This is a genomic window from Anaerococcus ihuae, from assembly GCF_928368155.1.
Classification (GTDB): Bacteria; Bacillota; Clostridia; order Tissierellales; family Peptoniphilaceae; genus Anaerococcus; species Anaerococcus ihuae.
In genome coordinates, this window is the sequence record NZ_CAKMRU010000003.1 from 115,344 (window position 1) to 173,014 (window position 57,671).

The following is a 57,671-nucleotide window of genomic DNA, read 5'->3' on the forward strand; positions in this document are numbered from 1 at the left end:
GATGGAGTTGTTGCAAACGTTCTTTTGAATAAGAGTGGACAAAAAGGTGCAGGTCCTGTTCAAATTACTTTTGCTTGGGGTCTTGCAGTTATGGTACCAGCTTGTATCTTTGGCGCTTTGACAGGTGCTCATTTTAATCCAGCCCTATCAATTGCCCTTGCATTTAATGGTGGAATCGAATGGAATACAGTTCCTTCATACATAATTGGACAAATGCTTGGAGCTTTCTGCGGAGCTATTTTAGTTTATATTTTATTCAAAGATCATTATGATGCTACAAGCGATGATCCATTAACAGTTAGAGCAACTTTCTGTACAGCTCCAACAATCCCAAATACTTTTAGAAATCTTTTATCAGAAATAATCGGAACTTTCGTTTTAGTATTTGCTATTTTAGGATTCGGTAATGTTGAAGGTGCAGGATTAGGTGGAGTTGACAAACTATATGTATTTGGTCTTATCGTATCAATTGGTATGAGTTTAGGTGGACTAACAGGTTATGCAATTAACCCTGCAAGAGATTTGGGACCAAGAATTGCTTATGCAGTATTACCTTTCAAAAACAAAGCTGATCCTAACTGGGGATATGGATGGATTCCTGTTGTTGGACCAATAATTGGTGGTATCTTAGCAGTTCCAGTATTTAATTTTATATTTTAATTATTTATAAAAATTTAAGAAAAGAGAAGAATAATATGTATGACATTATAGTAATCGGCGCTGGTGTAACCGGAGCATCAATTGCAAGAAGACTTTCTAGGTATAAATTAAATATTTTGATTTTAGAAAAAGAAATTGATGTTTCTATGGGAGCAAGCAAGGCCAATTCCGCTATAGTTCACGGTGGATATGCTGAAAGCCACGAAGAGCTAAGGGGAAGAATTTGCTACAAGGGAAGAGTGGAATTTAATAAGTTAAACCAAGAGCTGAACTTTGGATTTTTGGAAAATGGATCTTTGGTTTTGGCTTTTGATGAAGATGATAAAAAAGAACTTGAAAAACTCTACAAAATGGGTCTTGAAAATGATCTTGACGATATAAAAATAATTGATCAAGAAGAATTGAGAAAAATCGAACCAAATGTATCCGATGATGCAATCGCAGCCCTTTATTGTAAAGGGGCTGGTGTTTGCTCACCATACGAATACGTTATTGCCCTTGTAGAAAATGCCATAGAAAATGGCGCCGAATTAAAACTTCAAAGTGAAGTTGTTGATATTAAAAAAGAAGGAGAAACTTTTAAAGTAAAAACTTCTGATGACAATATTTATGAAGGAAAATTTGTAATAAATGCTTCTGGACTAAATGGAGCAAAAATTTCAAGTATGATCACAGAAACTGATTTTACAATCCATCCAAGAAGTGGTGAATATCTACTTATGCAAAAAGGAACTGGTGAGAAAATAAAACAAGTTTTATTCCAAACACCTTCTCCAAAATCAAAAGGAATTCTTGTAACAAGAACCTACCACAACAACCTTCTTCTAGGCCCTGATGCCATTGATGAAGAAGAAATTGATCTTGGAACTCACATTGAAAGGCTTGCAGAAATTTACAAGCTTGGATTAAAATCTGTAAAAGATAATGTAATAGATTTGAAAAAATTTATCCGCTCTTTCGCAGGACTTAGACCTGCTTCATCAACGGGAGATTTTATAATAGAAAATACCAAAACTTCTGGTTTTATAAACGTTGTAGGAATCCAATCACCTGGAATAACTTCATCACCAGAGGTTGCAAAAATTGTTGAAGGAATTTTGAAAGATTTGAATTTGAAATTAGAAGAAGATCCTTCCTACAATCCTAATAGAAAACCTATTATTAAATACAAGGAACTCAAAGATTTTAACAAGGTTAAAGATAAAATTGACCTTCCACTTGGAAATCCAGAAAGACTTGTTTGTAGGTGCGAACAAGTAAGCGAAAAAACAATAAGAGATGCAATGAACAGAGGCATCCCTTGTTTGACATTCGACTCAATAAAAAGACGTACAAGATGTGGAATGGGCTTTTGCCAAGGAAATTTCTGTAGAGATAGGGTTATAGAAGTAATGGAAGATGAATCAGGAGAAAAAATAAAATCAAACAAATTCGACTCAGAACATTCTGGAATTTCTAGAATAAATAAAAAAGATATCAACGAATTTATTAAAGAATTAGAAGAAAAATAAGAATATGCTAGGATTAATTTCCTAGCATATTCTTATTTTTACGATTTTCTAATCCAACTTTTCAAATTGTCTTGTTTCTTTATTGTACTTATAATGGTCTTTTCCACCTTTTCTTACACTTCCTTTTGGATTTTCGCCAAGTTTATTAGTTTCATCTACAAACATATCCTCATCACTTTGATAAAATTCCATAACTTCTCCAGAAATATCAGGTTCATATACCTTATTATTTTTTACAGAAAATATAAAGCTATCAGTTTTTGGACCTCCATTATTTGTTATAATGGATAAATATTGGTCATCTCCTGCTTTTATCAATTTATTATTTTTGACACTTATATTAAAATAATTGAGGTCACAAACCTTGGTAATTTGCATATTTTCATCAATAAAAAATAAATTTCGTTCATCTTCATTTTCACCATTTCCAACTACAAAAGCTGCAAGTTTTCCATTATTATCATAATCACCTATATAGACAAACTCTACCCCGTTATCATTTGTATATAAATTTATATTTTCTCTTATAAAAGAATCTAGTTTTTTATATTCATCAGTATCTTCTATATTCTCATAATCAACTTGATCTTTCTTGTCGCTATCTTTTACTTCATTATTATCTTTATAACCAAATTCTTTAGCTTTTTTGTAGAATTCTTCTTCACTTAATCCAAGCATATCAATAGGCTTTAATTCATTTTTCAATTTGTCAAATTCTTCATAAGTAAATTTCTCTTCTTTTTGAGGATCAATCATCATAGCACCTAATGAATCAACACCATTCGGAAAGTTTTTACTTATTTCAGAAGTTCTCTCACCAGTTTTTGTATCAAAATTTTCAACCATCAAAGATCCATATCCCTTTGAACCTGGTTTATAAATATAATTTGCCAACAACTTATCATCAACCTTATTTATACCTATAATTTGTTTCATGACATCATCAAAAATATAGAGATTTCCATCATTATCCTTGTATAAATAGTCTGAAACTACTGAAGTTTGTCCCATTTGAAGTTCATTAAAGGTCCTATAATTTCCACTTCCAACATATTGAACAATAGAATAAATTCCAACACCATCCATCTTCTTTGATAAAACTAATAAAGGATAATCAAAATCTTTATGATCAATAATATTAAAATATAAAGCTCCATTAGAGTCTACTTCATTTAAATACGATTCACGATTTTCACCACCAAAACTGTCAATCCTGTAAGGGATTTTAGAATCAATTATATCTTTATAACAATCTATAAATGAAAGGTCGTCATATTTTTGATTTTTTATATCTTTACTATCCTTAACATTTGAAGAAGAATTTTTGTCTTCATTGCTAATAACACTTTTGATATTTGAATTATTAGAATAATTTTTAACATCTTTCATTTTCCCACAAGATGTTAAGGACAAGGCGAGAAAGATTACTGGTACAATTTTTTTCATATTTTTTTACCCCTTTATATAAAAATGTTTTCTTATTATTTATTATATCATTTAAATTTGATTTATAATACTAAATAAATAATTTCAACCAAGAAAAAAGTGCCATAATTTGGCACTTTTTTCTTGGTTTCCCTACTTACTAAAACTTATTCTAGAATCCTGTTGCTGATTTGAAGAAGAAATATCCTAGTGGTGTGTAGTACATTCCTTTGATATTTGGTTTCATCATGTATGGATTTACGTAGAAATAAATTGGAGCAACTACTGAATCATCTTTTATTAGAATGTCTTCAGCCTTGTGCATATTTTCCATTCTTTCGTTTTGATCTGATGTAGCTTTGGCTGCTTTTACATACTTATCGTATTCTTCGTTTTTGTATTGAGCGTCATTATTTCCGCCGCCTGTTAACCACATATCAATAAAGCTCATTGGATCGTTGTAGTCAGCAATCCATCCGTGTCTTGCTATGTTGTAGTTTCCTTCTTTTCTTTCTTTTAAGAATACATTCCAGTCTTGGTTTTGAAGATTAACTTTAACACCAAGATTTTCTTGCCACATATTTTGTAAAGCTTCTGCTATAGCCTTGTGGTTGTCGTCTGTGTTGTATAGGTAATCAATTTGTGGGAAGCCTTCGCCGTCTTTAAATCCAGCTTCTTCCATAAGTTTTTTGGCTTCTTTTATATTTTTTTCATATTCATCAGATTTTACTGAATAATAATCTCCACCAACTGTTCTAAAGTCGTCTCCTTCAGCACCTTTTGCATCATAAACTCCTGCTGGTACAAAACCGCTAGCAACTTTTTCTCCTCTTCCTGTAACTTGATCAACTATAAAGTTTCTATCAATTGCAAGTGAGAATGCTTTTCTAACTTTAGGATCATTAAATGGTTTCTTTTCTGTATTGAAACATACAAAATATGTTCCTACGTATGGTAGAGTTTTCAATTCTTTTGTATCTAGAAGTTTTTTAATTTCTTCTTGTGGTGCTGAGTTTACAAAATCCAAATCTCCTGATCTATAAGCTGCATAGATTGCGTTTTGGTCATCTTGTAGGTGGAAGGCTAATTTTTCTGCCTTAACTGAGTCAGCATCATAATATTCTGGGTTTTTAACCATTGTTAATGTTTGGTTGTGTTCCCATTTTTCAAGTTTGTAAGGTCCTGATGATACTAGAGTATCTGGAGAATTTGTCCAAGTTTTATTTTTTTCAACTATGTCTTTTCTTACTGGCATTACTGCTGGAAAAGCACAAATCTCTTCAAAATATGGACATTTTACACTTAAGTTTACTACAAATGTTTTTTCATCTGGCGCTTCTATGTCAAGTTTTTTCTCGTCATATCCTTTTACCATATCAAGCATGTATTCATAATCTGCTCCGGTTTTTGGATCAACTAGTCTGTTCCAAGCATAGACAAAATCATCTGCTGTAATTGGTTTTCCATCTGACCATTTTGCATCTCTTAATTTGAATGTCCATTTTAATCCATCTTCAGAAACATCCCATTTTTCTGCAAGACCTGGTTTTAAAACTGCATTTCCTTTTCCATCATCATCCCATCTGATTAATGATTCAAACAAGTGAGAAATCATCAATCCACCGTCAGCTGATGTGTTCATTTGTGGATCTATTGTTTCTGGTTCTGAAGCAATATTTATATCCAAAACTCCATCTTTCTTTCCTTCTTCTTGGTTTGTAGCAGCATTTGAATTGCTACTGTCGTTATTTTTGGCATTATTTCCTCCACATCCTGTAAATAACATAGACAAACTCAACAAGCCAACTAACAATTTAGCCTTCATTTTCATTTTTTATACCTCCTAAATTATGACAACTTACATAGTGTCCTTCTTCTACTTCTCTAAACTCTGGCTCTTCCTTCTTACAAATTTCTGTCGCATATGGACATCTTTCATGAAACCTACAACCTTTTGGCGGATTAATCGCCGATGGAACTTCTCCTTCTAACTTTATTCTTTTTAAAGATCTAGTAAGTTTGGGATCTGGAACTGGTATGGCTGTTAGTAGGGACTTGGTGTAAGGATGAAGGGGATTTTCATATAATCTTTCGGCATCAACAAGTTCTACCATTTTCCCCAAATACATTACCCCAATCCTATCTGAAATATGTTTTACAACTGATAGGTCGTGAGCTATAAATAAATATGTAAGACCCATTTCATTTTGCATATCTTCTAGCATATTTACAATTTGAGCTTGAATTGAAACATCCAAGGCTGAAATTGGCTCATCACAAACTATAAATTCTGGCTCAACTGCAAGAGCTCTTGCAATTCCTATCCTTTGTTGTTGTCCTCCTGAAAATTCGTGAGGATATCTATTTGAGTGTTCTTCATTTAATCCTACTGTTCTTAAAAGTTCATTTATTCTTTCCTGCCTATTTTTTTTGTATAGACCGTGAATATCCAAAGCCTCTCCAACAATTTCTTGAACTGTCATTCTCGGATCAAGGGATGCTGATGGATCTTGGAAAATTATTTGCATTTTTCGTCTTAGTTTATACATTTCTGGGCGAATATTTTTCTCGCTATCAAAAATAGTTTCTCCATCATAAATTATTTTTCCACTTGTTGGCTCGTGTAATCTTAAAATTGTTCTTCCAAGTGTAGTTTTTCCACAACCGGATTCTCCTACAATTCCAAGAGTTTCTCCTTTTCTTATAAAAAAGGATACATCGTCAACTGCATGAACTTCGCTTACTTTGTTAAAGGAAGATTGAACTGTAAAATGCTTTACTAAATTTTCACATATTAATAATTTATTATCTTCCATTTACTAGCTCCTTTATGTGTAGGAAACATTTTGACCTGTGTCCTTCGCCCATTTCAACCATTGGTGGTTCTTTTTTAAGACATATGTTCATACAAGATTCACACCTAGTTGAAAATCCACATCCTTCTGGTGGATTTAGCATATCCACTGGAGTACCTTTTATACTTTCAAGTCTTACTTGCTCTTTGGAATCAATCCTTGGCATAGATTTTAAAAGTCCCTTTGTATAAGGATGTTGTGGGTTATAGAAAATATCTTCTACACTTCCCTGTTCTACTATTCTTCCTGCATACATTACACTAACTGTATCGCAAATTTGTGCAACTACTGCAAGGTTGTGAGTGATAAAAATTACACTCATTTTTGATTTTTTTTGAAATTCTTTTATTAATTCAAGAATTTGAGCTTGAATTGTTACATCAAGGGCTGTTGTCGGCTCATCTGCTATCAAAATATCCGGCTCGCAAATAAGACCCATTCCAATCATGACCCTTTGTCTCATTCCTCCGGATAATTCGTGAGGATATTGTTTCATACGTCTTTTTGGATTTGAAATTCCAACTTTATCTAGCATATCAACTGCTCTTTCGTAGGCTTCATCTTTTGAACATTTTTTATGAACCAATAAGGCTTCCATAAGCTGATTTCCTACTGTATAAACTGGATTTAGGCAAGTCATGGGATTTTGAAAAATCATAGAACATTTTGCCCCTCTAAAATCACTCATTTTATTTTTATCATAATCAAGAACATTGTCTCCCTTATAGAGAATTTTTCCTGATTTTACCTTGCCTGGATCTTGTAAAAGTCCCATTATTCCATAACTTTCTACCGATTTTCCAGAGCCTGATTCTCCAACTATTCCCATAATTTCATTTTCATGTAGGGTATAATTTATTGAATCAACTGCCTTCACTTCTCCAACAGGTGTGTAAAATGATATGCTTAAATCTTCAATTTTTAAAACTTCTTTTTTATTTTCATTTATATTTTCCATAAGCCACCTATTTTTTTAACCTTGGATCTAAGGCATCTCTTAGTCCATCTGCAAATAAATTCAAAGATAAAATCATCAAACTTAATAATAAGGAAGGAATAATTAACCTATAAGCGTAAGAATAAATTCCTCCAAGAGCATCTGCCGCCAAGGCTCCAAGTGAAGTCATTGGTGCCGAAACTCCAATTCCCAAAAATGATAAGAATGATTCTAGAAATATTGCTGATGGAATTTGCATGGCAGTCATAACTATTACTTGTCCAATACAATTTGGAAACAAGTGCCTTCTAATTATTCTTTTTTTAGAACCACCCAAAGCTTCAACCGCTGTAACAAATTCTTGTTTTTTTAGCATTAAAACTTGCCCTCTTATAATCCTTGCCATTCCTACCCAATAAAGTAGTCCAAAGGCTATAAATATTGAAATAAGAGCAGGGCCCAAAACCGATATTTTTTTTGCAAATTCTGATGTTGATGAGTTTACAAATGATTTTAATGGTTGAGATATACCAATTGATAATAAAATTACAACAAGCACATCTGGAATTGAATAAATCAAATCCAAAATCCTCATCATTATAGCATCAACTCTTCCCCCAAAATAACCTGAAACTGCTCCATAAATTGTACCAATTACAAGAACAATTAATGATGCAAAAATTCCAACTATTAAAGAAACCCTAGTTCCATACATTGTACGAACCATCAAATCTCTTCCTAATTTATCAGTTCCAAAAGGATACCTAAGACAAGGAAATAAATTCTCATCTCCCCTGTATTGGGTTGTGTAATCTCCCTTAACCAAAAGTGGTCCGATAAAGGCAAATATACAAACAATTATCAAAAATCCAATAGAAACCATAGCAACCTTATTTTCTTTAAGCCTTCTTAAAGCATCTTGAAAATAGGAAGTTGGAGGAGTTTTGGTCATGAAATTTTCTTTTGAACTTTCTGATGCAAGTTTAAAATCGTCAGACGAAAATTCATAATCTTCTAATTTTAATTTTGAATTTAAACTAAATAAATTTTCCATACTAATCTCCCTTTGTCAAATCGATTCTTGGATCTATAAATCTGTATAAAATATCAACAACCAAATTCATAACAATTACCATAAAGGCAAAGAAAAGTGTTGTTGCCATTATTATTGGATAATCCCTATTTAAAACTGAGTTAATAAAATATCTTCCAAGACCTTGAACAGAAAAAACTGATTCAACAACCATAGATCCTGTAATAATTCCTGCAGTAAGTGGTCCAAGATAAGTCAAAACTGGGATAAAGGCATTTTTCAAAGCGTGTTTAAATAAAATTTTACTTTCAGGAACACCTTTAGCTCTTGCAGTTCTAATATAATCTTGACCAATAGCATCAAGCATTGACGATCTTGACAACCTTGCTATGTAGCACATTGGATAAAATCCCAAAGAAAAACATGGCATAAAATATGAACCAACAGTGTTAAGTCCCATTGTTGGGAAAATTTTTAATTTTACACCAAAAAATAAAAGTAAGAGAGTCGCTACTACAAAGCCAGGAGCCGAAATTCCTATAGTTGTCAAAACCCTCAAAAATGAATCCACCTTCTTGCCCCTGTTATAAGCTGCAAGAGCCCCCAAGGGAACTCCCACTAAAGTCGCCCACAACAAAGCAATCAGTCCAAGTTTTACACTTGTTGGAAGCATTTCCTTAATAATATCCATAACTGGTCTATCTTTTTGCATTTTCAAAGAAACTCCAAATTCTCCTTGAACAGCATTAACAATAAATCTTTTTAGTTGAACAGAATAAGGTTGGTCCAAACCATATTTTTTATTTAAAGCCTCTAGCACCTCAGGCGATTGAGTTTTTTCGCTGGCAAAAGGTGAACCAGGCACGAGTTTCATGAGAAAAAAAGTTATACAAGTAACCAAAAGCAAAACTGCTATCGCTTGTAAAATTCTCTTAATTATGTACTTAATCATATTTCCTCCTTGTTGTATCTAATTATATACTTTATCAAATTAAAATGCAAGCACAATAAAGCTTTAGTGTGATATCGTTTTAAGTGTTTATTTATCAACTTTAAATCAGTTTATCTTGAAAATAAAACAAAATATTTTTTCAAAAAAATCTATTTATTTTAAAATTATTCTTGTTAAAATCAAATATTAAAATAAAAATTTAATAAATATTTGTTTCGAATACAATTTCTACAAAATTTTAAATGACCGCTTAGGAGATTTAATCTACCACTTGTCCAAATTTTGTAGTTAAGGCAAAAATTTTCATGTATTATATAAACATAAGGAGGGTCTAATGAAAGTCGAGTTAATAATTGATGAGAATTTGGATGAAAATATTATAAAAATTTACGCCAATTCATACAACAAAGATATTGAAAATATAAAAAGAAGCCTTGAGACTACAAATATCAATAAGCTTGTTGTTTTTAAAGATGATGAAATTTATCTTTTGGAATATGAAGAAATAATAAAGTGTATAAGTAAAAACAAGGGCGTATTTATTGAAAGTAAAAACGGTGAGTATAAGTCAAGAATGAGATTATATGAGCTTTATGAAAGATTTGATAAAAATAAATTTATAAAAATTTCAAGATATGAGATTATAAATCTTGATTATGTAAAAAAATTAGATCTTTCTTTTAAAGGAACTATAGCAGTAGAATTTAAAAACGGAAGCATTTCCTATGTTTCCAGAAGATATTTAAAAGAATTTAAAAAAGCCTTAGGCTTTTAGGAGGAAATTATGAAAGATTTAAAAAATTTATCAAAATCATTTTTAATTGGTATTGGAATTGGAAATATTATAGAAATTGCAATCTCCCTTCTACTGGGAAAATTAACCATTGGTGTCCCTGAATTTTTAAATGGACAAGACTCTCTTTTAAAAGCAAGAATAATCGAGCTTATCTTATACGGTAGTTTTGGAATAATGTCTTTTATTGGAAATAAAATAATAAAAGAAGATAATTTATTAAAGGGAAGTCTTTTACATTTTTTGCTTGTAGCCATATATTTTGTAATAATAGGATTTTACCTAAAATGGTTACCTGACATAAAAACAGCCCTTCTATCTTTAGTATTTTTTATTCTAATATATTTGATAATTTGGTCAATAATATATTTTTCAACAAAATCTGAGATTGAAAAATTAAATAAAAATTTTAAATAAAATAAAAGTGATGAGCTAAAAATTATTTTATGCTCATCACTATTGTTAGTTAATGCTATTTAATTTACTTTCTATTTGCTGTAGCTATTAATGAGATTCCGGTATCTGCTATATTTTCTATAACTACATCTCCAACATGAACAGGGGCTTTTATTTTTACCTTATTTATTTCATCCATTGCCTCATTCATTTTATTTTTTGGAATTGCATCGGCAGTTTTTACTGAAACTGAATATTCTTTTCCACCATCAAGTTTTACAGTTGATGTAACAACCCTAACTGGATTTTTTACTTCGTTTCTAGCGTAAACCTCTCCTCTTTTACAGGTATTTCCTGTAATATCAGTAATATTTCCTTCTTCATCCATTGTTACTGTCACAAGGCAGCCTAGAGGACAATTTATACAAGTTAAATCCTTTTTCATATTTCCTCCAATTTTATTTCTATTTCTTTTGTATCTTCATTTATATCTTTTTTCTTTAAAATTAAGTTTTCCATCTCTCCTGGAGCATAAACTAATTTTCTTTTCTTTGTCACTTCTTTGCCATCGACAAACATTTTTAAAATTCTATTTTGATAAACATTGTTTACTCTAAACCTAATTATAGCTTCATCTTGCATGGTATCTGGATTTATATATTGTGGTAGTGTATAAGAGATTCCATCCCCTGCCTTTAAATAAATCGCTTCTGTTTGAGATTTTTGGAAATTATCTTTAATATAATCTGCTGCGTTTTTGGCTGCAAGTTCACTTTCTTCTGTTACATAATCTACCAAATCGTGAACGTGAAGAACATTTCCTGCTGCAAATACTCCATCAACATTCGTCATTAGCCTATCTGAAACTACTGCACCCTTTGTTTTTGGATCAATTTCAATTTGAGCTTCTTTGGTAAGTTCGTTTTCTGGTAAAAGTCCTACTGAAAGTAAAATTGTATCGCAGTCAAAATGTTTTTCTGTTCCAGGAATTACTTTCATATTTTCATCTACTTGTGAAAGGGTACAACCTGTAACTCTTTCATCTCCTTCGATTGATGAAATTGTTGTATTGAAATAAAGTGGAATTCCAAAATCATCTAGACATTGAACAATATTTCTTTTTAATCCTCCAGAAAATGGCATAATTTCAGCAACACATTGAACATCTGCTCCCTCTAGGGTCATTCTTCTTGCCATGATTAAACCTATATCTCCAGATCCCAAAATAACTACTTTTTTTCCTGGCATATAACCTTCAAGATTTATCATTCTTTGGGCTGTTCCTGCTGAAAATACTCCTGCAGGCCTGCTTCCTGGAATATTTAACGCTCCTCTTGGTCTTTCCCTACAACCCATTGCAAGAATAACTGCCTTTGGTTTTAAAGTAAACATTCCATTTTCTTCATTCATCAAAGTTATAGTTTTATCATTTGCAAAATCTATTACAATAGTATTTAAAAGAACATCAATATCTCTTTTTTCAACTTCATCTATAAATCTTTGAGCATATTCTGGACCTGTAAGTTCCTCATTAAATCTGTGTAAACCAAAACCATTGTGGATACATTGATTTAAAATTCCTCCAAGCATTTCATCTCTTTCAACAATAAGTATGTTTTCAATTCCTTCATCATAGGCACGAGCAGCAGCTCCAAGTCCTGCAGGACCTCCACCTATTATTACTAAATCATAATTTTTCATCTTAAATGCTCCTTACTTTACATGTCCTTTTATGTAGTAAGAATCTTTTCCATTTTTTACTACATCGTCATAGTTTTCGCCCAATTCTCTTGCAAGTATTTCCATAACTCTTGGTAGACAGAATCCTCCTTGGCATCTTCCTGCTGTGGCTCTTACTCTTCTTTTTACACCATCAACAGTTCTTGCACCAAGAGGTCTATTAATTGCATCTACAATTTCGCCTTCAGTTATAGATTCACACCTACAAATAATTTTTCCGTATCTCTTATCTTTTTTTATTAATTTATCATGTTCTTCAAGACTTAATTCGCTAGTTTTTGGAGTTGGTTTTCTATCATAAGTGAAATCTTTGTTTTCTTCTAGATTTAATTTTTCACTTACAAGATTTGCCATATATTCTCCAATAGCTGGAGCTGAAGTAAGACCAGGAGATTCAATTCCTACACAGTCAAAAAATCCATCAAGGCTTTCTTTTAAAATAAAATCTCCACCTACTTCATGAGCCCTGTTTCCAGAAAATGATGTTATAACCATTCTAACAGGTACGTTTTTTACAGTGTGATTTGATTTTTCAATAACTTCTTCTATATGTTCTCTTGTTGAACGTCTATCGTGTTTATCATCAATAAAATCTGAAGTTGGTCCTACAAGAGTGTTATTATCAATTGTTGGAGTAACTAAAATTCCCTTACCTTTTTCAGTAGGAAGGTTAAACATAACGTGATTTACAAAGCCTTTTGTATCCTTATCTAAAAGTAAATATTCACCACGTCTTGCTTTTATTTCAAATTTTTCATCTGAAACTTGATTGTGAATTTCATCTGAATAAATTCCAGCTGTATTTATAACTGCCTTTGTTTGATATGTATTATTTTCAGTTGAAACTTCCCAATATCCATCTTTCTTTTCAGTTTTTACAACTTTTTCGTAAAACTTGTAATCAACACCATTTATATTTGAAACTTCTGCAAAGGCAATATTCATTAAAAATGGATCAACAATTCCGGCTTCTTTTGAATACAAAGCTGCAACAACATCATCTGTTATATTTGGCTCCATTTTTAAAACTTCTTCCCTATTTAAAATTTCCATGCCAGAAACGCCGTTTTCAATTCCTTGATCGTAGAGAGCTTGTAATTTTGGCATATCTTCTTCGCTATGGCAAAGTACAAAGGTTCCAATTTTTTTGTAAGGAAAATCTAATTTTTTGGATTCTTCTTCCATCATGTGGTTTCCTTTTACATTCATTTTTGCCTTCATTGTACCAGGTTCTGCATCATAACCACCATGGCAGATAGCAGAATTTGCTTTTGATGTTTCTGTACAAACATCCTCGTTTTTTTCTAAAACGAGAAATTTTCCTTTTTTCTTTGATAGTTGGTAGGCTATAGAAGTACCTGTGACTCCTGCTCCTATAATTATTGCATCAAACATATTTATTCCTTTCCCTTTAAATTCAAATTAAAAAAAAGCAAGTTAAAGTAGGTCATACTTTAACTCGCTTTCTCATCGCCTTATTTAACTGTTAATTTTATTATAATATAACTTTAACACTTTGTAAAATTATTCTTCGTAATGATTTGCCCAACCAAAGGCTCTTTGCATAGCTCTTTGCCAGTTTCTGTCTTTTTTATCTCTTTCTTCAATAGAAATTTCTGGATTAAATTCTCTATCTATTAGTCTATTTTCTTTAATTTCTTCTAGGTCTTTATAGAATCCTACTGCAAGTCCTGCCAAGTAGCAAGCACCAAGAGCTGTTGTTTCAAGAGTTTCTGGTCTTTCAACTTTTGTTTGAATCATATCTGATTGGAATTGCATTAAGAAGTTGTTTGCACTTGCTCCACCGTCTACTTTTAATTCTTTAAGTGGTGCACCAGAATCTTTTGCCATAGCTGTTAGAACATCATTTGTTAAATATGCAAGGGATTCAAGTGTTGCTCTTACAATATGATATTTGCTTGTTCCTCTTGTGATTCCTACAATAGCTCCTCTTGCATAAGCATCCCAATATGGAGCACCAAGTCCTGTAAAGGCAGGAACTACATAACATCCATTTGTATCGTCAACTTTTGTAGCCATATATTCTGTATCATCAGCAGCATCAACTATTCTTAATTGGTCTCTTAACCATTGGATAGCTGAACCTGCAACAAAGATTGAACCTTCAAGAGCATAATTTACTTTTCCTTCTTCAAGTCCCCAAGCTATTGTTGTTACAAGGCCGTTATCAGATTTAACTGCATCTTCACCTGTATTCATAAGTAAGAAAGCACCTGTTCCGTAAGTATTTTTTGCATCACCTTTGTTAAAGCATGTTTGTCCAAATAAAGCTGCTTGTTGGTCACCTGCCATTCCTGCTATTGGAATTTCGCCATCAAAATATCCAGCAAAAGTATTTCCATAAACACAGCTTGAAGGTTTTACTTCTGGAAGCATACATTTTGGAATATTTAGAATTTCAAGAAGTTCATCATCCCATTCTAGTGTATGGATATTATAAAGCATAGTTCTTGAAGCATTTGTATAATCTGTTACATGAACTTTTCCACGAGTTAGGTTATAAACTAACCAAGTATCAACAGTACCAAATAAAAGTTCTCCGTTTTCTGCTCTTTCTTGTCCATTTTCAATATGGTCTAAGATCCATCTTATTTTTGTAGCTGAAAAATATGGGTCAACTACAAGACCTGTTTTGTTTTGAATTGTTTCTCTATAACCATCTTTTACTAATTGATCTGCCATATCAGCAGTTCTTCTACATTGCCAAACGATTGCATTGTAAACTGGTTTTCCAGTTTCTTTTTCCCAAACTATTGTTGTCTCTCTTTGGTTTGTAATTCCTATAGCTTCGATATCTTTTGATTCAATTCCTAATTTTGCTATTGCTTCAGTACAAACTCCAAGTTGAGTTGACCAAATTTCTGTAGCATCATGTTCAACCCAGCCAGGGTGTGGGAAAAATTGAGTAAATTCTTTTTGAGCAACAGACATTATTTCACCTTTTTTATTAAATAAAATTGCTCTGTTACTTGTTGTTCCAGCATCCAACGCCATAATATACTTTGTCATACAAACTCCTTTACATTTTCCAAACATTATAATTTGATGATGATACAGCGACAGCCTTTGAATTTAAAGCATCAAAAACATCTTTTTTGTCTTTAATTAGACCTCCCGCAATAATAGGAATTGATGTTCTTTTGTCAATATCATCTAGTATTTTTGGCATAATACCGGGAAGTATTTCAACAAGATCACAATTTGCTTTTTTTAAAGTTTCCTTTACATTCGCATATGATAGGGAATCAAGTACAAAAAATCTTAGTATAGATAAAAGTCCTATCCTTCTTGCATAAGCAGCATTTTGGCTTCTTGTTGTAATAATTCCATCGGCATTTGTGTATTTTTTGATAAATGATGATGATAAGGATGAAGATGAAAGTCCTTCAATAAGGTCTTCATGTACAAAAACGATTTTATCGTGATCTTTTAGTTTTTCAACTATATTGGGAATCGTTTCAATATTCCCATAAAGAACAAAAACTATTTTATTGTTTTTGTAATCATTTTTTATACATTCTTTTAAATCTGCATTATCTTTTATTGCCATAATACAAGGATTGTCAAAAAGCAAATCCATTATATCCATCATTTTCCTCCAAATACACAAAGCGAGCCCATATCAAAATAGGTGCTCGCTTCTCCAAATATATTTATTACACCCTTATTGTAGCACATAATATTTTTTATTGCAAACAATTTCATCTGATTTTTTTCTAAAACTTTATATTTTTAGCATTCCGTATTAATTCAGACTTTTTTGATTTTTTTTGTTTTTATTATTTATTGAAATCATTTTTTATTTGAAAATTAAAATAAAAAATGTTGCAAAATTTTATTTTAATTTTGCAACACAAATTCTTATTCTTTTGTAAATAATTCTATTTCTTCTTCACTTAATTCCCTATATTGACCCGGATTTAAACTTTGGTCTAATTGTAAATCTCCAATTGCAAGTCTTTTTAAACTTACTACTTGGTTATCGTTGTTTGAAAACAATCTTTTTACCAAGTGAAATTTTCCTTCTGTTACGTATACATAGGCTTTTTTGTCTTCAATGATTTCAAGTTTTGCGCTTCTTGCATAATAATCATCTTCTTTTATATACACGCCTTCTTTAAAAATTTCTACAAGGCTTGGATCAATTTTTTTTGACGTTTCTACCTGGTATTTTTTCCAAATATTTGAATTTGGACTAATTACTCTGTGGATAAATTTCCCATCTGTTGACATTAATAAAAGTCCTGTCGTATCTTTGTCAAGTCGTCCTGCTATTGCAAGGTCTAAATTTAAATAAAATTCATCCAAGTCACTCATTACAGTTCCATCAAGTTCGTTTGATTGGCAAATTAAGCCTTCTCTTTTGTTCATCATTATATAAATATTTTCAAAATAATCTACAAGCTCTCCCATATATAAAACTTCATCCAAGTTTGGGTCAACTTTTACTGATGAATCTTTTATAATTTCTCCATTTATTACAAGTCCGCCTTTTTTTGCATTTTTCTTTATATTTTTTCTTGTATCAAGATTGGCATTTCCAATCATTTTATCTACTCTCATTATCATTTTTAACTCCTAATATTTTTCTTACATTTTCATCTAATTCCAAAAAGTCTTTGGTAAAATCTTCTAAATATTCTTCGCCTTTGGGCGTTATATAATAATATTTTCTTTTTGGTCCAACTTTTGACTTCTCTTTTGATGAAAATATAAGAGCTTTTTTTGAAAGTCTTTGCAAAATAGGATAGACTGTGGATTCTGTCATATTATAAAAACCATTTAGCCTCAAAGTTTCAACTATTTCATAGCCGTATGTTTCTTTATCTTTAATTATTTTAAGAATTACCCCTTCGATAAGTCCTTTTAGCATTTGAGATTTCATTTTATCACCCAAGAACATTGTATTACATAGTAGATCTTAATCAAGCTCTATTGCAAAAATAAGCCATCGGACAGAATTTGCATTCTTTTTTGTCAGCTGTCCTTATTTCTATATTTTTTTCTACTATATTTTTTCCTATTTCGTCAATATATTTCATATTAAAATCTGATTTTTTAACTTCTATTAGCTTGTCTTCTTCTATAAAATATAAAAACATCTTCCCTACTTTTTTATTATTATAGACTAACAAATTGTAGTAAGTAAGTAGCTGGTTTTTGTAGGATGAAAGATTATTTTCATTTATTTTTCCAGTTTTTATGTCAATAATGCTCCCATTTTCAAGGATTATATCTATATTTCCTTGGAGTATATAAAAATTTCTATCAAGTTTTATGTTCATTTCAGATTCTTTAATGGGGAAATTTCTATTTATAAAATTTGCTATAGGCTTTTGAAATTCTTTGTTTTCTTTTATAAATTCATTTATTGTATCATAAGAAAGATTTTCTTTTTTTATATTCGTAAGATATTCGGCAAGGCTGTGAACTTTTGATCCAAAATCCACCGCCTTGGTTTTTTCTTTCCTGTATTCCAACAACCTTATAAATTTATATTTTAAAGGGCAAGATTTGTAAATTGAAATATCTGTTGTGTAAGCCAAAATTTCTTTTTTTACACTTTCCTCCTTAAATTTAAAATCAATTGTCTTTAAAATAGAAGATGAATTTAAACTTGATGTGAAAGACTTCATGTAGGAATTTTCTGAATTATCCAAAATAACCAAAAGATTTTTTGCTCTTGTAAAGGCAGTATAATATTTTCTATAATAATTTTTTAGAAAATCACTTTCTTTTTTTCCTTCAAGTTTTGGACTAAAAGAATACCTATCTTTTCTTGGATTATCATTTAGGCTTGAAACAAAGACAACATCATATTCAAGGCCTTTTGCTTGGTGGATTGTTGAAAAAATTACTGAATTTTTTGGACTATCAAAATTTTCAAATTCACTTATGGCTGAATTTTTAAAAAGATAAAAAATATAACCATAAATTAAGTCGATAGATTTTTTATAAAAATTAATATCAAAACCACAAAGATTTGTAAAATCCGAAAGAATTGATGTGAATTTTCCTATATTTGAAAGCTTTCTTATAGAATTTTGATTTTCTAGACTTTTATCCAAAATCTCTTTAAAAATTTCAAGACCAAAAGCCTGGTACAAAATCTCAGTGTAGGATTTGTTTTCACTTAACTTTAATTTTTCTTCCTTTATATAGGCATTTAATTCTTGGTTTTTTGTAAATTCCGCATCATCAAAAATCCCCCCTATATATTTTTTGAAATTTGTCTCTTGGCTCCACTTATATTTGTCAGGATTTGACCCTGTGAGCTTATTTGGTTTTTTTGAAAAAATTGACAATATCACATATAGGCAAAGTCTAATTTCTCTTCTTTTAAAAAATAATTTTGAGGATTTATTTAGGACATTTATGCCATGATTTTCAAAATAAGTTTGCAAGGACTTTGGATAATCTCCATTTAGTGAAGGAAATAAGAAAGCAATTTGGTTTAAATTTATTTTTTTATTTAAAAATTTCACTATATTTTCAATATTTTCATATTGATTTGCCCTTGCCCTTACAAGAGAATTCTCATTTTTTTCCCCATCATTTGCCCTTAAATCTTTTATTTTTTCAAGGTCAAAGGCCTTTGAATTTACAAGAAAATCTTTGGACTTATCTATTATTTCTTGATTTGATCTGTAATTTATATCTAGATTATAAAAATTCGCCTCTTTTTTTAGATTTTTCTTACAAGCCTTGTCAAAATCTCTTAAATTCCTTGGACTTGCTCCCCTAAAGGAGTAAAGAGCTTGGTCATCATCTCCAAAAACCATAAGATTTTTCCCCTTACAAAGGCCAAAGGAGATTTCTTCCTGGATAGTATTTGTATCTTGGTATTCATCAATTATTACAAAATCTATCCTATCCCTAATTTTTTTCCCATAAAGTGGGTCATTTAATAGGTCGTAGAAATTTTTCAAAATCATTTGGTAATTTATAAGCTTATTTTGGTCAAGAAAATTCGCCCATTTCAAATAAATTTCAAGAGCTAAATTATCACGAGGATTATCCGAATCACGAAGATCATTTAAATCGACCAAATTATTGCTAATACTTGCAAAAATCCCTTGGATTTGACCCACCTCATTGTAGGAAATAAATTTTGAAAAATTTGGAATATTTTCAAAAATCCCCATATTTTTTTCAATCAAATATCCCTCAATGTGGGAATCAATAACTGTGGGATCAAAAATATTTTGACCAAAAGACTTGTATTCTTTTAAAAAAGAAAGGGCAAGAGAATGAAAATTTCCAATTAACATATTGGAAGTATCAGCCTCTATATTTTCTTTTTTAAGATTTGACTCAACCCTTTCAATCAGCTCATTTGCAGCCTTTTTGGTAAAAGTTGTAACAAGAATTTTATTGGGACTAATCCCATCATTTTTTATTAAAGAAATTATTTTTTGAACAATTGTAAAAGTTTTTCCAGTCCCAGGACCTGCAAGAACCGCAGCCGGAAGCCTTGCATCATCGATGATCTTTTTTTGTTTTTCATTTATCATAAAATCAACTCATACACATATCTTTTAGATCTTCTGATTTTATCATCAACTGTACAAATTCCAATTTTTTCAAAAGACAATTTGCTAATTAAATTTTGCATTTTAAAATTATCTGGGTGGGTGTCAATCCTTATTGCCTCCATTTTTAAATTTTTCCCATATCCTATAATTTCATCAAAAAACTTCTTAGCAACTCCTTTTTTCTTTGCACTTTCTCTTACACTTAGTCTGTGAATTGTTAGATATGGTCCGTGATTTTTAAAATCCTTTTCAATTTCCCTATAATCTTCTTCATAATCCTTCTTCAAATAAGCAAAAGATAAAATTTTCCCATTTTCCTCATAAACAAAACTTTCTCCTGTCAAAATATTTTCATAAATCCCCTTTCTATCAGGAAGTCCATTTTGCCATTGGTCAACTCCATCTTTTTTCAAAGCTTTTTTGCCGTCATTTATAATTATCATAATTTCATCTAAGTCTTTAATTTCTGCTATTCTCATACAATTATTATACATTAAAATGGTTTTTATTTAAATTGGTTAAATTTCTTTAATTTTGAAAATAAAAAGACTATGAGCAAAACTCATAGCCAGTATATTTTAAGGGGGTTGTATTTAATTTTTTTACCAAGCAGGAATCCATGCTCCTCCTGTGAATTTTTCGTAGTCTTTTTTGGTGTCATCTGTTTGATAATAATTTTTCACAAAATCATTTAAAACTTCATCGTCTTTTCTATCTTTTTTGGCTGCAAATACATTCACATAAGGGTTTGAATCATCTGCTTTTGATTCTTCAAATTTTAAAGCTGGATATTCTGTAGCAATTTTTGAATCAAGAGCGAAAGTATCATTTACAACTGCAAGGGCAGCTGAATCTAGATTTCTTGCTGTTTGAGCTGCGTCAACTTCTGTAATTTTTAGATTTTTTGAATTTTCTTCTATATCTACAATTGTTACAGAATCTCCCTTTTCTCCTTTTACTTTTATAAGTCCTGCATCTTGTAATAAAAATAGGGCTCTTGCTCCGTTTGATGCATCGTTTGGAATTACTATTTCGTCATTTTCTTTTACTTCGTCGAGTGATTTATATTTTTTTGAATAAATTCCAAGAGGTGCAAGCATTGTATTTCCTACTGAAACAAGGTCTGTTTTGTGATCTTTGTTGTATTCTTCTAAGAATTTTTTGTGTTGGTAGGCATTTAAATCAATATCTCCTGATTCTAGTGCTTCGTTTGGTTGGTTGTAGTCTGAAAATACCACAAGTTCAACTTCATTTCCTGTTTTTTCTTCATATCTTTTTATAACTTCATTTAATACATCGTTATATTCTCCAACAACTCCTATTTTTATGCTTTGTTTTTCTTTTGGATTTTCATTTGAATTTGATGTAACTTTTTCATCTTCTTTGTTTCCGCATGAACTAAGTCCTACAAGTAGGGCAAGTCCTAAAGCTATTTTTCCAATTTTTTTCATTTTTTTATCTCCTTTTTAATTTTATTTCCAAGCTGGAATTTCTGATCCTTTTGTTTCTTTTTCTACTAATTTTTTAGTTTCGTCTGTTTGATAATAATTTTTTATAAAGTTTTCTACAGTTTTTGAGTCTTTGTCTTCTTTTCTTGCTGCAATTATGTTTACATAGATTGCTTTTGCTGGATCGTCCTTATCTTCAAGATAAATTGCATCTTCTGTTGGAACAAATCCTGCATCTACTGCTACTCCAGAATTTATAACTGATGCTGCAACTTCTGTAAGATTTCTTGCAGTTTGACTTGCATCTAGTTCAATTATTTCCAAATTTTTTGGATTTTTCTTTATATTATCAAGGGTAATTGCATCTCCTTCTTTTCCTTCAAGCTCAAGTAAGCCTGCTGATTGAAGTAGGAAAAGGGCTCTTGCTCCATTTGTTGGATCATTTGGAATTGCAATTTTATCTCCATCTTTTATTTCTTTTACATCTTTTATTTTATCTGAATATATTCCCATTGGAGCAAGTAGGGTATCTCCAACTGCAACTATATCTGTTTTGTGAGATTCGTTATAATCTTCCAAGAATTTTTTGTGTTGGAAGGCATTTAAGTCTATATCTCCAGATTTTAAAGCCTCGTTTGGTTGGTTGTAATCTGAAAATGGTACAATTTCTATTTTCTTTCCTGTATCTTTTTCAAATCTATTTGCAATATCTTCTAAAACTTCATTCTTTTCTCCACAAACCCCAATTTTTATTTCTTTAATATCAGCAAATCTGTCTTCTGTTTTTGCTTGGTTTGATGGGGAAGAATTTGAATTTGTATCATTCTTCTTATTTCCGCATCCTACTAAAGTTAGTACAAGTGACAATCCTAGTGCAATTTTCTTTAAGTTTTTCATCATTTTCCTCCTAATATTTTTAATGTGATGTTTTTTTTATGATTAAATTGGCAATGCCTTGGATGGCATAGACAATGATCAAAATAACTATTACCGATATAATAACTACATCGTTTTTGTATCTGTTGTATCCGACTGCTATAGCAAGATTTCCTATTCCTCCTGCTCCGATTGTTCCAGCCATTGCAGTAAGTCCCAAAAGTGAAATTAGGGTTATGGCTGAAGCTCTTACAAGTGATGGTAAGCCTTCTCTTAAATAAACTGCTGTTATGATTTCAAATGGTGAATTTCCCATAGCTTCCGCAGCTTCTATTACTCCTGGATCAACTTCTGCAAGAGCTTGTTCAACTTGTTTGGCAAAAAATGGCACGCAAGAAAAAACTAAGGGAACTATTGCAGCTGTTGGTCCAATTCTTGTTCCTACAATTAAATTTGTCAAAGGACTTATTACTGCAAGTAAAATTATGAAGGGAACCGCACGGAAAAGATTTGTTATCTTATCCAAAAGGCTATAAACTTTTTTGTTTTCCAAAATTCCTCCATCGTTTGTAACTACCAGTATTACTCCTATTATTAGTCCAAAAATTCCTGAAAATATGGCTGATAAAAATAGCATATAAAATGTAAGGCCTATATCTTCAAAAATCCTATCTTTTATTGAAAGTGCATAACTAAAGTATTCCATTACTATCTCCTAAAATTTGTACATTTGTTCCACCAGCAATCAAATATTCAATAGCCTTATCAATATTTTCTCCTTCATCTTTGAAGGTTACTATAAGATTTCCAACTGGAACATTTGTAATAAATTCAATATTTCCTGCCAAAACATTGGTCTTAACCTTAAATTTCTCATAAATTTCATTTATTACAGGTTCTGTTGTTGCCTCTCCAACATAGGAAAGTTTTACTAAAAATTCACCTTTTTTCAAAACTCCCAGATTGTTTTTAACTTCCTCAAGAGTTTGATTTACATTTGTTGAAGTTTCTACAAAATCTTTTGTAAGTTTGTGTCTTGGATTTGAAAATATTTCAAGAGTTGTCCCTTCTTCAATAACTTTTCCATCTTGCATTACAGCAACCTTATTGCAAAGATCTTTTACAACTTCCATTTGGTGGGTGATTATTACAATTGTTATTCCAATTTTCTCTTTAATCTCTCCCAAAAGTTTTAAAATTTGCTTGGTAGTTTTTGGATCAAGAGCACTTGTCGCCTCATCACAAAGTAAAATTTCAGGATCAGATGCAAGGGCTCTTGCAATTGCACATCTTTGCTTTTGACCACCTGATAGCTCTCTTGGGAAAGATTCAGCCTTATCGCCAATTCCAACCAAGTCTAAAAGTTTTTTGGCTTTTTTGATTTTTTCTTCTTTTGAAATATTTTCCTTTCTTATTGGAAAAATTACGTTGTCTATCACAGAAAGATTATTCAAAAGATTAAAGTGTTGGAAAATCATGCCGATTTTTTTACGTCTTTTTCTCAAATCTTTTTGTGATAAGTCCAAAAGATTTTCACCCTTTATCAAAACTTCTCCCTCGGATGGTTTTTGCAAAAGATTTATGCACCTTACAAGGGTTGATTTTCCAGCCCCAGAAAATCCAACTATACCAAAGGCATCTGCCTTTTCAATTTTAAGATTAACTCTATCGACTGCCTTGAAACCATCAAAGTCTACGCTAATATTTTTTAGTTCAATCATCATCTCTCTCTTTTCTATTAAAATTTATTAAAAAATTTAAAGCACAAGCTAGTCCATAATAAAGACCGTCGTTGTCAACATCAAATTTTTCAGTGTGAGCTCCAGCTCCACATCCTTTTTCTTCGTTTTTTACACCAATTTTTGCAAAAACACTTGGAGCAATTTTTCCATATCCATAAAATGATTCAGATCCAAAAGAAACATCTTCATCTACCCTTGAATTTGGTAAAATTTCTTCCAAAGAAATCCTTGCAAATTCCGAAATATTTTCATCATTTATAACTGGATAGGCAACTATTCTTGTATAATCGTTAAATTTAACCTTGCATCCATATAAGTTTGCAGTTTTTTCTGCAATATCTTTTAATTTTTCCAAGGCTTTTTCTCCAACCTCATCTTCAAAAAATCTCAAAGTCGCCTTTAAATTCGCCTTATCAGGAATAACATTTGAAGCAAAACCTGCATTTATCGACCCAATTCCCAAAGTTACAATCTCATTTGGATTAAGGCCGCTTGCCCAAGTTTGGTTTAGGTTATTTATAATAGCAACAAGGGCATTTATTGGAGAAATTAATAAATCAGGTCTTGAACCGTGACCGCCTTTTCCGATTACATCAAAATCAACCCCCGCACAACCTGCATAAACTTTCCCTTTAGAAATTGCAATTTTTCCTGTTGGAATTTCTGTATCAACATGGTTTCCATAAATTGCATCAAATTTTATATTTTTTAAAGATTCGATCATAGCATGAATTCCTGCTCCTGTTTCCTCGCCTTCTTCAAAAATAAAATAAAATTTTCCGTTTAATTTATCTTTAAGTTCACTTAGAATTTTCGCACTTGTAAGAGCAAGAGCCATGTGAAAATCGTGGCCACAAGCATGCATTACACCAGGATTTTTCGATACAACTTCTTTTTTGCTCTTTAAATTTTCTTCATTTTCCAAAATTGGAAGAGCATCTATATCGGTTCTAAGTCCCAATGTTTTTCCTTGCCTATTTGTATCAAGGATTGCCACAAAACCTGTAGAATTTTTAACCTCTTCGATTTCCAAACCAAGTTTTTTGCACTCATTTATTAAAAATTTGCGAGTTTCAAATTCCTTGCTTGAAAGTTCTGGATATTCATGTAGGTAATTTTTTATTTTTTTGGCAAAATCTAAATTTTCCTTTACCAAATTTTTAATTTCATTTGCACTTATATTTGCCATTTCCCCCAACCTTTCTTTCCTAAATTTAAACAAATAAAAAAGTCCTTACTGTAGATAAACTACAATAAGGACGAAATTTTTCCGCGTTACCACCTTTTTTGCACTAAAAAATGCCACTTCAGATACTATCATATCCTAACTCTGTAACGGGAGTTCCCGTATAAGTCTAAATATCGACCTATCCCATCTGAGACCATCTTCACCATACTTTTTATTTACCCCTCTCAGCTTAACAGGGCTCTCTGTAAAATAATCCATACGACTACTCTTCTCTTTATCTGGTTTGTTTTTAATCTATTTGATAAATCAATAATACTATCATTTAAAAATCCTGTCAAGCTTTTTTTTAATTTTTATTAATTAATTTAGGATATTATTAATAAAATCCCCATAATTTCAAGCTTTTACTTATAAATATTAAAAATAATTTATTGGTCTTTTTTATAGAAAAATCAAAATTTAAAATAATTTAAAATAAAAAAAGAAGCCCTAAGGCTTCTCATGGTTTTGGTAAAATAAATTCAATAATAATATACTGTATTTAATTATTTGTGCAAGTTATTCTACCGTTACTGATTTCGCTAAATTTCTAGGCTTATCAACATCAAGTCCTTTTGCACATGAAACATAATATGCCAAAATTTGTTGAGGAATAACTGATAAAACCGGATAAAGTGGATCAATTGTTTGTGGAAGTTCGAAATTAAAGTTGGAAATTTCTTTCAAATGGTCATCTTTTTTTGAAATTGAGAAGATATTTGCTCCTCTTGAGATAATTTCTTTTACATTTGATATGGTTTTTTCCATTATATTTTCTTGACTTGCAACTACCACAACAGGAGTTCCATTTTCAATTAAAGCAATGGTTCCATGTTTTAATTCTCCCGCTGCCAAGGCTTCTGAATGAATGTATGAAACTTCTTTTAGTTTCAAAGACCCTTCGATTACAGATTTATAATCAAGACCACGACCTATATAAAACATAGAATTAAAATCTTTTATCTCTTTTGCGTAAGTTTTTATTTTCTCGCTCTCACCCAAAACTTCCTTGATTTTTTCAGGAATTTTTTTCATTTCTGAAATTATTTCCTTGTATTTTTCTTCATCAATTGTTCCAAGTTTTAAAGAAAAATCTAAGGCGAGCATGTAAAGAGAAATAATTTGTGTTGTGTAGGCCTTGGTTGATGCAACTGCAATTTCTGGTCCTGCATAACAATAAATTGTTTTGTCAGCCTCCCTATCAAGAGATGAAGCTACAACATTTGTCAAAACTAAAGTCTTTGCACCATTAATCTTACCAAGTCTTAAAGCTGCAAGAGTATCTGCAGTTTCCCCAGATTGGCTTACCAAAATTATCAAAGTATTTTCATCAATAAAAGGATCATTGTACCTAAATTCACTTGCTATATCACAAATTACAGGAATTTTTGCAAATTTTTCAAAGGCATAGGCCCCAACAAGACCCGCATGGTAGGCAGTTCCACAAGCAACTATATAAATTTTCTTGAAATTTTTAATCTCATCAAGAGAAAATGAATTTTCTTTAAAATCAACCCTATCACCAGTCATTTTAAATCTGATTGTATCTGCAATTGCCTTTGGTTGGTCAAAAATTTCTTTAATCATAAAATGATCAAAACCTTCTTTGGTTGAATCTTCAAAAGAAAAATCAACTTTTGAAATTTCTCTTTGAATTTTTTGGAAATTTCTGTCATAAATTTCGTAAGAATCTCCCTTAATATCAACCAAATCTCCATTTTCAAGATAAATTACATCTTTTGTGTATTTTATTATTGAAGGAAGGTCGCTTGCTGCAAGGATTCCATCATTAGTTTTTCCCAAAACAAGTGGACTTTCTTCCCTTAAAACTATAAGTCTATCACTTTCGTCTTGGCACAAAATCCCAAGAGCAAAAGATCCTCTCAAGTCATTTTTTGCTTTTTTTACAGCCTCTAAAATGTCACCATCATAATATTTTTCAATCAAAACAGCAATAACTTCTGTATCAGTATCAGACTTGAAATTATAACCTTCTTTTTTAAGATTTTCTTTAAGCTCATTATAATTTTCAATAATTCCATTATGAACAACAGAAATTTTCCCATTATTTGAAAGATGTGGGTGAGAATTTATATCTGAAGGGCCTCCGTGAGTTGCCCATCTAATATGGCCAATTCCGATATTTCCCTCAATAGGATTTTTTGAAAGCTCATCTTTTAAAACTTTTACCTTGCCGCTTTTTTTGACAGTTTTAATTATACCCTGATCGATAAGGGAAATTCCCGCCGAATCGTATCCCCTATATTCAAGTCTTTCAAGACCATCCATAATAATTTCTCTAGCTTTAAGCCTTCCCTTATAACATACTATTCCGCACATAGTATCCTCCTAATATTAAATTTTAGAGGTATCACTTTATTTTCTTTGTCATAAGAATTGCTTCTTATTTTTGTTAAATACTGAGCCTGTGAAAGCTTTGGAGCACCCGCCGAATTTTCGATAACCCCATTCCTCGTCATCCCAAAGGGATCTGGCGCTTATTATATTTTTACCTCGTGATTCATTATATAATAAAATTATGATTAAATAAAGTATTTGTAAAATAATTAGCTAAATCCGCATCAAAAATTTACATATTTTTTCTTAATTTTTATATTTCTTTACATATACCTTACAATTGAGTGAAATAATAAAGTAAAGCTATGCTCTGGAGGTTTATAATTATGAAAAATAACATTTTATCCATTGATTCATTGAAATCATGGTATGAAAAAGATAATCTCATCTTAAAAGATGTAAGTTTTGAAATCAAGGAAAATGAAAATCTTGCCTTAGTTGGGGCAAATGGCTCTGGAAAGACTACTATGATTAAGACAATAATGAACATCCACCCTGATTTTTCCATAGAAAAGATGATTTTTTCTGATAAAGAATCTTCCTTTTCTGATAAAAATTTTAAGAAAAATAGGATAGCAGTCTTTTCTGAAGATTCTTCTTTTAGGTATTGGACCTTTGAGGAATACAAAAACTTTCTACATAAGTCTTATAATAAGAAGGAAGATAAGGACTTTATAGACTATATGGTAGAGGGATTTTCTTTCAAAGAACACTATGATAAGGCTTGTAAAGATTTATCCATGGGTAACAAGAAGAAGTTTTTTACTATAGCAGCCCTTTCTTTAAAGCTTCCTTTGGTTTTTTTAGATGAACCTGTAGATGGGCTTGATTTTGAATCCACTGACTTTTTATACAAAATAATTAGAGACTACAAAAAATACGGTTCAATCTTCATGTCAACTCACATATTAGAAAGTATTAACGAATCTTGCGACAGTCTTGTCTTACTTAAGGATGGAATACTTTCAGACAAAAAAATCTTAGAAGATGACCTTGATATGGAAGATATTATGAAAGTTTTTAGGAGCAAGTCATGACTCGTGTATTTCTTAAAGATATGCTAGATAAGAAGACTATTGGTACATACATAATATTTTTAGTACTTTTTTATGTGGAAGGAGACTATCTTTTAGAAAGAGAGCTTGATATTTTTAAAATTGATCTTGGAATAAGGTTTGTATTTTTTATCTCCTTTGCCCTAATGACTACAGTATATTTTTTCATAAAATCATATACTGGAAGTGATAAAATCCTGCCCTACTATGCCCTAATATATGATAGAAAAGATGTAAATTTAAGCTTACTTATGGCTTTAATCATAGATTCTATCTTTAGAAAGCTATCCTTTATTTTTATCTTTCTATACCTATCTAGGTCGTATTATTTAACTTATATTTTCATATTTATAAGTGTAATAATAGTATGTAGTCTATCTTTGGTTATGAATGCTACAAATGTTGAAAAAATCAAGAAAGTTTTCTTTATTCTTATAGGTTTTGCCTTAATAGCTTCTTTATACCCACTTAATCAAATCTTAGAAAATCCTTTACACATACTACTTATCTACTTATGCTTAAGCCTTATATATATTTTTTTAGTTTATAAAGTTTACTTTTCTTCATGCTTTATAAACAGTAAAAATGACAGTCTAATAAAGGGTTTTAATATAGGTAATTATTTTCTTAAATTTATACTTTCAGAAAGAGTTTACCTTATTAATACGCTTTTTATCATAATCTTAATAGTAGTAGTTTCCCTACTTTTACCAAGTCCAATAAACATGGCACTCGCCTTTGCAGTAGCTACTATAAACTCGCCTCTTTTATCAATATTTTCAACAGAAAAAGGACTAAGAGTTTACGAAAAAGCACTTCCAGATACATATATAAGCCTAAGAAGACAGTATCTTACTATACTTATTATATATTTCTTATTTGTAAATTGCTTAGTGCTTGTATTAAACATTAATAATTTAAATATAAAACTTATTTCAGTTTTTCTAATAGTAAATATCCTTGATATAAGTATTTCATATATCTTAGAGAAAAAATTTACTATAAGCGAGAAAAAAACTGATATGGCTGTATGGAAGTCACCTAGAAAGTACATACTTTCAGTTATAGTTTTTATCATAAGTTTTCTAGGACTTTCAATAATTTAAGAAAGGAGTGAATTATGAAAAATATTTTTAGAATTGGTATGGTAATTTTGTGTGCAGTAATAGCTTTTATCTGCTTTAGAAGAAATGATATGGTTTTTGCAGTAATAAGTGCAATCTTTGGTATCTTATTTGCATATAAAATGGTTAGTGATAACAATAAAGAAGTAAATAAATAAATCAGAAGCTGTGTTTCTATTTTGAAACGCAGCTTTTTAATTTAAACTTTGATTTGAATTAAATTTATCTAAGATTTAAAAAATTATAAAGTTTAGGTATATACTGCTATAAAGTACTTCTATTTAATTTGAAGTATGACATTTTTATCTGAACATATACTTTATTTATATCTCCTATAAAGATCTAACCTAAAACTCAAATAATACAAGTCTAAAATTTTAGAAACTTTCATATAATATTTTTATAACCTTTATTAAATTTATCTTCACTAGCTTTTATTAAATTTACTAATCAATAATCTTAGATAAAAGCTTAATTTCTAAATTATTCATTACTAACTATAAAAGTTTTACTAAATTGATTAAGCTTAAAAACTTGTATACAAAGATATAATTTTGAGTTTTATATTGAATTTTATACAAAAAATAGACCAAGATTTCTCTTGGTCTATTATAAAACACTTAGTAATTCATATGCTATTTTTAGGATTTATTTTTTTATTTATTTTCCATTTTTTTGTAAGATTCTAATCTTTCTTTTGCAGCTTCTTCAGCTTCTGCATATAATCTATCTGCATCTTCTGGGAAAGCTTTTTTAAGAGAAGCGTATCTTACTTCACCTTGTAGGAATTCTTGGAAAGATTCTGTAGGATCTTTACTATCTAGTGTAAATGGATTCTTGCCTTCTTCTTTAAGAAGTGGGTTAAATCTCCATAAGTGCCAATATCCACTTGCTACAGCTTCTTTTTCTCTTCTTTGAGTCTTGCCCATTCCTGCTTTTAGTCCGTGGTTAATACATGGAGCGTAAGCAATTATTAGTGATGGACCATGATAAGATTCTGCTTCTTTTATTGCTTTTAATGTTTGAGCTTGGTTTGCTCCCATTGCAACTTGTGCAACGTAAACATAACCATAAGTTGTCATCATTAAACCAAGGTCTTTCTTTCTAACTTTTTTACCACTTGCTGCAAATTTTGCTACAGCTGCAAGAGGAGTTGCCTTTGAGCTTTGTCCACCTGTGTTTGAGTAAACTTCTGTATCAAATACGATAATATTAATGTCATCACCACTTGCAAGAACATGGTCTACTCCAGAAAATCCTATATCATAAGCCCAACCGTCTCCACCGTAGATCCAAACAGATTTTTTAACTAAATAATCTTTTAGATTTTTAATTCTTTCAATAATCTTGTTGGCTTCTTCGTTGTCAGTTTCATTTGCTATTAATGATTCAATTTTTATTGCAGCTTTTTTGCTTGCTTCAAAATCATCATTATTTTCTAACCATTCGTTGAATGCATCGTTAAGTGGTGTAGAAACTTTTAATTCTAAGAATTTTTTCATTAATGTTTCTAATAAGAATTTATTTGATTTTGTTGCAAGAAGCATACCATAACCATATTCTGCTGCATCTTCAAATAAGGATGATGCCCAAGCTGGACCTTCTCCGTCTTTGTTTGTGCAATATGGCATTGATGGAACTGATGAACCCCAGATTGATGAACATCCTGTTGCGTTTGAAATAATTTGATGATCACCGTAAAGTTGGGTGATTAATTTTGCGTATGGTGTTTCTCCACAGCCTGCACATGCACCTGAGAATTCAAGTAATGGTTGGCTAAATTGTGAATTTTTAACATTTGTTGGAGCTATTTCATCATTTCTGTATCCAACTTCACCATGAGCAAATTCCCAATTATCTGCTTGTTTTTCAATTTGTTCATCTATTGGTTTCATAGCTAGGGCTTTCTTTGGAGCTGGACATACGTCAACACAGTTTCCACATCCCATACAATCATATGGTGAAACTTGGATTCTAAATTCGTATCCTTCAAGTCCTTTGCCTATAGCTTTCTTTGTTTCAAAACCTTCTGGTGCTTTAGCTTTTTGTTCTTCATCTAATAAGAATGGTCTAATTGTAGCGTGTGGACAAATGTATGAACATTGGTTACATTGGATACAATTATCTATGTTCCATTCTGGAACAAATAAAGCTATACCACGTTTTTCATATCTTGAAGTTCCTGACATGTATTGACCATCATCATATGGTAAATATGTTGAAACTGGAAGATCATCTTCTTCTAGGTTTATAATTGGTCTAACCATATTTTTGATAAAGTCAGGTTCATTTTCATTTGCACCTTCTCTATCTTCACCAAGGTTTTTCCATTCTTCTTTAACTTTTATTTCTTGTAATTCTTCACTTGCACGGTCAACTGCTTTGTTGTTCATATCAACAATATCTTGACCTTTCATTCCATAAGATTTTTCTATAGAATCTTTTAGATATTTTATTGCATCATCTATTGGTAAAACTTCTGATAGAATAAAGAAAGCTGTTTGGATAACCATGTTTGTTCTGTGTCCAAGGCCTACTTCTTGAGCTATTTTTGAAGCGTTTACTGTGTAGAATTTAATATTTTTATCTGCAATTTCTTTTAATAGATAATTTGGAATGTGATCTTCTAATTCATCTTCTGACCAAATTGTATTTAATAAGAAAATTCCGCCTTCTTTTAGGTTTTTAACAAGGTCATATTGTCTTACATAAGCTTGTGGTGAGCATGATACAAAGTCAGCTTCATCTATAAAGTATGCTGCATGGATTGGATTTGGTGAAAATCTTAAGTGAGACATTGTTAAACCATTAGATTTTTTAGCATCATAGTCAAAATATCCTTGAGCAAACATATCTGTATTGTCCCCTATAATTTTGATAGCAGATTTATTTGCACCAACTGTACCGTCTCCACCATTTCCCCAGAAAATACAACGAGTTGTTTTTCCATCATCAATTACGAAACTTTCATCAACTTCAAGTGATGTATGAGTTACATCATCATTAATTCCAACTGTGAAGTGATTTTTAGGATTTTCTTTTGCTAGGTTATCAAATACTGATTTTATATGAGCAGGTCTTGTATCTTTTTGTCCAAGTCCATATCTTCCTGCAATTATTTTTGGATTTCTATCAGAATCTGAGAATGCTTCTAATACATCTAGGTATAGAGGTTCTCCAGCTGATCCTTTTTCTTTTGTTCTATCTAAAACTGCAATTCTTTCAACTGTTTCTGGAATTGCTTCTAGTAAGTGTTTAGTTGAGAATGGTCTATAAAGATGTACTTTTACAAGTCCAACTTTTCTTCCAGCTTTGTTTAATTCTTCTACTGTTTGTTGAATTGTATCAGTACCTGAACCCATAGCTACAATTATATCAGTAGCATCTTCTGCACCTTCATAATTAAATAATGAATAATTTGTTCCAATTTTTTCATTGATTTTATTCATATAATCAATAACTATTTCTGGTAGTCCGTTGTAAGCTTTATTTTGAGCTTCAGTTCTTTGGAAATATCCACTCTTTTCAAATACACCACGCATGGTTGGTCTGTGTGGATTTAATGAATCCTTTTTGAAATCGTCAATCGCTTTCCAATCAACCATATCTTCAAATTGATCATAGTCCCAAACATCAATTTTTTGGATTTCGTGACTTGTTCTAAATCCATCAAAGAAATTCATAAATGGAACTCTAGCTTTTATAGCTGAAAGGTGAGCTACTGGAGAAAGATCCATAATTTCTTGAACTGAACCTGATGCAAGCATAGCAAATCCTGTTGCTCTTGCTGCCATTACGTCTTGATGATCGCCATACATGTTGATTGAACATGTTGATAGGGAACGTGCTGCTACATGGAAAACTGCAGGAAGTCTTTCTCCAGCAATTTTGTACATATCTGGAATCATTAGAAGTAGTCCTTGGCTGGCTGTGTATGTAGATGTAAGTGCTCCAGCTGCAAGGGATCCGTGAACTGCTCCTGCTGCTCCTGCTTCGTGTTGCATTTCTGTAACAGATACAGGGTTTCCAAATAGATTCAATCTTTCGTTTGCTGCCCATTTGTCAATAAATTCTGGCATTGGTGAAGATGGAGTTATTGGATAAATAGCTGAAACTTCACTAAAAGCGTAAGAAACATGAGCTGCTGCCGTGTTACCATCCATGGTAACTTTTCTTCTCTTTATTGTCATAAAAATACTCCTTTTTAATATTTTTTTTAATGCTTTTTCATAAATTTAGTCTTAAGATCATAAGCTCAAAAATAGAACTCAAAAGAGTTCTATTTTTTATTGCTTTTTATTGCTTAACTAATTCGTCAATGTATTCAGCATTTGCTGCTGGATCTAGTTTAAATCCTGAGATTTTATTAACTATACAAGCTATAGCAGCATCACCTGTGATGTTACATGCTGTACCAAATGAGTCTTGGGCAACATATAATGCGATGATTAAAGCTGTCATAGGTTCTGTAAATCCAAGCATAGATTGAAGAATACCTAGTGCTGCCATTACTGCTCCTCCTGGAACTCCAGGTGCTGCTACCATTGTAACACCTAGCATGAGGATGAATGGGAACATGTGTTGGAATCCTACATCTGATCCATTAAGCATAAGAATTGATAATGAACAAGATGTCAATGTGATTGTTGAACCTGATAAGTGGATTGTTGCACAAAGAGGAATTACAAAGTCTGCTATACCTTTGTTTACACCTAATTTATAAGTTTGGTTAAGTGTAACTGGGATTGTTGCTGCAGATGATTGAGTTCCTATAGCTGTCATGTAAGCTGGAATCATAGTCTTGATTTTTGAGAATGGATTTCCACCTGACATTGAACTTGCAATTGTAAATTGTGCAGTAATTGTTAGATAATGTAGTATCAATACCATTATAAATACTCTAGCAAATACTGATAATACAACTGCTACAGTTCCTTCATAAGCCATGTTTGCAAAAATACCACAAATGTGGAATGGTAATAATGGAATTACAACATTTGAAATCAATTTTGTAATAATATCAGAGAATTCATGAACTGCTTTTTTTAGAACTTCAGCTTTAGCTGCTGCTATACCAACACCCAAAATAAATGAAATTATAAGTGCTGTTGTAACAGAAAATACTGGATCCATTGGTGATTCAAATATTTTTTCTAGAGCCTTACCTGAGTTTTTCTCTGGATCAAATGAGATTGCTCCCTTTTTAATAAAGTTAGGAAGAACAACGCTGCCTACAAAATATGTAATAGTTCCAAAGATAACGGTTGACAAATATGCAATACCTGCTGTTATTGCTAGTGTCTTTCCTGCTGAGTCTCCTAGATCTGCTATACCTGGGATTACAAATCCCATGATGATAAGTGGAATAACAAAACCTAAGAAGTTGCCAAATAGACCATTAAAAGTGATTAGTAATCTAACAAGGATTTTTAAAATGTCAACTTTTTGACCTGCAAGTCCTATTAGAATACCTAGAATGATTGCAATAATTAGTCTTGGCAATAAACCTAGTTTCTTCATTTCTATTTTTCCTCCTTGAAATGAATAATATTGATCTTAAGATCACCTAAATAATATCAGTTTTACGTTTTCATGTCAACATTTTCATAGTTTTTTTAAATTTTCTTTAAAAACCAAATGAATAATGTTATTTTTTTATTTAAGATCCTAGGTTTAGAGCTTTTATTTAAAAATAAAATCCTTGATTTTTCCTCTTAAATATCAATCTAAATTATTTTTTGGTATTGTTTTCCTATATTGATATAAATATTCATATAAAAAATGACCTACAAAAATAATTTGTAGATCCTAATTTTTAAAAATCTATAATCTCATCAAATTTTTTCAATGAATCTTCATCAATTTTGTGAGAAATTATAATAACAGTTTGGTCTAGTGATAGAAGTTTTCCTAAAACTTCTTTTGAGTTTTTGTCATCAAGGGCTGCTGTCGGTTCATCGTAAATCATAATAGGTCTAGTTTTAACAAGAGATCTTAATAAGCTTATTCTCATCATCTCGCCTCCAGATAAGCCATCATTATCACTTATTTTATCACTTGATTTTTTATTTATATTAAACAAAGTTAAATCAATTTTTTTATCCTTTTCATTTCTATAGAAATTTATATTATCTTTCAAATCCCCATCTATAATATTAGGTTTTTGGTCAATATATAGGATATAGTCCCTAAAATCAAAATTTTTTATGTCTACATTATTTAACAAAATTTTTCCTTCATTCGGAGAAATTTCTCCACAAAGTATCCTTGCCAAGGTTGATTTCCCCTTGCCAGATTCTCCCCTTATTAAATACTTATTCCCATAAGAAAATTCAAAATCAAAATCTTTAATTATTTTTTTATCGACATATGAAAAAGAAATATTTTTGGCAGAAAGATTTATTGGAGACGATAAATCCAAGGATTTTTTCTCGATTTCTTTTTTATTTAAGGTATTTTTAATATTTTCATAAATAGGTTTTGACTCATTGTACATAGAAATTAATGAAGACAATGCTATAACCGGTTCAACTATGTAATTCATAAGCTGTACTACTGAAATTATAGAACCAACTTCAATTTCTCCTTTAAACGCAAGAAGTCCACCAAAAATAAAAACCAAAATATATGAAATCGAACCAAGACTTTGGGAAGATATATTGGAAAAAGTGTTGATATTTTTTAAATCTTTTCTGTTTTTTTCATGCTTATATTCAATCCTACTTTTTTCTTCTATTAGCTTATCTCCAACCTTATATCTCAAATATTCATTTTTTGGGTCTAATTTTTTACCAATATATTTTTGATAAAAATCATAAAATTCATTAAATTTTCGAGATTTTTCTTGGATATTTTTCCCTAAAATAAGGGGCATCAATAGAGGTAAGCTTGCTCCAATTATTGCAATAGGTAGAAGTTTAAAATTAATATAAATAATAGAAATTACAGCAAAAAACATGGTCAAGACTAGATTTATAGAATTTATTTTTACCATAAACCTATTTGTATATAGATTTTCAATATTGGTCGTATAATTTGCAATATTTATTTCCTCAACATTTTCCAAATCCTTTTTAAAAAGCTCGTTTTTTAAATCAATAAATTTTTCCATACCCAGCATATAATTAAGTCTAAAGGCTAAATTTGAAGAAATAAAATTTATCAAAACTAAGACTGCCAATTTTATTAGATTTGATTTAAATTCTTCCAAATTCAAATTTGAAATTGAAGTTACAACTTTCCCCATAAATATTCCTATTAATGAAAGACTTGAAGAAGTAAGAACTAACATCAAAATTATTATTAGATAAGTTGCAAAGGATTTTGATTTATTTTTCATAACTTTTTCCTATTCTTTAAAACATAAAATATTCGCTACTATTTTACCCTATATTTTTTAAATTTTATATTATATTTTTAAAGATAACAAAATAATCATTACTTTTAACAATATTTTTAATGCAATATATTGAAAAAGACGAGGAAACAAATTTCCTCGTCTTTTTCTATCTTGGGAATTTTATAAAATTCCTTTTTCTTACTTCTTAAAACTTGTTAGAAATATTTTAATCTTTATTCTTTCTGTTTTTGTATAAAGCAAAAGCAGAACCCATTAATACAAGTATTACATTTGTAGAACCTGCCACTCCCGTACTAACATTTGATTTGCCAATAGCACGGTTTACTTTGCTTCCAATTGAAGTGCTTGTAACAGATTTTGTATTTGGTACAAATTTCCATTTTCCTGTAAAACTTATATCACCGTTTTCGATTATACCACTTTCCTTATCATATCCTTCAAATACCCAAGTACCATCTTTTACTTTAACTTCTAATTTAGAAGGTTTTGTAGGAGAAACTTTAGTACCATTTTCTATTCCCTCTTGATTTTTTGGAAGAAGGTCTAAGATTTCTTTTGGTAGAGATTTACCTGGTGTAGTTGATTCGAATTTATGAGTTACTTTATATTTATTTTCTGTAGATGAAGATTTTTTCTTGTAGATATGAACAGTATTGCCGTCTTTATCTGTTTCAGTTTTTACAAACTCATAGCCTTTTATATCTTTATTAGGTTTTTTACCATCTTCACTTTCTGCGATAGTATTACCTTTTTCGTCTACGAACTTAGTAACTACTTTTGAAGTATTTTCTTTCTTCTTGTAGATATGAACAGTATTGCCGTCTTTGTCTGTTTCAGTTTTTACAAACTCATAGCCTTTAATATCTTTCTTAGGTTTTTTACCATCTTCACTTTCTGCGATAGGATTACCTTTTTCGTCTACGAACTTAGTAACTACTTTTGTTGAATCAGGTTTCTTTCTATAAACATAAATTATATTTCCCTTATCATCAGTTTTTGTAGTTATTATTTCATATCCTTCGATATTTTTGCTTGGATTTTTTCCTTTTTGAGTTTGAGCAATTTCATTTCCATTTTCATCAACATACTTAGTTACAACATCTGGTGTAATAACTTTCTTCTTGTAAACATGAATTGTATTACCATTATTATCTTTATTTGTACTTACATAATCGTAGCCATCAATATTTACTTGATTTTGTGTTCCTTCTTTTGGTGGAAGTAGTTGATTTCCATTTACATCAACATATCTTGTCTCAACTTCTGGAACAGGTGCAAGTTTTTGATAAATATGGGTTGTATTACCTTTTTCATCTTTTTCGGTTCTTACAAATTGATAACCTTCTATAGTTGATGCAGGATTTTCTCCAGCTTTATCAGCTAGTATTTGATTTCCTTCAGTATCAAAATATCTTGTTTCAACGCCTTCAAAAGGTGTTTTGCTGTAAGTGTGAATGGTGTTACCATTATTATCTTTACTTGTTCTTATATAGTTGTAACCTTCTATTGCTACTGAACCTTGTTCTCCTTGTTTAGGAGGAAGTAGTTGATTACCATTTTCATCAACATATCTAGTTTCAACTTTTGGAACAGGTGCAAGTTTTTGATAAATATGAACGGTATTACCTTTTTCATCTTTTTCGGTTCTTACAAATTGATAGCCTTCTATAGATGATGCAGGATTTTCTCCAGCTTTATCAGCAAGTATTTGATTACCTTCAGTATCAAAATATCTTGTTTCTACAGTTGGACTAGGTGTTTGTTTAAATCTATAAACATGAACAATATTTCCATCCTTATCTGTGTAAGTCTTTACAAACTCATAAGCAGGAATATCTTTTTTATCTTGCTTGCCATCTTCATCCTTAGCAAGAGAATTTCCATTTTCATCTACGAATTTAGTAACTATAGATGGACTAGGAGTAGTTTTCTTCTTGTAGATATGTTTTGTATTACCTTTTTCATCAGTTTTTGTTTCTACAAATTCATATCCTTCGATATCTTTTTTGTCTTTTGTTCCATTTTCTTTTGGAGCTATAGTCTTACCATCTTCATCAACGTATTCTGTAACTACTTCTGGAGTTGGTTTTACTTTCTTGTAGATATGTTTTGTATTACCTTTTTCATCAGTTTTTGTTTCTACAAATTCATATCCTTCGATATCTTTTTTGTCTTTTGTTCCATTTTCTTTTGGAGCAATAGCTTTACCATCTTCATCGACAAATTCTGTTACTACTTCTGGAATGAATTCCCATGTTCCTGTGAATTCTACATCTTTATCTTCTACAGTTTCTTTGTCTTTGTCGTAACTTACAAATTTCCATGTTCCATCTTTAACTTTTACTTCTTTTGTTTTTGGCTCTGTTGGTTTTACTTCATCGCCTTTTACTTTTCCAGTTTGATCTTCTGGTAGAAGTTTTGTTACTTCTTCAGGAAGTTCTTTCTTTGGATCTTTACTTACAAATTTGTGGATTACTTTGTGTTCTTCTGGTTCTGGATTAGGTGTGAATTCCCATGTTCCTGTGAATTCTACATCTTTATCTTCTACAGTTTTACTATCTTTGTCGTAACTTACAAATTTCCATGTTCCATCTTTAACTTTTACTTCTTTTGTTTTTGGCTCTGTTGGTTTTACTTCATCGCCTTTTACTTTTCCAGTTTGATCTTCTGGTAGAAGTTTTGTTACTTCTTCAGGAAGTTCTTTCTTTGGATCTTTACTTACAAATTTGTGGGTTACTTTGTGTTCTTCTGGCTCTGGATCTTTTGTAAATACCCATGTTCCTTTTACGTTTTCGTCTTTGTTAGTTATTTTTACTGAATCTTTGTCGTATGATTCAAATTTCCAAGTTCCCTTGTTTGCTTCATCTCTAAATTCAGCGTCTTTTCCTTCTGGAACTGGGGATGTTACTGTATCGCCTTTTACTTTTCCAGTTACATCTTTTGGTGCTTTTGCTTTTAATTCAGCTGGTAATTCTACGCCTTTTGTTCCACTTACGTATTCGTAGGTTACTTTGTGTTCGTTTGGTGTGAATTTCCATTTTCCTTCGAATGTTACGTCTGATTTATCAATAGTTTTGCTCTTTTCATCATAACCTTCGAATTTCCATGTTCCGTCATTGTCTGCATCTTCCACAGTTGTTTCTTTTGGTGCAGTTGGTGTTACAGTTTCTCCATCTTTTTTACCAGTTTGTTGGTCTGGTGTTAAATCTGTAACTGCTTTTGGAAGGTCTTTGCCTTCTGTTGCGGATACAAATTTGTGTGTTACGTTGTATTTTTCTGGTTCTGGATCTGGTGTGACTTTCTTGTAGATATGTTTTGTATTACCTTTATCATCTTTTTCAGTTCTTACAAATTCATATCCTTTGATATCTTTTTTGTCTTTTGTTCCAGTTTCCTTATCAGAAATAGTATTACCATCTTCATCAACGTATTCTGTTACTACATCTGGTGTTGGTTCTACTTTCTTGTAGATATGTTTTGTATTTCCTTGTTCATCTTTTTCAGTTCTTACAAATTCATATCCTTCGATATCTTTTTTGTCTTTTGTTCCATTTTCCTTATCAGAAATAGTATTACCATCTTCATCAACGTATTCTGTAACTACATCTGGTGTAAATACCCATGTTCCTATTACTTTTTCGTCTTGGTTAGAAATTGTTACTGAATCTTTGTCAAAAGATTTGAATTTCCAAGTTCCCTTGTTTACATCATCTCTATATTCAGCGTCTTCTCCTTCTATAAGTGGTGTTGTTACTGTATTACCTTTGACTTGTCCAGTTACTTCTGCTGGAGCTTTTGCTTTTAATTCAGCTGGTAATTCTACGCCTTTTGTTCCACTTACGTATTCGTAGGTTACTTTGTGTTCGTTTGGTGTGAATTTCCATTTTCCTTCGAATGTTACGTCTGATTTATCAATAGTTTTGCTCTTTTCATCATAACCTTCGAATTTCCATGTTCCGTCATTGTCTGCATCTTCCACAGTTGTTTCTTTTGGTGCAGTTGGTGTTACAGTTTCTCCATCTTTTTTACCAGTTTGTTGGTCTGGTGTTAAATCTGTAACTGCTTTTGGAAGGTCTTTGCCTTCTGTTGCGGATACAAATTTGTGTGTTACGTTGTATTTTTCTGGTTCTGGATCTGGTGTGACTTTCTTGTAGATATGTTTTGTATTACCTTTATCATCTTTTTCAGTTCTTACAAATTCATATCCTTTGATATCTTTTTTGTCTTTTGTTCCAGTTTCCTTATCAGAAATAGTATTACCATCTTCATCAACGTATTCTGTTACTACATCTGGTGTTGGTTCTACTTTCTTGTAGATATGTTTTGTATTTCCTTGTTCATCTTTTTCAGTTCTTACAAATTCATATCCTTTGATATCTTTTTTGTCTTTTGTTCCAGTTTCCTTATCAGAAATAGTATTACCATCTTCATCAACGTATTCTGTTACTACATCTGGTGTAAATACCCATGTTCCTGTGACTTTTTCGTCTTTGTTTGTAATTTCTACTTCATTCTTATCGTATGATTTGAATGTCCAAGTTCCCTTGTTTTTATCATCTCTAAATGTAGCATCATCGCCTGTTGGAACTGGGGATGTTACTTTTTCACCTTTTACTTTACCTGTTACGTCTTTTGGTGCTTTCGCTTTTAATTCTTCTGGTAATTCTTTACCTTCTGTTCCACTTACGTATTCGTAGGTTACTTTGTGTTCGTTTGGTGTGAATTTCCATTCGCCTTCGAATTTTACGTCAGATCCGTTTACTTTTGCGTCTACTTCGTCTGTAGTTTTATCTTGATCTTTGTAGCCTTCGAATGTCCATGTTCCATCATTTTCTTTATCTGCTACTTTTGTTTTTTCTGGCTCAGTTGGTGTTACAGTTTCTCCATCTTTAGCTGTTTTATCAGCTGGAAGTTGGGCATCAACTGCTGTTTTAACTTCAGCAGGCATTTCTTTTACTGGAGAATCTTTTGCAACTTTAAATTCGTGTGTTACTTTAAATTCATCTTTTACAAAATGAGCTGTAAAGGTTAGAGGTTCTGTTATTACTGCTTGTTTTAATTGTTCTTCAGTAATTTTTTCTCCAGCAGGAATTTTTGTTCCATCTTTTAATGTGATTTCTTTATCAGCTGTCCAGTGGCTAAATTTATATCCTTCATTTGCTTTTGTTTCGGTTCCTTTTGGATTTGAATTAAGTTCAACTTCTTCTTTTGTTTTATCTACAAAGTTTTCGCCTTCCTTAACTTGTCCATTGCCATCAGTTGTGTAATTGATGATAGGAGCCCAGATAGCATAGATATAATTATTTTTATCTTCTTCTAATTTGTTGACATTGACCTCTTCGTCTGCTTGGAATTCAGCTTTTGTTGCAGCTTTATCTCTACTCCAACCTTTAAAGGCATATCCTTCACGGGTGTATTTGAGATTTTCGTCTTTATCATTGTCTAGGACTTTATGGAAATCTTCTACAACTATTTCATTAACTGTATATTGACTACCTTTACCACCGTTTGGATCATATGTTACCTTTGTAAGTGATGAATCTTTTATTTCTTTCCATTGAGCGTAAAGAGTTTTATTTTTATCCATTAGGACAGTTTCGCTTGGTTTAATTAGTCCGCTAGAACCATCTTTTGTTTCACTCCAACCTACGAAAACTTTTTTGCCACCATTGAATTTAACATCTCCAATATCTTGAACTTGTGCTTTGGCATCAGTGATATAAGAGCTTGAATCTATTGGAGCAGTTCCTTCAACTTTGTCAGTCTCAGGCAAGTTCAAATCGTATTTTAATTCTAAATAAGCATATTTCCACTTAGCATATAAGTGAGTATCATTATTTTTAATTTGTTTGTGAAGATTTGCTTTTACAAATCTACCATTTTTATTTTTCTCATACCAACCTAAAAAATCTGTTGCGTCTTTTGGTTGAATTGGTTTAGGGAAATTCTCTTCGCTGACTTTTTCATCTTTATATTTTCCATCGTAAAGAGTGTCATCTTCAGGAATTTCAGTTATTTTTTCTATATCTTTTTTATAGTCATCTTGGTTGGTGTGGAAGGTTACTTCATATTTACGAGAATCCCATTTTGCATAGACTGTAATGTTATGAGCAGGCATTTTTGCTCCAGCTTCATGTTTGTGTTCTACGTTAAATTCTGAGTCATCATACCAACCTTGGAATACTTGACCTTTAGAATTTGTAGTTTCTCCTTTTACATAATCAAGTCCAAAATCGCTTGTATCAGCTTCATATTTGTATGGTTTTGAATCTAATTTTTTACTTCCAGAGTAATAATTTATTTTATAAGTTTTGCGTTCGTAGAATAAGAAACCTACATAAGAGCCATCTTCTATATATGGTGTTCCTGTGTAGTTTTGATAATTTCCTACATCTTTTCCTGCAGCAAACATATAATCTCTAAAGGCTGGATTGTTTACATTTATTGATTGCAAACCATCTTGAGACATATCTCCAGTTTTAGGCTCAAATCCTTCTATGTCATCTACATGGTCAGTTTCATCTACCCAAGAAAATGTTGGATTTAGTTGCCTCATTCCTTGGTATGGCTCATGGACTCTAGACTTGCCTCCGTTATAATGATAGTACCACTCAGAGTTTTGGAAGCTTATTCTTTTACCAATTTCTTTCATGGTACCAAGGGTAGATTTCAAGGTTGCAAGATCTGATGAGTTTATTTTTGCATTAAATTTACTTGGATCCCATTCAACAAAGCGTAGTTGGTATTTTGTACCCTTAGCATAAACTCTATACATATAAATATCTTCATCACCCATTGCTGGTGCTCTAGTATAGAAAGATCCTATGCTTTTATCCTTGTAATAAATATAATCTTGATTTAGCTTAACAAACCATTCTTCAGAACTTTGACCGTAACGCAAATCTACTTGAATATTTCCATTATCATCTTTGGCATTGACCCAATTAGGTTGATAATAATCAATTTTATTTTCATTTTTAAGGACCCTTATAGTATGAACATTTCTATCCATATATACAGGTACAACTGTGCTGCCATCAGCTTCTATTGTTTCAAAAGCTTGTTTTGTTTTTTCTTCGTTTAAATGGAAACCTAAATAATCTAGGGTTTGAGGATTAGTATAGGTGTGATCCATTTGTCCGTTTTCGTCTTTACTATTGTAGCCATCGCTAAAGCGGCCATCTTTTTTTGATAGCTTACTAATATCTTCAACTATTGGACCAGTTGGGGCTACCTTAGGATCTGGATTTTCACTTCCTTTAAATGGTAGGCTTGTTTTTTGCCCATTAAGTCCTCTTGCTGATATTATTCCAAGGAAGGTGTAGCCGTCATCGTCAATATTTTGGGTCATAACCTTAAATTTATAGTCAACTACAACTGGTTTCCATACAGCATACACAGTAATGTCTTCGTTTAATTCTAAAATATTAAGGTCAACAGGATCTCCATCTTTTTTCAAAGACCAATGGCTAAATTCATAGCCTTCTCTTGTAGGATTTTCTGGCAATTTCTCAAGCTTGCCATCATCTTTTGCAAATATTTGGTCTTGGTAGCTTGCGTCGTCTCCTGTTATAAATGTTGCCTTGTATTTAGAATCTGTAATTGCATAGAGTTTAATGTCAGTTTTTCCTGCTGCAATATCTTTTTTCAATGACTCCTCATCATAAACACCAGATTTTCCATCTTTTGATGTTGACCAATTTACGAAGTATTTATTAGCATCATAAATTGTAGGATCTTCTGGTAGTTTATAAGAATCAGCATCACTGATGGTGTCAGTCATATAAACTCTATCATTTTTATCGCCAACTATATAGTAGGTTATTACTACTTGACTTTTGAAAACTGGGTAAACTTTAATTATTTTTTTGTCGTTACCTTTAATCTCTATTGGCGTATCAAATTTAATTTCATTTTTATCTTCATCTTGCCATTTTAAAAAGACTTTATCTTTGTCTTTAAATACATGGCCAGGATCAGAAATTTCTTCTCCATCAAGAATTATTTGTTTTTGTATTTCTTTAGCTGAATCCTTGTTTTCTATTGTATCATTATAAAAATGATACTCATTGATTCCTTGTTTTGGTGATAATATATCGGCATAGCCTAATTTAATACCAGCTAAAACTACAAAAGCAATAGCAATTAATACAGAAAACAAAATCTTTCTTGGATTTTTATTCTCCCTACTCATAATTCTCCTCTTTTTAATTAGCAGAAATCACAAATATAAGTCAAATTTGTGTTTCAGCTAGATTTGTAAACGTTTTTTAAAAAACATTTAACGTGCAACACTCTTACAAATTTAAAATGAACTGATATTTACCTCCTCCCGTATAAATCTACTTGTTTTTGAATATTTTTCACAAGAAACTTTTTTAAAATTTTATTAGCTTGTAAAAAATTATTATATTTTGTTCATTTTCTAAATTATACCATATTTTGAAAATTTTTTATACTAGATAATTAGCTTATTAAATTATTTTTTTTACTTATTATAGTATTGTTAATAAATATAAATCAATTGTAAATTATAAGCTTTAAATTTCAAAAAACATTTTTATTTTAATGATTAAAAATTTATAAATTTAATTTTAAAAATAAAAAAACTCTTGCAAAACAATATTATTGTCTTGCAAAAGCATATTTATATTAATATCCCATTGGCATTTGTGGTGGCATTTCTGGTTTTTCTTCTTTTATATCTGCCACTGCTGCTTCTGTTGTTAGAATCATGCTTGCTATACTTACTGCATTTTCTAGGGCTGATCTTGTTACTTTTGTTGGTTCTACGATTCCTTTTTCAAACATATTTACGTATTCATCGTCATAGGCATCGTATCCATTGTTTTTGTCTGATTTTTTTACATTTTCAAGTACAACTGATCCGTCCATTCCTGCATTTTCTACGATTTGTCTTAGTGGTGCTTCTAGGGCTTTTTCTATTATTTTTGCTCCTGTTTTTTCATCGTTTTCTAATTTTTCTTCTAAAGCTTCTACTTTTTTGATTGCTTCGATTAAAACTGTTCCACCACCTGCAACTATTCCTTCTTCAACTGCAGCTCTGGTTGCTGAAAGGGCATCTTCGATTCTGTATTTTTTATCTTGCATTTCTGTTTCTGTTGCAGCTCCTACATTTATTACTGCAACTCCGCCTGCAAGTTTAGCTACTCTTTCTTGGTATTTTTCTTTGTCGTATTCTGAATCGCTTGCTTCGATTTGACCTTTGATTTTTTCTACTCTTTCAGTTAAGGCTTCTTTGTCGCCTTTTCCTTCTACAATTACTGTGTGGTCTTTGTCAACTTTAACTTTTTTAGCTGATCCAAGATCTTCGATTGTAGTTTCTTTTAATTCCATTGATAAGTCTTCAGAAATTACTTTTGAACCTGTAAGAATTGCTATATCTTCAAGCATTTCTTTTCTTCTGTCGCCATAGCCTGGTGCTTTTACTGCAACTACATTGAAGGTTCCTCTTAATTTGTTTAGAACAAGTGTTGTTAGGGCTTCCCCGTCTACATCATCTGCAATTATTAATAATGGTTTTGATGATTGAACAATTTCTTCAAGAAGTGGTAGGATTTCTTGGATACTTGAGATTTTTTTGTCTGTTACAAGTATATATGGGTCATCAAGATCTGCTACCATTTTTTCATTATCTGTTGCCATATATGGGGACAAGTATCCCTTATCAAATTGCATTCCTTCTACTACGTCAAGGTAGGTGTCTGTTGTTTTGGATTCTTCTACTGTGATTACTCCATCATTTCCTACTTTTTCCATAGCATCTGCAATAAATTTACCAATTTCTGGATCTGCTGATGAGATTGTTCCTACTTGTTCGATTGCTTTTTTATCTTCTACTTCTTTTGAAGATTCTTTGATGTAAGATACAACTTCACTGCTTGCTTTTTTTAATCCCTTATTTAAAACTACTGGATTTGCTCCTGCAGCTAGGTTTTTTAGTCCTTCTTTTATTATTGCTTGGGCAAGAACTGTTGCTGTCGTTGTTCCATCTCCTGCTACATCATTTGTTTTTGTAGCAACTTCTTTTACAAGTTGGGCTCCCATATTTTCAAACCTATCTTCAAGTTCGATTTCTTGGGCAATTGTTACACCATCGTTTGTGATTGTTGGTGCTCCGTATGATTTATCTAAAACTACATTTCTTCCTTTTGGTCCAAGTGTAACTTTGACAGCATTTGCTAATTTATCAATTCCTCTTTCAAGACCATCTCTTGCATTTTTGCCATAATTTATATCTTTTGCCATAATTTTCTCCTATTCTACTACTGCTAATACGTCTTTGTATGCTAATACTACGTAATTTTCACCGTCAATTTTTACATCAGTTCCTGCATATTGGGAATAAATAACCTTGTCTCCTTCTTTTAAGGAATCTTTTTTATCTTGGTCATTTAAAATATCATTGCTAATTGCAACAACTTCTGCGTATTGTGGTTTTTCTTGAGCAGATTCTGGTAAAACTATGCCAGATTGGGTTTTCTTTTCTGCTTCTAATTTTTTTATAACTACTCTTTCACCGATTGGTTTTAAGTTCATTTTATTCCTCCTTTTAGCACTCTTTATCTTTGACTGCTAATGTCTAATATAAATATACAAGTAATTTAAAATAATGCAAGTTTTATTTGCCGATGGCGTTTTCTCTTCCATAATAAAATAAATATTGTTGAACGTATCCTGCATTTTCCCCAAAATATTTGTCTGCATAGGCAGAAATTTGTTTTTTTGGAACTTCTTCTTTTATAAATAAAAATTCCATAACTCTTTTTATCCAAACATCAACCGGAAAAGTTTCCCTTTTGTGAAAGGCAAAAAGCAAAATACAATCGGCAACTTTTGGTCCAACTCCTGGAAGCTCTTGGAGTTTTTTTCTCAAATCTTCTGTTGGCATTTTTATATCTTTCTCAAAATCAAAAAATCCATCATTGATTATTTTTGCCGTTTGGACTATTCTTTTATCACGAAAACCAACCCTTGCCTTTTCTCTTAAATCTTCTGGACTTGCTTTTGATAGTTGTTCAGGATTTGGGAAAGAATAATATTTTCTTCCTTTATATTCTCCAATATAATCTCCATACATTTCAGAAATTATTCTCACAGCTTTTTTAATTCTTGGGATTTGGTTGTTGGCTGAAATTATAAAAGAAATTAGGGTTTCAAAAAATTCTTGATTTAATATTCTAATTCCTGCCCCATATTCTGTAGCCTCTTTTAGGGTCTGATCTACAGAAATTTTTTCTTTTATATCTTCATAATTTACACCAAGGTCAAAATAATCGTAGAAAATATCATAAAATTCTTCTTCCGATACATTGTCTATAATTATCTTTTCCCCTTCTTTTTTGAGATTTATAATTTTTCCCAAAAAAACTGCAGTAAATGATCCATCTTCCTCCTCAAAAAAATTGAAACATTGGCCGCAGGTAAAAATATCTTTTGGGTCAAAAGATTCATGGTAAAAAATCAATTGACCCTTCTCATTTATTAAATTTAATTTATTTTTATTTTCTTCTATATATCTATTCATTTTTATCCTTATCTAATTCTTAGGGCATGGACTGCAAGTCTTTCGTCTTCATAATCATATTGACATGTGGATAATGTAATAATGGTATCATCATCCTTAAATTCGCGATTTTCAAGACTTACATCACTCTTATCTCTAAGCTTTTTAAAATATTCTAATTTTTGACTCATATCCTCAAAATCCAAGGTCCTATAATCATATTCAGATGGGGTTGTGAAAACCGAGAAAATTTCATATTCCCTAAGCCCCTCATTTGTTGTTATATAAATTTTTCTGTTTTTTGTAGCAAAATCTTGGTCCCTAAATTTTTTTAAAGCTGAAAACATTGTTTCCATTCCTTGAACATAATGACCATAAATAACAGAATTCGCATCATTAAATTTGCTGTCATTCATATAATCCATAAAAATAGACCCAGCTATATCATATTTTAAATCCAAAGATTGTCTCAAATAATAATTATTATCTTTTGCTTGTAAGATTGGATAAGCAATATTTGTTTCAGGAATTTCAATAAAACCAATTACATCTTGGTTTTCCTTTTGAAATTTTTTCAAAATCTCCATAAATTTCTTTTCCTTATCAGCAAAAGTTTCTATTTTTATTTTTTTACCACTTTTATCATTTGACTTAACTTCTTCCATGACAGATGCAATATGTTGGTTATTTTTATAATTTTTATAATAATCATAACCTCTTCTGCCGAGAATGCCAAGACACACTGCTATAACAATTACAAGAATAACTCTTATGAACTTTAAAAACTTATCTTTCATTTTTTCACCTTTAAAACTTCCTTTCTATTAGTATAATAATATAAATTGTAAAATTTATGAAATTTATTTTAAGGAGTATATATGTCAGATTATAAATTATTTGTTGGGACAGCTTGTCCTCACTGTAGAAAAGTTGAAAATTTCTTAGAAGAAAACAATATAGAATTAGAAATTGTAAATATAAACGAGAATAGAGATGCCATGATGGAATTAATCCAAAACGGCGGCAAAAGACAAGTGCCATGCCTTTTCCACGATGGAGAATATTTATACGAGTCAAACGATATAATCGAATTTTTAAAAAAATAAATAAATTTTTAAGCGTGTGTTTTTAATGCACGTTTTTTTATATATACACATTTTTTATATATAAGAAAAAACTTGGGTATAAAATAAAAAAGGAGAATTTATGATAAAACTAATAGCAACAGATTGTGATGAAACGCTTTTATCGACAGATAAAACAATTCATCCAAGAAATCTTAAAGCCATAAAAAAAGCCCAGGAAATGGGAATAATAGTTTCAATAGCAACAGGCCGCGGCCCCTACCAACTTTTTGATATTCTTGACCAAATAGACAATGTAAAAGAAAACAGATTTTCAATACTTTGTAATGGTGGAATAATAATAGACAATGTAACAAAAAAAGTTGTAGAAGCATCCCCAATTGATTACAAAAAAGCAGTGGAAGTTTCAGACTATTGCAATGAAAAAAATGTGCATTTCGAAATCTATACCGACAAACACTGCTATGTATTTCCAAACGGAAATGAAGTAAAAGGGACTTATGATAAAAACATATATAAATTTGTGAAAAAAGCAAAAGATATAAAAGATCTTGATAAGGAAATAATAATAAAAGTTATAATAAAAAATTCCGACCTAAACTATCTAATGAGTCTTGAAGAAGACGTAGCAAGAATTTGTAATTGGGACGTTTCAATTTCATATTCATCAGATACCTTCATGGAAATAAACAGAAAAAATGTAAACAAGGCCAAGGCCCTAGAAAAACTTTGCGAGCATTACGGATTTGGTATGGAAAACGTCCTAACAGTTGGCGACAATTACAACGACAAAGAAATGCTAGAAGAAGCAGGCTATTCCGCCGCAGTCCAAAACGCCCACCTTTTACTAAAAGACGTATCAAAATACACAACAAAAGCCACAAACGACCAAGGCGCAGTCGGTGAAGCCATAGAAAAATTTGTTTTTAATGAAATTTAAAGATCTAGATGATTTTGATATTTAATAGTTCTAACAATTTAATAATTTAATAAAATTGAGCTGTTGTAAAATAATAAAAAATTATATTTTACAACAGCTTTTAATTTAACTATCTTTTAATTTCATCCAACTCATGCATTAAGTTTTTGTTTATATTATATAAACAGTTATACACTTCATAAAATTTTAAATATTTTTCAGTATTTTCTTTAACAGGCTTATAAGTTTTTCCAATCTTTATTAGCTTACTTGCCTCTTCAAAACTTTCTATATTTCCAGTTCCAATCATAGCCATCAAAGCATCACCATAGCTTGCCCCAATGGTAATAGCTGGAGTTTTTATTTCCAATCCTAAAATATCTGATAACATTTGTATCCATAGAGGATTTTTTGTTCCCCCACCAGTAACCATTATATTTTTAATTGGAACTTCTAATTCTTCAAAAATATCAAAATGTTGTTTAATTGAGTAACAAACAGCTTCATACGCCGATCTTGCAATATTACCTCTATCGTGAGCAAGATCCAAACCAATTACAAGACCTTTCGCCTTTGAATCATTTATTGGAGTCCTTTCTCCTGCAAAATATGGTAAGGTTACAATTCCCCCACTTCCAATTGGAATGTCTTTAATATCATTCATTATTGCTTGATATGCATTTTCTCCACCATTTTTTTCTTCTTCAACTTTATCTTTATAATAAACATCCCTGATCCATTTTGTTAAGGCACCAGATGTGTTTGTACCAGCAGAAATATCAAAAGTATTAGGAATAATAAATGCTTCTCTCCATAATCTATCATCATTATATAATTTTTCTGTGCATAAAATCATATAAACAGTTGAACCCATCTGAATTAACATATCTCCTGGAGTCATAACTCCACTACTAATGGCTTCTGCACCCGAATCATCTCCACCTGCTATAACAGGAGTACCAACTGCAAGTCCCGTATCTTTTGATGCTTTTTCAGTAACATAGCCACTTATATCAGTTGTCCACATTACATCTGCTAATTGGTCTGGTTTACAAATTCCCTCACAATAGAATTCATTAGGACTTCCATCATTATTATAAAGTGGATTAAAACTAGCTAAACCTAAGAATCTATCCACAGTATAGTTTCCTGTTAGTTTGTAAGCAAGATAACTGGACGCTGTTAAAAATTTATAAGTTTTTTCAAATACTTCTGGTTCATTTCTTTTAATCCATAAAATTTTAGGAGCTATATCACTAGAACCTAATGGTCTTCCAAATAATTCTATAACTTTCTCTTCTCCCCATTTTTCAGTTAATATCTTGCATTCTTCCATTGCTCTTGCATCTATACCATAAAGAATAGCTTTTCTTAGAGGTTTTCCATCTTTATCTACCGGGAGACAATCAGAACTTAAAGCTGAACAACCTACTCCTTTTATTTCTTTAGGATCAATTCCTGTTTCTTTCAACAATTTATTTGAAATTATACAAAGATCTTTGTACCAAACTTCTTCAGCATCATGTTCAAAATAATTAGGTTTTGGGTTTTCTACCCCATGACTTGTAAATGTTGATGCAATAACATTTGCGTTTTTATCAATAATTACACCTTTGCTCTCGTTTGTTCCAACATCAATACCCAAAAAATATTTATCAGCCATTTTTTACTCCAAATCTTTTCTTATTTGATAAACAACATCCATTAATTTTTTAACCCTATTAGAATCAACTCTTACATTTTCGCCATTTTCATCTTGTAATTTACCATCTTCTTTAAAATATGTCCCTACTACTGCTGCATCAGCAAATTTTAATTTCTCTTTAATTGTACTAGGTTTACAACCAGTATTAGCTAAAACTAAAGTTTCTGGAACAGATTCTTTTACTAATTTAAGTAAATTATCATCTACATCCTCACCAGCAGCATTGGCAGAAACACATAATCCATCAGCTCCGGCTTTAAAAACTGTAGATTTTGCAATTTCTGATAAACTTCTAGTATCCAAATTTCTATCGGATTCTGGATTAATGAAGTATAGCATTTTTAATTTATCTAGATGAAGTTCAGTTTTTCTTCTTAATAATTTTGAAAAATCGTTATTATATAATCCGCCATCACCCACATAAACCCCTGAAAAAGTTCCTCTACAAAAATCTGCATCAACAGCACAAGCTAATTCTAAAGTAGCAGCCCCATCAGATATTGCATCAACTCCAAAAGGTATGCTTATATCACTTTTTATTTCTCCAATTATTCTAGCCATAGATCCAACGGTTATAAAATCCATTTTTCTTTGGTATGGAAAGCTGAATTCATTTGAAATTAATACACCATCAACTCCTCCTTCTATCAGAGCTAATAAATCTTTCCTTGCTAATTTTACCAATTCATCTATACTATTTTCATATTTATACCTTGGATCTCCTGGAAGAGCACCTAAGTGTAACATTCCAATAATAGGTTTTTCTACTTTAAATAGTTCTTTTGCCCAATTCATTCTAACACCTCTATTTCATATAATTATTGTCTTTTAGCCATCTTATTGATTCTCTAAGAGATTTCTCTGGGTCATTCCAATATATAGAATCATTAATTTCTAAAGATATATATTTATCAAAATTTATTGATTCTAAGTATTCTAAATATTTATCTATTGGGAAATTTCCATCACCTAAAATTTCATGATTAGAATCAGCAAGGTGAATATGAGCTATATCATCTCCAAAAGTATTAAAATAATCCTCAATTTTTTCATTAGCTACTTCCATGGCTACAAGATCTAAGCAAATTTTTAGGTTGTCATATCCAACATCTTTTTTCATCCTTATGCAATCTTGTAAATTAATGACCAGGTTGCTTTCGTAAGGCTGAAGTTGTTCTAGCACAATGTCTATCCCAAGATTTTTTGCATATTTGCAAATTTTTTTAAAACTATCTACACAATTTTTCCAAGAATCTTCAACAGGTATGTCTCTTAAACCACAGCCAGAATTTATAAAAACTTGATTACACCCTAAATCCAATGCATCATTACATGCTTTTTTCATATACTCGACAGTCCTATTTCTAATTTCTTCATTAGGATGAGAATAAGAATATGGATACGCAAGAGTTTCTGGAGTAAACATCACAATTTTCATATTATTTTCTTTTAATTTGTTTTTTATTTTCTCTAATTGATTATTATATAAATCAGTATTTTTATCTAAATAAATATCGTAATGAGGAAGTGCCGCCCATAATTCTATATTATCAATTTTCAATCTATCAAAACTATTTATCAAATAATCTAGCGAATATTGAATATAGGATACAGTCATTGCTGAAAATTTTAATTTTGTCATAAAATTCCTTTCTAAATTAAATCAAATTTTATATTATATGATTTTTTGCTATAAAATTTTTATCAAATTCTGATCTAAACCTACTAATCTCTCCATTAACATATGATAATGAAAATTCAATAGGTTTGTTATCGTTTCCATGTGTTACACACTTTAGCAAAAATACCGGAGTTTGTTCATTAATGTTAAGGAGTCTAGCCTCATTTTTATCTAGTTTTGTAACTTCCAAAACTTGCTCAGCATAGCTTACTTTAATTCCATAATAATCGTATATATCATACATCGAAAAATCATTGGTATTAATTTTCATCAAATTAGGCAAAATTTCAGTTGGTACATATATTTCTTCTAAAACAGTAGGAATCTTATCTACACTACTGATTCGTTTTATATAATGAATTTCATCTTCTTCATTTATTTTAAAAATATCTGCAAAAAATGGACCAGCTTTTCTAATAAAAGAATTAACCAAACTATTTTTTGGATTCTTGTCTAATTCTTTTATTGACCTAGTAAATCCAGTTAGACTGTCAAGATTTCTATTTACAGGTTCTCCCAATACGAAGACCCCCTTGCCTTGAATTGATTGCAAGATAGCTTCACGTTGTAAATCTAATAATGCAGACCTAATTGTAACCCTGCTTACTCCATATATTTCAGCTAACTCGTATTCCGAAGGAATTGCCTCGCCAGGCAAAAATTCTTTGTTATTTATTTTTTCTAGTATAAGATCTCTAACTTGCTTATAAGCAGGTTGGTAGTATTGTATCTTTTTATCATTTACCATTTTACCAGGCGCCTTCGTAGGATATTGTTTTAGAGCTTCTATTTGCACCAGTTTCCATAGCCTCTTCTATAGATTTACCATTTACTATAGAAAATAAGAAACCTGCTATATAGCTATCTCCTGCTCCTAGTGTATCTATTACTTTGCAAGGAGTAATCCCGTGCTCATAAAATTTTTCTCCATCATAAACTACACTGCCTTTTTCTCCTCTGGTTACAATAATCATCTTTGGCCCTTTTTTATAAAGATCTTCCATAAATTTTTTTAATTCTTCGTAATTTTCTGAAAGTTCATCATCTGAGAAAAAAGCATAGTCAATATATGGTAGAGTTTCATCTGTTAAATCACTTTTTATGTTTGTTGCAAAATCGAATGCTGTTGCTATTTTATTTTCTTTAAAATATTTAAACTCTTTTTCTGTATTTCCCCAATAACCGCTTACAACCAAATCATGTTCTAGAATAAATTTTCTATTTTCTTCTGTTAATTTAAAATTTTTCATTACGCCTTCATCATAATCGCCAAGTATTCTTTCATTTCCAGAAATTTTCACTTGAGTTACGGCAGTTTTTCCAGGATTTATTTGTACATTAGAAACGTCAACTCCTTCATTGCTTATTCCGTCAATCATGAGTTTTCCAAAATCATCTGTTCCTACTGCACCTACATAGGAACTTTCACCCCCCAGCTGTTTGATGTAAACAGAAACGTTAACAGGATTTCCTCCTAATTTTGCCATATCCATCTCTTCATAATAATCTATGCAATTATCCCCAACACAACAAATTTTTTTCATTCACTTTCTCCCTTCTCAACAAATTTCATGTAAGATGTAAAAACAAACATATCAGGGTCTGCTATCGATTTAAATACTTCCATAGGTATTTTTTCATCGCTACTATCATATGTTTTTCCTTCCATATAAATAAAATTGTCACCTTCGGATTTATCAAATATTATGGCCTCATCACTTCTTAATTCTGTCAAAGATATTTCTTGAAATCCCTTACTAGGTATTAAGTTATATTTTAATTCCAAGGCTAAGTAATAAGGTATATTTGAAAAATCAACCTTTTCAAGACCCTTACATTTTTTTAAATCCGTATAGTTATATTCTAAAAGTGCAGGTTTATCATCTATATATCTTATTCTTACTAGCTCCAAAATAGGATTTTCTTCATCAACTTTAAATATTTTACATAATTTTTTGTCAGGATATATTATATCTTGCCTTAGAACTTTCGTTTTTAATTTTCTATCTTGTTCTTTAAGGACTACTTGAAGAGATTTTAAATCTTGTAAATTTCTATTTACCTTTCTTTTTTTTACAAAATATCCCTTTCCTTGAATCGCTTCCAAGTATCCTTCTTCAACAAGTCTTCGTAAAGCTGACCTTAGGGTAGATCTATTAACATTCCACAATTGACATATCTGTCTTTCTGAAATTATTTTATCCCCAACTTCCAAATCACTATTTTTCAAATATGTAAGAAGTCTTTCAAGCAATTCTGCTTTTGTCATATAATTTTTTTTTACTTTTTTATTCAAATCTACCTCTAATTAATTTATAAATATATGATATTTTCTCTGTGATGGTCCATCAAATTCACAAAAATACAGTCTTTGTGCATCACCTTTTTTTATTTTTCCATCAACTACTAAAAAATGAGCATGATTCCCGCAAATTAAAGATTTCAAGTGCCCAGTTGGATTACCTGCAGTTGATCCATAACTCTGTAACATTCTAGCATGATAATATTTTCCATCTTCTGGAGCAAGTTTTTTTAAAAAATCTTCTATATCTTTTTCTAAACACTCTAGACCTTCATTTACAAAAATTCCACAAGTTGTATGAGGAGAAATAACTGTTACCATACAATTTTTCAAATTTTTTTCTTCTACAATATCCTCAATTTCTTTTGTTACATCAAAAAATTGATTATATTCTGATGTTTGTATTTTTTTTATTATAATCTCAGACATCACTAACTCCTAGGAAATCTCTTGCATTTTCTCCCATAATTAATTTTAAAGTATTATCGTGTAATCCTAATTGATACATTGCTTTTGCCATTCTAATCTGTTCAAATCTAGGATTTTCACTTGCAAATATTATTTGATGGTTTAAACTTCTATCAACCCAACTTAGTCTTAGTTCATTATTAAATATATCCTTGTAAAACTCTAATGCGCTATCAAAATACAAAGCACCCGTATCTGTATAGGCATTTTTATATTTCATCATTAGCATTGCTGCTTCTTTTACATAAGGCCAAGCAAACCTAGTAAAGCAAAATTTTATCTTGGGATATTTTATTAATAAATCTTCATATAAGGCTGGATTTGCATATTTTGAACTATAACCCCTATCATAGGATATTCCACACTCAAAGATTATATTTTTTTTGTATTTACTAGATAAATCAAAAATTTTTTCAAGTTTATTATCTAAAGGATTTATTCTCAATCTAGATAAATTTAACCTTAGAGCTTTCAGTTTTAAGTTCTTATAAGAATTTTCTAATTCAATTAGATGATTTTCATCATTTGGATCAACACTTGCTACCCCATAAAATAAATCAGGATAAGCATTTACTAATTTTGATATTTCTTCATTAGTAACTGTAGTACTTCCATCTATTGAAGATTCATCTTGAGCGTGTAAAACTAATCTATCCAAATTTGCTAAACGCATTTGATTTTTTATGTGGCTAATTGTAGCTATAGAATTTTTGTGAATATTTAATACTTCTTGTCTTTTTGAAAAATTTTTTTCATAATCACATATATCTTCATAAAAATGGGCATATACCCTAAAGTCTATATTCATTATAGATATTCCTTTAAATTATTTATTGCCATTTTTGAATAAATACTAGGCTCATTTAAATAATTTGTAACCAATTCTATGGTTATATTTCCATCATATCCATAATCTTTTAACTCAGCCATTAGTT

General features: G+C 30.9%; 47 protein-coding genes and 1 other annotated feature (2 of these 48 cut by a window edge). Of the genes, 9 read left to right on the top strand and 38 right to left on the bottom strand.

The features are described from left to right. On the top strand, window positions 1-660 hold the 3' portion of the coding sequence (locus L6653_RS07830; protein WP_236786508.1) for an MIP/aquaporin family protein. The gene continues 57 nt to the left of window position 1, outside the view; 660 of the gene's 717 nt are visible here — the last part of the coding sequence; its start codon lies off the left edge, out of view; its stop codon occupies window positions 658-660. A gap of 35 nt (window positions 661-695) precedes the next feature. Beyond that, window positions 696-2,171: an NAD(P)/FAD-dependent oxidoreductase gene (locus L6653_RS07835; protein ID WP_236786510.1), complete on the top strand. Its 1,476-nt coding sequence runs from the start codon at window positions 696-698 to the stop codon at window positions 2,169-2,171. Window positions 2,172-2,219: 48 nt separating this feature from the next. Here L6653_RS07835 and L6653_RS07840 read toward each other — a convergent pair whose 3' ends face one another. The 6 genes from L6653_RS07840 to L6653_RS07865 form a co-directional block, all read right to left on the bottom strand. Then, window positions 2,220-3,617 (bottom strand): hypothetical protein, encoded by a 1,398-nt coding sequence (locus L6653_RS07840; RefSeq protein ID WP_236786512.1) that lies wholly within the window; start codon window positions 3,615-3,617, stop codon window positions 2,220-2,222. 151 nt (window positions 3,618-3,768) lie between these two features. Beyond that, window positions 3,769-5,427, bottom strand: coding sequence for a peptide ABC transporter substrate-binding protein (locus L6653_RS07845; protein WP_236786514.1), 1,659 nt, complete (start codon window positions 5,425-5,427; stop codon window positions 3,769-3,771). Then, entirely contained in the window at window positions 5,411-6,412 is a 1,002-nt protein-coding gene (locus tag L6653_RS07850) for an ABC transporter ATP-binding protein (RefSeq protein WP_236786516.1), read from the bottom strand. Before L6653_RS07850 ends, L6653_RS07845 begins: the two co-directional genes overlap by 17 nt. Further along, window positions 6,402-7,409, bottom strand: coding sequence for an ABC transporter ATP-binding protein (locus L6653_RS07855; RefSeq protein WP_236786518.1), 1,008 nt, complete (start codon window positions 7,407-7,409; stop codon window positions 6,402-6,404). The genes L6653_RS07850 and L6653_RS07855 overlap by 11 nt, the downstream gene beginning before the upstream one ends. A gap of 7 nt (window positions 7,410-7,416) precedes the next feature. Next, a complete protein-coding gene (locus tag L6653_RS07860) occupies window positions 7,417-8,442 on the bottom strand; it encodes an ABC transporter permease (protein ID WP_236786520.1) in 1,026 nt (341 codons plus the stop codon). A 1-nt stretch (window position 8,443) separates the two neighbouring features. Further along, window positions 8,444-9,373, bottom strand: coding sequence for an ABC transporter permease (locus L6653_RS07865; protein WP_236786523.1), 930 nt, complete (start codon window positions 9,371-9,373; stop codon window positions 8,444-8,446). A 334-nt stretch (window positions 9,374-9,707) separates the two neighbouring features. Here L6653_RS07865 and L6653_RS07870 point away from each other — a divergent pair, with 334 nt between their 5' ends. Continuing rightward, window positions 9,708-10,148 carry a LytTR family DNA-binding domain-containing protein gene (locus L6653_RS07870; protein ID WP_236786526.1) on the top strand — a complete coding sequence of 147 codons (441 nt, stop codon included), beginning with the start codon at window positions 9,708-9,710 and terminating at the stop codon, window positions 10,146-10,148. A 9-nt stretch (window positions 10,149-10,157) separates the two neighbouring features. Beyond that, window positions 10,158-10,583 carry a DUF3021 family protein gene (locus tag L6653_RS07875; protein ID WP_236786529.1) on the top strand — a complete coding sequence of 142 codons (426 nt, stop codon included), beginning with the start codon at window positions 10,158-10,160 and terminating at the stop codon, window positions 10,581-10,583. Window positions 10,584-10,647: 64 nt separating this feature from the next. On the opposite strand, the gene L6653_RS07880 is transcribed toward L6653_RS07875, so the two are convergent. The 15 genes from L6653_RS07880 to glmS all read right to left on the bottom strand — a co-directional run bounded on the left by L6653_RS07880 (window position 10,648) and on the right by glmS (window position 27,492). Continuing rightward, window positions 10,648-11,007: a DUF1667 domain-containing protein gene (locus L6653_RS07880; protein ID WP_236786532.1), complete on the bottom strand. Its 360-nt coding sequence runs from the start codon at window positions 11,005-11,007 to the stop codon at window positions 10,648-10,650. Further along, the gene (locus L6653_RS07885; protein WP_236786533.1) at window positions 11,004-12,263 is read right to left on the bottom strand and encodes an NAD(P)/FAD-dependent oxidoreductase; all 1,260 of its coding nucleotides are present in this window, start codon (window positions 12,261-12,263) and stop codon (window positions 11,004-11,006) included. Before L6653_RS07885 ends, L6653_RS07880 begins: the two co-directional genes overlap by 4 nt. Before the next feature lie 12 nt (window positions 12,264-12,275). Beyond that, entirely contained in the window at window positions 12,276-13,697 is a 1,422-nt protein-coding gene (locus tag L6653_RS07890) for an NAD(P)/FAD-dependent oxidoreductase (RefSeq protein ID WP_236786536.1), read from the bottom strand. 129 nt (window positions 13,698-13,826) lie between these two features. After that, a complete protein-coding gene (glpK, locus tag L6653_RS07895; RefSeq protein ID WP_236786539.1) occupies window positions 13,827-15,332 on the bottom strand; it encodes a glycerol kinase GlpK in 1,506 nt (501 codons plus the stop codon). A gap of 10 nt (window positions 15,333-15,342) precedes the next feature. After that, the gene (locus L6653_RS07900; protein ID WP_236786542.1) at window positions 15,343-15,915 is read right to left on the bottom strand and encodes a glycerol-3-phosphate responsive antiterminator; all 573 of its coding nucleotides are present in this window, start codon (window positions 15,913-15,915) and stop codon (window positions 15,343-15,345) included. Window positions 15,916-16,184: 269 nt separating this feature from the next. Beyond that, the gene (locus L6653_RS07905) at window positions 16,185-16,892 is read right to left on the bottom strand and encodes a pseudouridine synthase (RefSeq protein WP_236786545.1); all 708 of its coding nucleotides are present in this window, start codon (window positions 16,890-16,892) and stop codon (window positions 16,185-16,187) included. After that, the gene (locus L6653_RS07910) at window positions 16,873-17,208 is read right to left on the bottom strand and encodes a PadR family transcriptional regulator (protein WP_236786548.1); all 336 of its coding nucleotides are present in this window, start codon (window positions 17,206-17,208) and stop codon (window positions 16,873-16,875) included. Before L6653_RS07910 ends, L6653_RS07905 begins: the two co-directional genes overlap by 20 nt. Before the next feature lie 40 nt (window positions 17,209-17,248). Then, a complete protein-coding gene (locus L6653_RS07915) occupies window positions 17,249-19,837 on the bottom strand; it encodes an ATP-dependent DNA helicase (RefSeq protein WP_236786551.1) in 2,589 nt (862 codons plus the stop codon). Continuing rightward, complete coding sequence (locus tag L6653_RS07920; protein WP_236786554.1) at window positions 19,834-20,337, bottom strand: GNAT family N-acetyltransferase; 504 nt, start codon at window positions 20,335-20,337, stop codon at window positions 19,834-19,836. Before L6653_RS07920 ends, L6653_RS07915 begins: the two co-directional genes overlap by 4 nt. A 123-nt stretch (window positions 20,338-20,460) precedes the next feature. Beyond that, window positions 20,461-21,309 carry a MetQ/NlpA family ABC transporter substrate-binding protein gene (locus L6653_RS07925; RefSeq protein ID WP_236786557.1) on the bottom strand — a complete coding sequence of 283 codons (849 nt, stop codon included), beginning with the start codon at window positions 21,307-21,309 and terminating at the stop codon, window positions 20,461-20,463. 21 nt (window positions 21,310-21,330) lie between these two features. Continuing rightward, a complete protein-coding gene (locus L6653_RS07930) occupies window positions 21,331-22,203 on the bottom strand; it encodes a MetQ/NlpA family ABC transporter substrate-binding protein (RefSeq protein WP_236786560.1) in 873 nt (290 codons plus the stop codon). 19 nt (window positions 22,204-22,222) lie between these two features. After that, window positions 22,223-22,888, bottom strand: a complete 666-nt coding sequence (locus L6653_RS07935) for a methionine ABC transporter permease (protein ID WP_236786563.1) — start codon at window positions 22,886-22,888, stop codon at window positions 22,223-22,225. Further along, window positions 22,875-23,903, bottom strand: coding sequence for a methionine ABC transporter ATP-binding protein (locus L6653_RS07940; RefSeq protein WP_236786566.1), 1,029 nt, complete (start codon window positions 23,901-23,903; stop codon window positions 22,875-22,877). The genes L6653_RS07935 and L6653_RS07940 overlap by 14 nt, the downstream gene beginning before the upstream one ends. Further along, window positions 23,896-25,113 (bottom strand): amidohydrolase, encoded by a 1,218-nt coding sequence (locus tag L6653_RS07945; protein ID WP_236786569.1) that lies wholly within the window; start codon window positions 25,111-25,113, stop codon window positions 23,896-23,898. The genes L6653_RS07940 and L6653_RS07945 overlap by 8 nt, the downstream gene beginning before the upstream one ends. A gap of 63 nt (window positions 25,114-25,176) precedes the next feature. Beyond that, window positions 25,177-25,400 (bottom strand) — a binding site (T-box leader). A 271-nt stretch (window positions 25,401-25,671) separates the two neighbouring features. Further along, window positions 25,672-27,492 (bottom strand): glutamine--fructose-6-phosphate transaminase (isomerizing), encoded by a 1,821-nt coding sequence (glmS, locus tag L6653_RS07950; RefSeq protein ID WP_236786571.1) that lies wholly within the window; start codon window positions 27,490-27,492, stop codon window positions 25,672-25,674. Window positions 27,493-27,836: 344 nt separating this feature from the next. On the opposite strand from glmS, the gene L6653_RS07955 reads away from it, so the two are divergent. From L6653_RS07955 to L6653_RS07965, 3 genes are read left to right on the top strand one after another with little or no spacing between them, the layout of a single operon-like run. Next, a complete protein-coding gene (locus tag L6653_RS07955; RefSeq protein ID WP_236786574.1) occupies window positions 27,837-28,547 on the top strand; it encodes an ATP-binding cassette domain-containing protein in 711 nt (236 codons plus the stop codon). Continuing rightward, on the top strand, window positions 28,544-29,671 hold the full coding sequence (locus L6653_RS07960; protein ID WP_236786576.1) for a hypothetical protein: 1,128 nt from the start codon (window positions 28,544-28,546) through the stop codon (window positions 29,669-29,671). Before L6653_RS07955 ends, L6653_RS07960 begins: the two co-directional genes overlap by 4 nt. A 14-nt stretch (window positions 29,672-29,685) precedes the next feature. Continuing rightward, window positions 29,686-29,847 (top strand): hypothetical protein, encoded by a 162-nt coding sequence (locus tag L6653_RS07965; RefSeq protein WP_236786578.1) that lies wholly within the window; start codon window positions 29,686-29,688, stop codon window positions 29,845-29,847. Window positions 29,848-30,345: 498 nt separating this feature from the next. On the opposite strand, the gene nifJ is transcribed toward L6653_RS07965, so the two are convergent. The 8 genes from nifJ to srtB form a co-directional block, all read right to left on the bottom strand. Beyond that, window positions 30,346-33,879: a pyruvate:ferredoxin (flavodoxin) oxidoreductase gene (gene nifJ, locus L6653_RS07970; RefSeq protein ID WP_236786581.1), complete on the bottom strand. Its 3,534-nt coding sequence runs from the start codon at window positions 33,877-33,879 to the stop codon at window positions 30,346-30,348. 106 nt (window positions 33,880-33,985) lie between these two features. Next, complete coding sequence (locus tag L6653_RS07975) at window positions 33,986-35,209, bottom strand: dicarboxylate/amino acid:cation symporter (RefSeq protein WP_236786584.1); 1,224 nt, start codon at window positions 35,207-35,209, stop codon at window positions 33,986-33,988. A 295-nt stretch (window positions 35,210-35,504) separates the two neighbouring features. After that, window positions 35,505-37,028, bottom strand: coding sequence for an ATP-binding cassette domain-containing protein (locus L6653_RS07980; protein ID WP_236786586.1), 1,524 nt, complete (start codon window positions 37,026-37,028; stop codon window positions 35,505-35,507). 226 nt (window positions 37,029-37,254) lie between these two features. After that, the gene (locus L6653_RS07985) at window positions 37,255-45,243 is read right to left on the bottom strand and encodes an SHIRT domain-containing protein (RefSeq protein WP_236786589.1); all 7,989 of its coding nucleotides are present in this window, start codon (window positions 45,241-45,243) and stop codon (window positions 37,255-37,257) included. Between the two features lie 458 nt (window positions 45,244-45,701). After that, complete coding sequence (groL, locus tag L6653_RS07990; protein ID WP_236786592.1) at window positions 45,702-47,318, bottom strand: chaperonin GroEL; 1,617 nt, start codon at window positions 47,316-47,318, stop codon at window positions 45,702-45,704. A 9-nt stretch (window positions 47,319-47,327) separates the two neighbouring features. Next, window positions 47,328-47,609 carry a co-chaperone GroES gene (locus L6653_RS07995; RefSeq protein WP_004816894.1) on the bottom strand — a complete coding sequence of 94 codons (282 nt, stop codon included), beginning with the start codon at window positions 47,607-47,609 and terminating at the stop codon, window positions 47,328-47,330. Window positions 47,610-47,691: 82 nt separating this feature from the next. After that, window positions 47,692-48,597: a DNA-3-methyladenine glycosylase family protein gene (locus tag L6653_RS08000; RefSeq protein ID WP_236786595.1), complete on the bottom strand. Its 906-nt coding sequence runs from the start codon at window positions 48,595-48,597 to the stop codon at window positions 47,692-47,694. An 8-nt stretch (window positions 48,598-48,605) separates the two neighbouring features. Beyond that, window positions 48,606-49,373 (bottom strand): class B sortase, encoded by a 768-nt coding sequence (gene srtB, locus L6653_RS08005; RefSeq protein WP_236786598.1) that lies wholly within the window; start codon window positions 49,371-49,373, stop codon window positions 48,606-48,608. 81 nt (window positions 49,374-49,454) lie between these two features. Between srtB and L6653_RS08010 the strand changes: the two genes are divergently transcribed. Continuing rightward, on the top strand, window positions 49,455-49,682 hold the full coding sequence (locus L6653_RS08010; protein WP_058989737.1) for a glutaredoxin family protein: 228 nt from the start codon (window positions 49,455-49,457) through the stop codon (window positions 49,680-49,682). 100 nt (window positions 49,683-49,782) lie between these two features. Further along, entirely contained in the window at window positions 49,783-50,601 is an 819-nt protein-coding gene (locus tag L6653_RS08015) for an HAD family hydrolase (RefSeq protein WP_236786600.1), read from the top strand. A 109-nt stretch (window positions 50,602-50,710) separates the two neighbouring features. Here L6653_RS08015 and L6653_RS08020 read toward each other — a convergent pair whose 3' ends face one another. The 9 genes in view from L6653_RS08020 to frlC are tightly spaced (at most 28 nt apart) and all read right to left on the bottom strand, a layout consistent with a single transcriptional unit that may run on beyond the window. Beyond that, on the bottom strand, window positions 50,711-52,243 hold the full coding sequence (locus tag L6653_RS08020; RefSeq protein ID WP_236786604.1) for an FGGY-family carbohydrate kinase: 1,533 nt from the start codon (window positions 52,241-52,243) through the stop codon (window positions 50,711-50,713). A 3-nt stretch (window positions 52,244-52,246) separates the two neighbouring features. Then, window positions 52,247-53,080, bottom strand: coding sequence for a BtpA/SgcQ family protein (locus L6653_RS08025; protein ID WP_236786607.1), 834 nt, complete (start codon window positions 53,078-53,080; stop codon window positions 52,247-52,249). Between the two features lie 10 nt (window positions 53,081-53,090). Then, window positions 53,091-53,927, bottom strand: coding sequence for a sugar phosphate isomerase/epimerase family protein (locus L6653_RS08030; protein WP_236786610.1), 837 nt, complete (start codon window positions 53,925-53,927; stop codon window positions 53,091-53,093). A 28-nt stretch (window positions 53,928-53,955) separates the two neighbouring features. Next, complete coding sequence (locus tag L6653_RS08035) at window positions 53,956-54,762, bottom strand: GntR family transcriptional regulator (protein ID WP_236786613.1); 807 nt, start codon at window positions 54,760-54,762, stop codon at window positions 53,956-53,958. After that, window positions 54,716-55,510 (bottom strand): fructoselysine 6-kinase, encoded by a 795-nt coding sequence (frlD, locus tag L6653_RS08040; protein WP_236786616.1) that lies wholly within the window; start codon window positions 55,508-55,510, stop codon window positions 54,716-54,718. Before frlD ends, L6653_RS08035 begins: the two co-directional genes overlap by 47 nt. Further along, complete coding sequence (locus L6653_RS08045; RefSeq protein ID WP_236786619.1) at window positions 55,507-56,262, bottom strand: GntR family transcriptional regulator; 756 nt, start codon at window positions 56,260-56,262, stop codon at window positions 55,507-55,509. Before L6653_RS08045 ends, frlD begins: the two co-directional genes overlap by 4 nt. A gap of 12 nt (window positions 56,263-56,274) precedes the next feature. Next, window positions 56,275-56,697, bottom strand: coding sequence for a secondary thiamine-phosphate synthase enzyme YjbQ (locus tag L6653_RS08050; protein ID WP_236786622.1), 423 nt, complete (start codon window positions 56,695-56,697; stop codon window positions 56,275-56,277). Beyond that, entirely contained in the window at window positions 56,690-57,544 is an 855-nt protein-coding gene (locus tag L6653_RS08055) for an amidohydrolase family protein (RefSeq protein WP_236786625.1), read from the bottom strand. The genes L6653_RS08050 and L6653_RS08055 overlap by 8 nt, the downstream gene beginning before the upstream one ends. After that, a protein-coding gene (frlC, locus tag L6653_RS08060) for a fructoselysine 3-epimerase (protein WP_236786628.1) crosses the window boundary here: on the bottom strand, window positions 57,544-57,671 show its 3' portion. Its footprint extends 685 nt past the window's final position; only the last 128 of its 813 coding nucleotides appear in the window; its start codon lies beyond the right edge, outside the window; its stop codon occupies window positions 57,544-57,546. The genes L6653_RS08055 and frlC overlap by 1 nt, the downstream gene beginning before the upstream one ends.

What these genes read in the sequence shown, in the direction of transcription:
- L6653_RS07930 (WP_236786560.1), bottom strand. Translation starts at nt 22,203, where the DNA reads ATGAAAAACTTAAAGAAAATTGCACTAGGATTGTCACTTGTACTAACT.
- groL (WP_236786592.1), bottom strand. Translation starts at nt 47,318, where the DNA reads ATGGCAAAAGATATAAATTATGGCAAAAATGCAAGAGATGGTCTTGAA.
- L6653_RS07980 (WP_236786586.1), bottom strand. Translation starts at nt 37,028, where the DNA reads ATGAAAAATAAATCAAAATCCTTTGCAACTTATCTAATAATAATTTTG.
- L6653_RS07840 (WP_236786512.1), bottom strand. Translation starts at nt 3,617, where the DNA reads ATGAAAAAAATTGTACCAGTAATCTTTCTCGCCTTGTCCTTAACATCT.
- L6653_RS07940 (WP_236786566.1), bottom strand. Translation starts at nt 23,903, where the DNA reads ATGATTGAACTAAAAAATATTAGCGTAGACTTTGATGGTTTCAAGGCA.
- L6653_RS07920 (WP_236786554.1), bottom strand. Translation starts at nt 20,337, where the DNA reads ATGAGAATAGCAGAAATTAAAGACTTAGATGAAATTATGATAATTATA.
- L6653_RS07860 (WP_236786520.1), bottom strand. Translation starts at nt 8,442, where the DNA reads ATGGAAAATTTATTTAGTTTAAATTCAAAATTAAAATTAGAAGATTAT.
- L6653_RS08055 (WP_236786625.1), bottom strand. Translation starts at nt 57,544, where the DNA reads ATGAATATAGACTTTAGGGTATATGCCCATTTTTATGAAGATATATGT.
- L6653_RS07845 (WP_236786514.1), bottom strand. Translation starts at nt 5,427, where the DNA reads ATGAAAATGAAGGCTAAATTGTTAGTTGGCTTGTTGAGTTTGTCTATG.
- L6653_RS07915 (WP_236786551.1), bottom strand. Translation starts at nt 19,837, where the DNA reads ATGATAAATGAAAAACAAAAAAAGATCATCGATGATGCAAGGCTTCCG.
- L6653_RS07880 (WP_236786532.1), bottom strand. Translation starts at nt 11,007, where the DNA reads ATGAAAAAGGATTTAACTTGTATAAATTGTCCTCTAGGCTGCCTTGTG.
- L6653_RS08030 (WP_236786610.1), bottom strand. Translation starts at nt 53,927, where the DNA reads ATGACAAAATTAAAATTTTCAGCAATGACTGTATCCTATATTCAATAT.
- glmS (WP_236786571.1), bottom strand. Translation starts at nt 27,492, where the DNA reads ATGTGCGGAATAGTATGTTATAAGGGAAGGCTTAAAGCTAGAGAAATT.
- L6653_RS08000 (WP_236786595.1), bottom strand. Translation starts at nt 48,597, where the DNA reads ATGAATAGATATATAGAAGAAAATAAAAATAAATTAAATTTAATAAAT.
- L6653_RS08025 (WP_236786607.1), bottom strand. Translation starts at nt 53,080, where the DNA reads ATGAATTGGGCAAAAGAACTATTTAAAGTAGAAAAACCTATTATTGGA.
- L6653_RS07850 (WP_236786516.1), bottom strand. Translation starts at nt 6,412, where the DNA reads ATGGAAGATAATAAATTATTAATATGTGAAAATTTAGTAAAGCATTTT.
- L6653_RS07925 (WP_236786557.1), bottom strand. Translation starts at nt 21,309, where the DNA reads ATGAAAAAAATTGGAAAAATAGCTTTAGGACTTGCCCTACTTGTAGGA.
- L6653_RS07965 (WP_236786578.1), top strand. Translation starts at nt 29,686, where the DNA reads ATGAAAAATATTTTTAGAATTGGTATGGTAATTTTGTGTGCAGTAATA.
- L6653_RS08050 (WP_236786622.1), bottom strand. Translation starts at nt 56,697, where the DNA reads ATGTCTGAGATTATAATAAAAAAAATACAAACATCAGAATATAATCAA.
- L6653_RS08010 (WP_058989737.1), top strand. Translation starts at nt 49,455, where the DNA reads ATGTCAGATTATAAATTATTTGTTGGGACAGCTTGTCCTCACTGTAGA.
- L6653_RS07935 (WP_236786563.1), bottom strand. Translation starts at nt 22,888, where the DNA reads ATGGAATACTTTAGTTATGCACTTTCAATAAAAGATAGGATTTTTGAA.
- L6653_RS07870 (WP_236786526.1), top strand. Translation starts at nt 9,708, where the DNA reads ATGAAAGTCGAGTTAATAATTGATGAGAATTTGGATGAAAATATTATA.
- L6653_RS07855 (WP_236786518.1), bottom strand. Translation starts at nt 7,409, where the DNA reads ATGGAAAATATAAATGAAAATAAAAAAGAAGTTTTAAAAATTGAAGAT.
- L6653_RS07955 (WP_236786574.1), top strand. Translation starts at nt 27,837, where the DNA reads ATGAAAAATAACATTTTATCCATTGATTCATTGAAATCATGGTATGAA.
- L6653_RS07995 (WP_004816894.1), bottom strand. Translation starts at nt 47,609, where the DNA reads ATGAACTTAAAACCAATCGGTGAAAGAGTAGTTATAAAAAAATTAGAA.
- glpK (WP_236786539.1), bottom strand. Translation starts at nt 15,332, where the DNA reads ATGACAAAGTATATTATGGCGTTGGATGCTGGAACAACAAGTAACAGA.
- L6653_RS07900 (WP_236786542.1), bottom strand. Translation starts at nt 15,915, where the DNA reads ATGATGGATATAATGGATTTGCTTTTTGACAATCCTTGTATTATGGCA.
- L6653_RS07905 (WP_236786545.1), bottom strand. Translation starts at nt 16,892, where the DNA reads ATGATAATGAGAGTAGATAAAATGATTGGAAATGCCAATCTTGATACA.
- L6653_RS07865 (WP_236786523.1), bottom strand. Translation starts at nt 9,373, where the DNA reads ATGATTAAGTACATAATTAAGAGAATTTTACAAGCGATAGCAGTTTTG.
- L6653_RS08015 (WP_236786600.1), top strand. Translation starts at nt 49,783, where the DNA reads ATGATAAAACTAATAGCAACAGATTGTGATGAAACGCTTTTATCGACA.
- L6653_RS07890 (WP_236786536.1), bottom strand. Translation starts at nt 13,697, where the DNA reads ATGTTTGATGCAATAATTATAGGAGCAGGAGTCACAGGTACTTCTATA.
- L6653_RS07835 (WP_236786510.1), top strand. Translation starts at nt 696, where the DNA reads ATGTATGACATTATAGTAATCGGCGCTGGTGTAACCGGAGCATCAATT.
- L6653_RS07875 (WP_236786529.1), top strand. Translation starts at nt 10,158, where the DNA reads ATGAAAGATTTAAAAAATTTATCAAAATCATTTTTAATTGGTATTGGA.
- L6653_RS07960 (WP_236786576.1), top strand. Translation starts at nt 28,544, where the DNA reads ATGACTCGTGTATTTCTTAAAGATATGCTAGATAAGAAGACTATTGGT.
- L6653_RS07975 (WP_236786584.1), bottom strand. Translation starts at nt 35,209, where the DNA reads ATGAAGAAACTAGGTTTATTGCCAAGACTAATTATTGCAATCATTCTA.
- srtB (WP_236786598.1), bottom strand. Translation starts at nt 49,373, where the DNA reads ATGAAAGATAAGTTTTTAAAGTTCATAAGAGTTATTCTTGTAATTGTT.
- L6653_RS08020 (WP_236786604.1), bottom strand. Translation starts at nt 52,243, where the DNA reads ATGGCTGATAAATATTTTTTGGGTATTGATGTTGGAACAAACGAGAGC.
- frlD (WP_236786616.1), bottom strand. Translation starts at nt 55,510, where the DNA reads ATGAAAAAAATTTGTTGTGTTGGGGATAATTGCATAGATTATTATGAA.
- L6653_RS07910 (WP_236786548.1), bottom strand. Translation starts at nt 17,208, where the DNA reads ATGAAATCTCAAATGCTAAAAGGACTTATCGAAGGGGTAATTCTTAAA.
- nifJ (WP_236786581.1), bottom strand. Translation starts at nt 33,879, where the DNA reads ATGACAATAAAGAGAAGAAAAGTTACCATGGATGGTAACACGGCAGCA.
- L6653_RS07885 (WP_236786533.1), bottom strand. Translation starts at nt 12,263, where the DNA reads ATGAAAAATTATGATTTAGTAATAATAGGTGGAGGTCCTGCAGGACTT.
- L6653_RS07945 (WP_236786569.1), bottom strand. Translation starts at nt 25,113, where the DNA reads ATGGCAAATATAAGTGCAAATGAAATTAAAAATTTGGTAAAGGAAAAT.
- L6653_RS07985 (WP_236786589.1), bottom strand. Translation starts at nt 45,243, where the DNA reads ATGAGTAGGGAGAATAAAAATCCAAGAAAGATTTTGTTTTCTGTATTA.